This is a genomic window from Ignavibacteria bacterium, from assembly GCA_017303675.1.
In the GTDB taxonomy this organism is placed as follows: Bacteria; Bacteroidota; Ignavibacteria; order Tepidaquicellales; family OLB5; genus OLB5.
In genome coordinates this window covers 690,762-748,432 of sequence record JAFLBX010000002.1, presented here as the reverse complement: position 1 = coordinate 748,432, position 57,671 = coordinate 690,762, and the positions used below count along the sequence as shown (strand labels likewise).

Annotated in this window: 54 protein-coding genes and 1 tRNA gene (2 of these 55 cut by a window edge); 20 read left to right on the top strand and 35 right to left on the bottom strand. The window is 39.2% G+C overall.

Translation table 11 applies throughout. The features are described 5' to 3' along the window. Together J0M37_12835 and bshB1 are read right to left on the bottom strand one after the other, a co-directional pair. Window positions 1–412, bottom strand: the start of a protein-coding gene (locus J0M37_12835; GenBank protein MBN8585968.1) for a CHASE3 domain-containing protein. Its footprint begins 731 nt before the window's first position; the window shows 412 of its 1,143 coding nt (coding positions 1–412); it begins with the start codon at window positions 410–412; its stop codon lies off the left edge, out of view. Between the two features lie 6 nt (window positions 413–418). Continuing rightward, window positions 419–1,132, bottom strand: coding sequence for a bacillithiol biosynthesis deacetylase BshB1 (gene bshB1, locus J0M37_12830; protein MBN8585967.1), 714 nt, complete (start codon window positions 1,130–1,132; stop codon window positions 419–421). Between the two features lie 189 nt (window positions 1,133–1,321). Between bshB1 and J0M37_12825 the strand changes: the two genes are divergently transcribed. From J0M37_12825 to J0M37_12805, 5 genes are read left to right on the top strand one after another with little or no spacing between them, the layout of a single operon-like run. Beyond that, complete coding sequence (locus J0M37_12825; protein ID MBN8585966.1) at window positions 1,322–1,987, top strand: DUF1573 domain-containing protein; 666 nt, start codon at window positions 1,322–1,324, stop codon at window positions 1,985–1,987. A gap of 26 nt (window positions 1,988–2,013) precedes the next feature. Then, on the top strand, window positions 2,014–2,703 hold the full coding sequence (locus tag J0M37_12820) for a hypothetical protein (GenBank protein ID MBN8585965.1): 690 nt from the start codon (window positions 2,014–2,016) through the stop codon (window positions 2,701–2,703). A 10-nt stretch (window positions 2,704–2,713) separates the two neighbouring features. Beyond that, entirely contained in the window at window positions 2,714–3,187 is a 474-nt protein-coding gene (locus J0M37_12815) for a DoxX family membrane protein (GenBank protein ID MBN8585964.1), read from the top strand. 4 nt (window positions 3,188–3,191) lie between these two features. Beyond that, window positions 3,192–3,632 (top strand): DUF1573 domain-containing protein, encoded by a 441-nt coding sequence (locus J0M37_12810; GenBank protein MBN8585963.1) that lies wholly within the window; start codon window positions 3,192–3,194, stop codon window positions 3,630–3,632. A 3-nt stretch (window positions 3,633–3,635) separates the two neighbouring features. Beyond that, on the top strand, window positions 3,636–4,439 hold the full coding sequence (locus J0M37_12805; protein ID MBN8585962.1) for a hypothetical protein: 804 nt from the start codon (window positions 3,636–3,638) through the stop codon (window positions 4,437–4,439). A 15-nt stretch (window positions 4,440–4,454) separates the two neighbouring features. Here the strand turns inward: J0M37_12805 and J0M37_12800 are convergent, their stop codons facing one another. The 6 genes from J0M37_12800 to J0M37_12775 all read right to left on the bottom strand — a co-directional run bounded on the left by J0M37_12800 (window position 4,455) and on the right by J0M37_12775 (window position 11,783). Then, window positions 4,455–4,979 carry a DUF192 domain-containing protein gene (locus J0M37_12800; GenBank protein ID MBN8585961.1) on the bottom strand — a complete coding sequence of 175 codons (525 nt, stop codon included), beginning with the start codon at window positions 4,977–4,979 and terminating at the stop codon, window positions 4,455–4,457. A 21-nt stretch (window positions 4,980–5,000) separates the two neighbouring features. Then, the gene (gene uvrB, locus J0M37_12795) at window positions 5,001–7,031 is read right to left on the bottom strand and encodes an excinuclease ABC subunit UvrB (protein ID MBN8585960.1); all 2,031 of its coding nucleotides are present in this window, start codon (window positions 7,029–7,031) and stop codon (window positions 5,001–5,003) included. 43 nt (window positions 7,032–7,074) lie between these two features. Continuing rightward, window positions 7,075–8,331, bottom strand: a complete 1,257-nt coding sequence (dacB, locus tag J0M37_12790; protein MBN8585959.1) for a D-alanyl-D-alanine carboxypeptidase/D-alanyl-D-alanine-endopeptidase — start codon at window positions 8,329–8,331, stop codon at window positions 7,075–7,077. A 29-nt stretch (window positions 8,332–8,360) separates the two neighbouring features. Then, on the bottom strand, window positions 8,361–9,218 hold the full coding sequence (gene mazG, locus J0M37_12785) for a nucleoside triphosphate pyrophosphohydrolase (protein ID MBN8585958.1): 858 nt from the start codon (window positions 9,216–9,218) through the stop codon (window positions 8,361–8,363). 285 nt (window positions 9,219–9,503) lie between these two features. Then, window positions 9,504–10,229 carry a hypothetical protein gene (locus J0M37_12780; protein MBN8585957.1) on the bottom strand — a complete coding sequence of 242 codons (726 nt, stop codon included), beginning with the start codon at window positions 10,227–10,229 and terminating at the stop codon, window positions 9,504–9,506. Between the two features lie 78 nt (window positions 10,230–10,307). Then, complete coding sequence (locus J0M37_12775; GenBank protein ID MBN8585956.1) at window positions 10,308–11,783, bottom strand: hypothetical protein; 1,476 nt, start codon at window positions 11,781–11,783, stop codon at window positions 10,308–10,310. Window positions 11,784–11,961: 178 nt separating this feature from the next. Between J0M37_12775 and J0M37_12770 the strand changes: the two genes are divergently transcribed. The 9 genes from J0M37_12770 (at window position 11,962) to J0M37_12730 (ending at window position 22,431) form a co-directional block, all read left to right on the top strand. Further along, a complete protein-coding gene (locus tag J0M37_12770) occupies window positions 11,962–12,909 on the top strand; it encodes a CPBP family intramembrane metalloprotease (protein MBN8585955.1) in 948 nt (315 codons plus the stop codon). Next, window positions 12,906–13,751, top strand: coding sequence for a phosphatidate cytidylyltransferase (locus J0M37_12765; GenBank protein MBN8585954.1), 846 nt, complete (start codon window positions 12,906–12,908; stop codon window positions 13,749–13,751). The genes J0M37_12770 and J0M37_12765 overlap by 4 nt, the downstream gene beginning before the upstream one ends. Window positions 13,752–14,080: 329 nt before the next feature. Next, window positions 14,081–15,358 carry a dihydroorotase gene (locus J0M37_12760; GenBank protein MBN8585953.1) on the top strand — a complete coding sequence of 426 codons (1,278 nt, stop codon included), beginning with the start codon at window positions 14,081–14,083 and terminating at the stop codon, window positions 15,356–15,358. A 3-nt stretch (window positions 15,359–15,361) separates the two neighbouring features. Further along, window positions 15,362–16,048 carry a fumarylacetoacetate hydrolase family protein gene (locus tag J0M37_12755; GenBank protein ID MBN8585952.1) on the top strand — a complete coding sequence of 229 codons (687 nt, stop codon included), beginning with the start codon at window positions 15,362–15,364 and terminating at the stop codon, window positions 16,046–16,048. Continuing rightward, complete coding sequence (locus tag J0M37_12750; protein MBN8585951.1) at window positions 16,048–18,021, top strand: DUF2723 domain-containing protein; 1,974 nt, start codon at window positions 16,048–16,050, stop codon at window positions 18,019–18,021. Before J0M37_12755 ends, J0M37_12750 begins: the two co-directional genes overlap by 1 nt. After that, window positions 18,022–18,804: a ParA family protein gene (locus J0M37_12745; GenBank protein ID MBN8585950.1), complete on the top strand. Its 783-nt coding sequence runs from the start codon at window positions 18,022–18,024 to the stop codon at window positions 18,802–18,804. A gap of 15 nt (window positions 18,805–18,819) precedes the next feature. Next, window positions 18,820–21,447 carry a valine--tRNA ligase gene (locus J0M37_12740; protein ID MBN8585949.1) on the top strand — a complete coding sequence of 876 codons (2,628 nt, stop codon included), beginning with the start codon at window positions 18,820–18,822 and terminating at the stop codon, window positions 21,445–21,447. 7 nt (window positions 21,448–21,454) lie between these two features. Continuing rightward, window positions 21,455–21,928 (top strand): hypothetical protein, encoded by a 474-nt coding sequence (locus tag J0M37_12735; protein MBN8585948.1) that lies wholly within the window; start codon window positions 21,455–21,457, stop codon window positions 21,926–21,928. A 17-nt stretch (window positions 21,929–21,945) separates the two neighbouring features. Then, window positions 21,946–22,431 (top strand): hypothetical protein, encoded by a 486-nt coding sequence (locus tag J0M37_12730; protein ID MBN8585947.1) that lies wholly within the window; start codon window positions 21,946–21,948, stop codon window positions 22,429–22,431. Between the two features lie 106 nt (window positions 22,432–22,537). Here J0M37_12730 and J0M37_12725 read toward each other — a convergent pair whose 3' ends face one another. Both J0M37_12725 and J0M37_12720 read right to left on the bottom strand, forming a co-directional pair. Further along, window positions 22,538–22,786 (bottom strand): GIY-YIG nuclease family protein, encoded by a 249-nt coding sequence (locus tag J0M37_12725; protein ID MBN8585946.1) that lies wholly within the window; start codon window positions 22,784–22,786, stop codon window positions 22,538–22,540. Window positions 22,787–22,824: 38 nt separating this feature from the next. Continuing rightward, a tRNA-Met gene (locus J0M37_12720) sits at window positions 22,825–22,897 on the bottom strand. A gap of 273 nt (window positions 22,898–23,170) precedes the next feature. Here J0M37_12720 and alaS point away from each other — a divergent pair. Together alaS and J0M37_12710 are read left to right on the top strand one after the other, a co-directional pair. After that, a complete protein-coding gene (alaS, locus tag J0M37_12715) occupies window positions 23,171–25,879 on the top strand; it encodes an alanine--tRNA ligase (GenBank protein ID MBN8585945.1) in 2,709 nt (902 codons plus the stop codon). Window positions 25,880–26,053: 174 nt separating this feature from the next. Next, window positions 26,054–27,052, top strand: a complete 999-nt coding sequence (locus J0M37_12710; protein ID MBN8585944.1) for an NTP transferase domain-containing protein — start codon at window positions 26,054–26,056, stop codon at window positions 27,050–27,052. A gap of 158 nt (window positions 27,053–27,210) precedes the next feature. Here the strand turns inward: J0M37_12710 and J0M37_12705 are convergent, their stop codons facing one another. The 3 genes from J0M37_12705 to corA are packed head-to-tail and all read right to left on the bottom strand — an operon-like array spanning window position 27,211 to window position 30,159. Further along, window positions 27,211–27,975 carry an SDR family NAD(P)-dependent oxidoreductase gene (locus J0M37_12705; protein ID MBN8585943.1) on the bottom strand — a complete coding sequence of 255 codons (765 nt, stop codon included), beginning with the start codon at window positions 27,973–27,975 and terminating at the stop codon, window positions 27,211–27,213. Continuing rightward, window positions 27,968–29,053 (bottom strand): aromatic ring-hydroxylating dioxygenase subunit alpha, encoded by a 1,086-nt coding sequence (locus J0M37_12700; GenBank protein ID MBN8585942.1) that lies wholly within the window; start codon window positions 29,051–29,053, stop codon window positions 27,968–27,970. Before J0M37_12700 ends, J0M37_12705 begins: the two co-directional genes overlap by 8 nt. Beyond that, window positions 29,050–30,159 (bottom strand): magnesium/cobalt transporter CorA, encoded by a 1,110-nt coding sequence (corA, locus tag J0M37_12695; GenBank protein MBN8585941.1) that lies wholly within the window; start codon window positions 30,157–30,159, stop codon window positions 29,050–29,052. Before corA ends, J0M37_12700 begins: the two co-directional genes overlap by 4 nt. A gap of 212 nt (window positions 30,160–30,371) precedes the next feature. On the opposite strand from corA, the gene J0M37_12690 reads away from it, so the two are divergent. Genes J0M37_12690 through J0M37_12680 form a run of 3 tightly spaced genes read left to right on the top strand, consistent with a single transcriptional unit; the run spans window position 30,372 to window position 33,817 of the window. Further along, window positions 30,372–31,211: a hypothetical protein gene (locus J0M37_12690; GenBank protein ID MBN8585940.1), complete on the top strand. Its 840-nt coding sequence runs from the start codon at window positions 30,372–30,374 to the stop codon at window positions 31,209–31,211. Between the two features lie 14 nt (window positions 31,212–31,225). Beyond that, complete coding sequence (locus J0M37_12685; protein MBN8585939.1) at window positions 31,226–31,999, top strand: enoyl-CoA hydratase/isomerase family protein; 774 nt, start codon at window positions 31,226–31,228, stop codon at window positions 31,997–31,999. Between the two features lie 18 nt (window positions 32,000–32,017). Further along, window positions 32,018–33,817 (top strand): hypothetical protein, encoded by a 1,800-nt coding sequence (locus J0M37_12680; protein MBN8585938.1) that lies wholly within the window; start codon window positions 32,018–32,020, stop codon window positions 33,815–33,817. 10 nt (window positions 33,818–33,827) lie between these two features. Here J0M37_12680 and J0M37_12675 read toward each other — a convergent pair whose 3' ends face one another. From J0M37_12675 to rho, 22 genes are all read right to left on the bottom strand, one after another. After that, a complete protein-coding gene (locus tag J0M37_12675) occupies window positions 33,828–35,042 on the bottom strand; it encodes an AI-2E family transporter (protein MBN8585937.1) in 1,215 nt (404 codons plus the stop codon). Between the two features lie 19 nt (window positions 35,043–35,061). Next, on the bottom strand, window positions 35,062–35,517 hold the full coding sequence (gene dut, locus J0M37_12670; GenBank protein ID MBN8585936.1) for a dUTP diphosphatase: 456 nt from the start codon (window positions 35,515–35,517) through the stop codon (window positions 35,062–35,064). Window positions 35,518–35,571: 54 nt separating this feature from the next. Beyond that, on the bottom strand, window positions 35,572–35,949 hold the full coding sequence (locus tag J0M37_12665) for a DUF4190 domain-containing protein (GenBank protein ID MBN8585935.1): 378 nt from the start codon (window positions 35,947–35,949) through the stop codon (window positions 35,572–35,574). A 115-nt stretch (window positions 35,950–36,064) separates the two neighbouring features. Next, window positions 36,065–36,451: a response regulator transcription factor gene (locus J0M37_12660; GenBank protein ID MBN8585934.1), complete on the bottom strand. Its 387-nt coding sequence runs from the start codon at window positions 36,449–36,451 to the stop codon at window positions 36,065–36,067. A gap of 24 nt (window positions 36,452–36,475) precedes the next feature. Continuing rightward, window positions 36,476–36,883, bottom strand: a complete 408-nt coding sequence (locus tag J0M37_12655; protein MBN8585933.1) for a response regulator transcription factor — start codon at window positions 36,881–36,883, stop codon at window positions 36,476–36,478. Between the two features lie 36 nt (window positions 36,884–36,919). Continuing rightward, complete coding sequence (locus J0M37_12650) at window positions 36,920–37,582, bottom strand: response regulator transcription factor (protein ID MBN8585932.1); 663 nt, start codon at window positions 37,580–37,582, stop codon at window positions 36,920–36,922. Window positions 37,583–37,597: 15 nt separating this feature from the next. After that, entirely contained in the window at window positions 37,598–38,680 is a 1,083-nt protein-coding gene (locus J0M37_12645; GenBank protein ID MBN8585931.1) for a response regulator, read from the bottom strand. A gap of 1 nt (window position 38,681) precedes the next feature. Next, a complete protein-coding gene (locus J0M37_12640; GenBank protein ID MBN8585930.1) occupies window positions 38,682–39,398 on the bottom strand; it encodes a GHKL domain-containing protein in 717 nt (238 codons plus the stop codon). A gap of 128 nt (window positions 39,399–39,526) precedes the next feature. Continuing rightward, window positions 39,527–40,795, bottom strand: coding sequence for a hypothetical protein (locus J0M37_12635; protein MBN8585929.1), 1,269 nt, complete (start codon window positions 40,793–40,795; stop codon window positions 39,527–39,529). A 47-nt stretch (window positions 40,796–40,842) separates the two neighbouring features. Then, window positions 40,843–41,760, bottom strand: a complete 918-nt coding sequence (locus tag J0M37_12630; protein ID MBN8585928.1) for a hypothetical protein — start codon at window positions 41,758–41,760, stop codon at window positions 40,843–40,845. Window positions 41,761–41,789: 29 nt separating this feature from the next. After that, on the bottom strand, window positions 41,790–43,019 hold the full coding sequence (locus J0M37_12625; protein MBN8585927.1) for a hypothetical protein: 1,230 nt from the start codon (window positions 43,017–43,019) through the stop codon (window positions 41,790–41,792). 197 nt (window positions 43,020–43,216) lie between these two features. Beyond that, a complete protein-coding gene (gene nuoF, locus J0M37_12620; GenBank protein MBN8585926.1) occupies window positions 43,217–44,521 on the bottom strand; it encodes an NADH-quinone oxidoreductase subunit NuoF in 1,305 nt (434 codons plus the stop codon). Window positions 44,522–44,576: 55 nt separating this feature from the next. Beyond that, the gene (gene nuoE, locus J0M37_12615) at window positions 44,577–45,059 is read right to left on the bottom strand and encodes an NADH-quinone oxidoreductase subunit NuoE (protein MBN8585925.1); all 483 of its coding nucleotides are present in this window, start codon (window positions 45,057–45,059) and stop codon (window positions 44,577–44,579) included. A gap of 101 nt (window positions 45,060–45,160) precedes the next feature. Next, window positions 45,161–46,396: an NADH-quinone oxidoreductase subunit D gene (locus J0M37_12610; protein ID MBN8585924.1), complete on the bottom strand. Its 1,236-nt coding sequence runs from the start codon at window positions 46,394–46,396 to the stop codon at window positions 45,161–45,163. An 87-nt stretch (window positions 46,397–46,483) separates the two neighbouring features. Further along, window positions 46,484–46,969, bottom strand: a complete 486-nt coding sequence (locus J0M37_12605; GenBank protein ID MBN8585923.1) for an NADH-quinone oxidoreductase subunit C — start codon at window positions 46,967–46,969, stop codon at window positions 46,484–46,486. A gap of 633 nt (window positions 46,970–47,602) precedes the next feature. Beyond that, a complete protein-coding gene (locus J0M37_12600) occupies window positions 47,603–47,860 on the bottom strand; it encodes a hypothetical protein (protein MBN8585922.1) in 258 nt (85 codons plus the stop codon). After that, window positions 47,841–48,113, bottom strand: a complete 273-nt coding sequence (locus tag J0M37_12595) for a hypothetical protein (protein MBN8585921.1) — start codon at window positions 48,111–48,113, stop codon at window positions 47,841–47,843. The genes J0M37_12600 and J0M37_12595 overlap by 20 nt, the downstream gene beginning before the upstream one ends. A gap of 82 nt (window positions 48,114–48,195) precedes the next feature. Beyond that, window positions 48,196–48,684, bottom strand: a complete 489-nt coding sequence (locus tag J0M37_12590; GenBank protein ID MBN8585920.1) for a hypothetical protein — start codon at window positions 48,682–48,684, stop codon at window positions 48,196–48,198. Between the two features lie 637 nt (window positions 48,685–49,321). After that, window positions 49,322–51,805, bottom strand: coding sequence for a hypothetical protein (locus tag J0M37_12585; GenBank protein ID MBN8585919.1), 2,484 nt, complete (start codon window positions 51,803–51,805; stop codon window positions 49,322–49,324). 29 nt (window positions 51,806–51,834) lie between these two features. Continuing rightward, a complete protein-coding gene (gene nadB, locus J0M37_12580; protein ID MBN8585918.1) occupies window positions 51,835–53,454 on the bottom strand; it encodes an L-aspartate oxidase in 1,620 nt (539 codons plus the stop codon). Window positions 53,455–53,457: 3 nt separating this feature from the next. Further along, window positions 53,458–55,029, bottom strand: a complete 1,572-nt coding sequence (locus J0M37_12575; GenBank protein ID MBN8585917.1) for an Rne/Rng family ribonuclease — start codon at window positions 55,027–55,029, stop codon at window positions 53,458–53,460. Window positions 55,030–55,109: 80 nt separating this feature from the next. Then, a complete protein-coding gene (gene rho, locus J0M37_12570; GenBank protein ID MBN8585916.1) occupies window positions 55,110–56,357 on the bottom strand; it encodes a transcription termination factor Rho in 1,248 nt (415 codons plus the stop codon). Between the two features lie 337 nt (window positions 56,358–56,694). Here rho and J0M37_12565 point away from each other — a divergent pair, with 337 nt between their 5' ends. Next, a protein-coding gene (locus J0M37_12565) for a nodulation protein NfeD (GenBank protein MBN8585915.1) crosses the window boundary here: on the top strand, window positions 56,695–57,671 show its 5' portion. 325 nt of this gene lie beyond the right edge of the window; the window shows 977 of its 1,302 coding nt (coding positions 1–977); it begins with the start codon at window positions 56,695–56,697; the stop codon falls past the right edge of the window.

Below are 57,671 nucleotides of genomic sequence, written 5' to 3'. Positions count from 1 at the left end.
TATTTGTGCCTTTTATATCCTGCACCTCAATGCCATCCATAAACAGTGCGTATCTTTCAGTGATCATTGGCTTCAAAAGCTCTGCGTTTGCAAGCTGGTTTGAATTATCAAGAGAGTTTACTCTTAGCTGCTTCAGCAGGGAATCCATCCCGGTTTTGTTCCCTTGTATATCAGTAACATACTGCTTATCCCCGGTAAGGTAATATCCTCTTCTTGATGTTTCTGATTCATTTACCAGTGAATAAATATTATCCATTAATGCTGTCCGCTGAAATGTCAGCGATATAAAATCATGGTCTTCATTCTGATCTTTCATGTTCATATATGTAAGGATTGAAACCGATACAAGCACAGCAATCCCCAGTATAAATAGGAATGTGAGTGATTGTTTGTTTAAAATTGATTTGCTCATTTTATATTATATTTTTAAAAGGGTGTCTGAATTCAGTTTTATCTTTTCTTCTGTAAAAAAGGCTTCGCCGTATTTTACTCCTGCCTGGAAGCCGTAAAATTTACACCTTGCTTCAATAAATTCCAGAAAATTCTTTGAGCTGATAAATGTTTCCGGTCCCTTAGATTCTTTACCTGAATAAAACTGAGTTGAATAACATTGAACAGCTTCCATCTTCAATTTAAATGTATCTGATATATCAAATATAAAGGTTGGCTCAAAAGTATAGGTCTGCATATAATAAATATTGCGTTGTGGCCTGTATGCTTTTAACCCGGCGGTTTTAATATTCACCAGGCCTGAATAAAAGGCTGCTTCTTTTACCAGAATATGTGTATTATGATGGTCAGGATGCCTGTCGTGAAAGTGGGGAAAGAAGATAATGCGGGGTTTGTACTTTCTTATAGCCTTAATGACTTTCAGCCTGTTTGCAGGTGTATTCGTTATATTTCCGTCAGATATGCCTAAGTTTTCACGGGCAGATATGCCCAGAATTGCAGATGCTTTTTTTGCTTCAGCAAAACGCTGTTTAACCGAACCCCTGGTGCCAAGCTCACCTTTGGTCAGGTCAATAATACCTGTTTTTTTGCCTGATTTATTTAAAGCTGCTATTGTACCGCCGCAGCATAATTCTGCATCATCAGGATGCGCAGAAAAGAACAGAGCGTCTAGTTCTGTCATCTTTTTAATATAACCCCCGTTACGAATTTAATAATTATATTATTTACCTAAAAGGTTAATATATTGAAAATAATATTTTTAACTGAAACGTTTTATAGCCTTAAAGTGTTAAATTTGTAGTAAAATTGATAAATTGTTTTTATGTAAAAGTAATTGTAAATTACCTAAAATAAAGAAATTTCAGCCAAAATGAAAAAATTAATATTAGCTGTTTTATTTATTCCCGTTATTTTATTCTCACAAACTGGCCCGAAGCTTGAAGTTATTGGCGGTGAAAATATCAACACAGGAAGCCACAGGCGCGGACAGGAAGTTACTTACGAGATACAGTTTAAAAATTCAGGAGACCAGGATCTTAAAATAACTGGTGTACAGACCTCCTGCGGCTGCTCAAGCGCATTGGCAGGCAGCGATGCCGTTAAGCCCGGCGAAACCGGCTCAATAAAATTTACATTCAACGGGCAGGGAATGGGCTCAGTAACAAAAATTGTAATGATCTCAACAAATGAATCGGGTAACCCGACTCATAATGTGCAGATGACTATGAATATGGCTGACCCCGTAACATTAAACCCGGGTTCAATTATTACCGAAGGAAAAGTCGGCGATGAACTGACACAAACTGCTTCAATTCTTAACTCATTCGATAAAACAATAGATATAACAGAAATTACATCCAATACACCGGTAATAAAAATTACATCCGATAAAATGTCTATCGGTTCCGGCGAAGCTGCTTCGCTTAATATTTCAATTAAGATTTATGAAGAATCAGCAATAAACGCCGCTATTATCATTAAAACTTCCGAGGGTGATTTCCAGATCCCGGTTCTGGTAGATGTAAAAACAAATTAACAAATTAGAGCAGAAAAATTATCAAATTGAATAAGCAGGCCTTATTACAGGTTACGGGTATTCTTGTTATTACACTTCTTGCCGGAATATTTTTCAATATTTCCAATCCAAACAGGATACAGTTCATTGCAAATGAAAAAGTTGTTGATTTTTCTTCCAGTGATAGTTTGCTAAATGCTTTGAGGATTCAGGATTCTATACTTAAGGCAGCTGACTCATTGAAAAACTCTTCGAACCTGAGAAGTGATTCGCTTAAAGCTGCGCTTGAAAAACATAAACAGGATTCAATACTCGCTGCAAATAAAACCGATTCATTAAAGCGGGTACAGGATTCACTCAAAGCCGTACAGCAGAAAAAAGAAGATTCAATTAAAAATGCACAGCCAACAGAAATTGTAAAGCCTGTTGATATTAAAATTGATTTTGCAAAAGCATTATTTGATAAAAAATACCGTTTCATTGATGCGCGTGATATTTCAGACTATAATGCAGGCCACATTCAGGGCGCTATGAATATACCGTTCCATGAAATAGAAAAGTATAAGGATAAGTTTAACGACCTGCCCAAAGACCAGGTTTATGTAACATACTGCAGCGCCGCATGCGATGTAAGTATTGATATGGCATATTATATGGCGAAGCTTGGATTCAAAAAGGTATATATTTTCCACGGCGGTTGGGATGAATGGAAAAATGCGGGTTACCCAGCAAACTGATAGTTATTACATGAAAAAATTATTTCAGAATAAATATTTCATCATTGCTGCAAGAATTGTTCTTGGAGCAGTATTTATGTATGCCAGCTTCGATAAAATGGCTAACCCTGAAGCATTTGCCAATATTATAGATAATTACCACCTTTTGCCTTACCAGCTTGTGAACCCGCTGGCAATTTTTTTGCCATGGCTGGAACTTATTACAGGATTATTGCTTATTACTGGTAAGTGGGTCAAAGGTTCACTGCTGATCTATAACGCGCTTCTTGTGATATTTATTATAGCGCTGGTACAGGCATTGATCAGGGGACTTGATATTTCATGCGGTTGTTTCAGCGTAAATCCCTCTTCAACATCAGAAGTATGGCTGCGGGTAATTGAAGATATAGCTTTGTTTTTTGTTTCGTTTATGATGCTGAAATATTCATATCCTGCAAACAATGAAGAAAATGAAAAAAATAATTTAATAAATCAAACAAATTAATATTATGAACACAGGAAAAACAGGAAAGATCCTTTTTCTTATTTTAGGAATACTGATGGTTGGTGCGTTTTCAGCGTTCCTTGTAAACAAGAATTTAAGCGACCCAAAAACTCATCCGCCGGTTATGACCTTTAAGATGGAAAAAATTGATTTTGGCGAAGTTCCCCAGGGTCCTGTGGTTAATGGTGAGTTTGAATTTACCAATACCGGTCAAAGCGTTCTGGTAATTAAAAAAATAACACCTGCCTGCGGCTGCACCGGCGTTGTTGCTGATGAAAAGAAAGAATACCAGCCGGGAGAAACAGGTAAGATAAAGTTTACTTTCAACACAGAAGGCAGAAGCGGAGTGAACGAAAAAACTGTTACTATTGAAACTAATCACCCGACACAGCCTAATAAAATTGTTTCATTCAGTGCAAATATACAGGTTCCTCAGCCAAAATAACCTATGAAAATTGCCTTCCTCCAGTTTAAGCCGGAGTTACAAAACCCGGAAGCCAACATAAAAAAAACTGCGGAACTAACAGGCAGCATAAATGAAAATATTGATCTTCTTGTAATGCCCGAGCTTGCAAACTCGGGCTATTTATTTAATTCTATAGATGAGGCCTTTGCTGCCTCAGAAGAAATTCCTTCCGGGAAATTCTGCCAAACCCTTAAAAAAATATCATCTGAAAAAAATATGTTCATTGTATCGGGAATTTGTGAAAGGGCAGGGGATAAGCTGTTTAATTCTGCAGTATTTATTACCCCTTCAGGCAGGTTCTGCGTTTACCGCAAAACCCACTTATTCCTCGAAGAAAAGCTGTGGTTCTCGCCCGGTGATACCGGGCTTAATGTCTTTGAAATTGAAGGCAGTTTTGGTAAAGCTAAAGTTGGCATTATGATTTGTTTTGACTGGATTTTTCCTGAATCAGCCAGAACACTTGCGCTGAAAGGAGCGCAGATAATTGCGCATCCTTCAAACCTTGTGCTGAGTTACTGCCAGCAGGCAATGTTCACGCGCGCTGTTGAAAACAGGGTGTTCACAGTTACTGCTAACCGTACCGGAACAGAAAAGAATGGTGATAAAGAATTGTATTTTACAGGCAACAGTGTTATTGTTGACCCCAAAGGAAATTATTTAGCATCGGGGAGCAAAGAGTCAGAAGAAGTTAAAGTTGCGGAAATTAACCCGGAGTTTGCGCTTGATAAAGATGTTACTAAAATGAACAATATTTTCAGTGACAGAAGAACAGATCTTTACAGCTGAACTGACAATTATTGACTAATACTTTCTCCAGTCAATATGATCGCCTTCTTTAATATTATACTTATCGCTGAACCCTGCGTTTACTTCAACCACATACATCGAAGGCTTCATTGAGGGCAGGCTTTTTTCTGAAAACGGCTCTGTGCGCCTGTGAATCTTAACTATCTGCTTTTTGGAATTTACGAACATTATATCAAGAGGCATTATTGTGTTCTTCATGTAAAAGCTCTGGAATTCTTCAGCGGGGAAAAGGAACAGCATACCCTGGTCTTCAGGCATATTTTCACGGAACATCAGACCCAAATGGCGTGTCTCTTCGGTCTCAGCAATTTCAACATCAATTTTTTTCTTCAGGTTCTTAAGTGAATCCTGAAAATATACTTCACCCTGTTTTTTGAACTGTATCTTTGAAGCATCCTTGTTATTTACAGTATCAACCTTAATCTCGCCCGGGTCTTTTTGACATGCGGAGAAATAAAACGATGTAATAAAGTATATTAAGATAATTAAAGCCGTGTTTTTTCCTGTTGGTTTTATCATTTTTATTTTTGATAGATTAGATCAGCTGCCAAGCCTGTTTATTTCATCCCTTAATTCTGCGGCGCGCTCAAACTCAAGGTCCTTCGCCGCTTCAACCATCTGCTTACGCAGCTGGTTTATCAGCTCACGGCGCTCAGCGGGATTGTTCCTTTCAAGTGTCGGGTCAGTAAGTATAGAAAGACTTGTTTTCTTCTCTTCTGCTTTCCTTTTCCTGTTACGCTGGTCCTGCCTGCCCTTGGAATCAGCTATAACCGTTGAGCTCATTATTTCCTCAAGGGTTTTAAGCACTGTTTTTGGATTTATATTGTGCTCTTTATTATATTCTTCCTGTATCTTTCTTCTGCGCGCTGTTTCTTTTATAACTTTATCCATTGACGCAGTGATTTTATCTGCATACAGAATTACCAGTCCGTTAACATTTCTTGCAGTTCTGCCGGCAGTCTGCATCAGCGATTTTTCACTGCGCAAAAATCCTTCCTTATCAGCATCAATTATTGCCACCATCGATACTTCCGGAAGGTCCAAACCCTCACGCAGCAGGTTTACACCCACCAAAACATCAAAATTACCAAGCCTCAAGTCGCGAAGTATATCGACCCTGTCAAGTGCGTCAATTTCTGAATGCATGTACCGCACTTTTATGCCGATACCTATCAGGTAATCAGTCAGGTCTTCGCTCATTCTTTTGGTTAAAGTAGTAACCAATACTCTTTCATTTTTCTTTGAGCGAATTCTTATCTCATTTATCAGGTCATCTATCTGCGTTTTGGTGGGTCTAACTTCTATTGCCGGATCCAATAGCCCTGTCGGGCGGATGATCTGCTCAACATAAACACCCCCAGATTTTTCCAGCTCATACTCAGCAGGTGTTGCGCTTACATAAATTACCTGGTTCTGCATTGATTCCCACTCCTCAAACTTCATAGGACGGTTATCCAGTGCCGAAGGCAGGCGGAAGCCGTAATCAATCAGAGTAGTCTTGCGCATCCTGTCACCGTTATACATACCGTTCACCTGCGGCACTGTTACATGCGATTCATCCACAATCAGCAGGTAATCTTTTGGAAAGTAATCAAACAGGCATGAAGGCCTTGAGCCCGGTTCCCTTTGATCCATATACCTGGAATAATTTTCAATACCTGTACAGTATCCAACTTCCTGAATCATTTCAAGATCAAAGTTCGTTCTCTGCTCAAGCCTTTGCGCTTCTATAAGCTTGCCCATTTCCTGAAGCTCAATAACCCGTGCATTCAGCTCTTTCCTTATATCAAGTATCGCCTTTTCCTGCCTTTCAGGTGAAGTGACAAAATATTTTGCCGGGTATATTGCTACTTTTTCATCAAGACCTATTATTTCACCGGATTTCTTATCAAAATACATTATGCCTTCTATCTCATCATCAAACAGCTCTATCCTGATTGCAGTATCATCTTCATATGCCGGTATGATATCAATTACATCTCCACGCACGCGGAAAACCCCGCGTTTGAACTCAAAATCGTTTCTTACGTAATGAATATTTATCAGCTTGTTCAGCAGCTCTTTTCTGCCGATCTTCTCGCCGCGGTTTAAAACAAGTACCTGGTCAGCGTACTCCTGCGGCGCGCCTATTCCGTATATGCATGATACCGATGCAATTATTATAACATCATTTCTGCCTTCAAGCAGGGCAGTGGTGGCGCGCAGGCGAAGCCTGTCTATTTCATCGTTAATAGCTAGATCTTTCGCAATATATGTATCGGTATGCGGTATGTATGATTCAGGCTGGTAGTAATCATAATAGCTGATAAAGAACTCAACCTTGTTCTTTGGGAAGAACTTTTTGAACTCACCGTAAAGCTGCGCTGCGAGGGTTTTATTGTGTGACATTATCAGCGTTGGCTTGCCGATGTTCTTAATAACATTGGAAATTGTATAAGTTTTCCCTGAACCCGTCACTCCAAGCAGTGTCTGGTATTTATCGCCGCGCTGAATACCCTCGGTAAGCTCTTTAATAGCTTTGGGCTGGTCGCCTGATGGTTTATATTCGGATTCTAACTGGAATTTTGCCAATTATATTATAATATTTCTAAAAGGGGTGACCTTGTAAATTAAATTACTTTCTTGTAAATCCCGCAAGTGTAATGCAAACATCATCCTGCGCTGCGCGCATTTCCGTTGCATTGCCGCCAAAACCGTTCATAACAATATAAAATATCAATATTTCCTCATCTTTATCAATTACATAACCCGAAAGCGCGCTCACACTGTTTAAAGTGCCTGTTTTGGCATAAACGTTCCCTTCAGCTTCTGTGCCTATCATTCTTTTCCTTAAAGTGCCGTCTTTGCCGGCTATGGTAAGTGAGTTCATAAAGTAATCGAATAAAAACCTGTCATCATACATATATTTCAGCATCTTCATATACATATCGGCATTAACCTTATTATAGCGTGTAAGGCCGGAGCCTTCGAGTATCTCATAGGAATACCTGTCAACACCAAGCTCTGTTAAAAAAGAATTTATCACAGATTGCGCGTCTTCAAGTGTTGCTGGAGTATTTTTATATTTAGCACCAAGAAGCTTGAACATTGTAATTGCGGAATGGTTATCGCTTTCCTTAAGCATGTATGAAAGCACATCGTAAAGCGAGTGGCTAAGCTGTACTATTTCCTTAGCGCCTTCAGGTGTTGTGCCGGTGATCACCGTACCCTGAACTTCAACGCCGTAACCCGAAAGTGATGATGAGAGCAGGTTGCCCGCGCTCATAGCGCCGGTTGATTTATCAAGGCATAATGCCGATACATACGGCCAGTAACTCGGACCCGTATCACCTTTATACACACCTGAGAGCGTTTTATATACATTATCAAAGTATGATTCATCGGCAACAATGTTGCCTGTTATCTTTGTAATTCCGGCTTTCCTTACCTCATCGGCAAGTGTTTGTATATCCCCTGAATTCAGGTCAGGGTCGCCGTAGCCTTTTAAATACAGGTTTCCGTCAATTACGCCGTCTTTATAATTATTATCATCAGTATAAATTACCGTTGGTATGGAATAATTCGCACCAAGCTTTGCGTATGCTGTTACGCCAACAACAATTTTTGTTATTGAGGCTGGTATCATTGAAAGCTCAGGGTCAAGCTCATATAATACCTTGTTAAAATCAGCATGCATAACCTTGCATGATACTTTTATACCCTGGTTCTTCAGCGGCAGGCAAATTGAATCAAGCTTTCCTGAGAGCTCATCAATTTTTTCCTGCGGTATTTTTTGCGAATACGTAAATTGATAAATGAAAAGTACGGCAAAAATTAAAGCTGCTTTTAATTGCACAGGGGTTTTTAATATCCCGGTTTTATTATTGGTCATTATCAATTTATTTTAAAGATTTCTGATTGTTATTTTATTGTTTTTTTTGCTTCGTTCCAAATTGAATCCATCTCTTCAAGATCTGATTCCGTTACCTTTTTACCGCGTGTCCCCAGCTCTTCTTCAATATAATTAAAACGTTTTATGAACTTTTCAATCGTTAGCCTTAAGGCGTTCTCGGGATTTATCTCAAAAAACCTGGCATAATTTGTAATTGCAAATAAAATATCGCCAAGCTCTTTTTCGAGCTTTACCCTTGTTTCATCCGGCAGCTTGCCATCGGAGTTCTTATTGGATTCCGCTTCATGTTTGAACTCCTGCAATTCCTCATCAATCTTTTTGAAAGCGTCAAAGCTGTTGTTCCAGTCAAACCCAACCTTTGCGGCTTTTTCCTGTATCCTGTAAGCTCTTGTGAGCGATGGCAGGTTTTTAGGCACGCCTTCAAGCACTGATTTCCTTCCGGCTTCATTCAGCTTTATGTGCTCCCAGTTCTTAAGCACTTCCTTAGTCCCGCTCACTTCGGTATCACCGAAAACATGCGGGTGGCGTGTTATCATTTTGTGATTAATCGCGTTGATAACATCCTTCAGGTCAAAATGGCCGTCGCCTTCGGCAATGATAGCGTTAAATGCCACATGCAGAAGCAGGTCGCCAAGTTCTTTTTTCAGCTCATCGTAATTTTTTTCGTCAATTGCTTCAAGGGTTTCGTAGGTCTCCTCAAGAAGCAGGTGGCGTATGGAATCATGCGTCTGCTCCTTATCCCAGGGACACTCATTGCGGAGCCGCTTCATAATGCTTACAAATTCATCAAACTCTTTTACGGGATTTTCAGGCTTTAATTTATGCAATTTTAATTTTCCGATTGTTATAAATGCAAAAATAGCCATTTAAGAAGCTTAATAAAAGTCTATTTACCGGTTAAATAAGCAGGCTTAGCATAAAAAGACCCATTAGGTAGTTTCGATTTTTACTTTAACTTTTACCGATTTATTTAATTTACCTGTTTCGCACACCTCTCCTTTCAAGATACAACCGTAGGGTGTATCGCAGTCAAGCAGAATGCATGAGGAGAGGGGCAGGGGTCTACGACTCTTCGAGTCGTGGACTCGTAGAGGGTGAGGTCATAAAAAAAGCCCGGCGAACCGGGCTTAAAGAAAACTATTTTTTAAAAATTATGGTATAAAATATGTTTGCATCACTTGGTCAACACCTGCAGCTCCATAGAATGGTGTACCTGAAAGTGATAACTTTATTGGGTTTAGTTTTAATCTGACTAAACCTGATGGATTTGAAGCTGGGTCAGCATAACCGATATAATATTCTAAAACAATATTCCCGATAGGTAATGATAATGCTGTAAGATAAGCTGTTATTTCGACTTTATAAGCGTTAATACTAGTTGAAGGGTTTGAAGTAGTGTTAAACGATGTTTGACCGGCAACTTTACCTTTGATATTGGCTGTAACACCAATACCATTAATAGTTGTATTAATAGTTGTGACATTCCACTCTGTTCCCGTGGCTACATTAAAGTCGGCTACTAAATCCCAATTCGGGGATTGGGTTGAATCTATCAACTTGACCATTCCATATTGATAAAATTTACCACCATCATATCTTACGTAAAATGAATCTACATCTATTATGGTTGGTGTAGGGAATGTATCAATACTTGTTGTTCTGATCTTGAAAGCATTTGATTGACCAAAAAATGTATTTTGTTCAGCATATACCATGGTTGTTTTAATCTGTGTTCTTCGAACAGTACCATTAGTATCTAATGAATCATTTGTAAACGAATAAGCAGAACCAACCTTCATATTGATTGTTGGTACTGAACCCCCGGTATTATTTCCTCCGGTTGTTGAATCATCGCCGCAGCCCCAAACCCAAACCATTGCTGCAGTTAAAACTAAATATGAAAATAATTTTATTTTATTCATATATTTAATATTAAATTTTGTATTGATATCGGTTTAAAGAATTACCTTAGTTGATAGTGAAACAGAGAACCTCTTATCTTCAATCAATTGATTCAGTCCGTAAGTTCCAACATCAAACGTAAAATTTTTAAATTTTACTCCTGTGCCTATAGATATATAATAAGCCCCGGGTCCGCCTGCTGAAAAACCCGTCCTGACAGGCAGGTAGGGGAGCGGAAAGTATTCCGCGCCGAAGCAGTATATAACATCTGATGTATTGCCCGGAACGTCATTTGTTCCTTTAACCCAGTTGAACTCTATCATGAACTTGCTGCTTGGCCTGTACATTATACCCGCTCTGTACTTGGTCGGCATTTCGCTTGTGAATGTCGAAACTGTATCCTGGGTTTGGTAACCGCCCAGGTCATCAACCATTTGGTTATAGGTGGGGTCACCGGTCGCAACAAAAAAATCATAATACGCAAAGCTGTTTGTATCGTTGTTCGTTATTGTGTTGTAGTTCCAGGTGATTTTACCCAGATCGGTAACACTTGCAGCAATTTTCCATTCACTTCCTATTTCCAGGGCCATACCAAAGTCTAATGACCACCCGGTACCCGCAGGTTTTGGGAAAAGGTTAAAATGCGTTTCAGCACCGGAATTGTAATCAGTGAAAAAATCAGTTAAAGCTGATTGTGTGTGGAAATCCTGCTTGCCCTTGATGCTGTCAACGTGATTCTGTCCGTTGATGCTCTGAATTCCGTATGTGCTTATATTCAGCTTTGATTCATACGTTGAAACATTTCCAAACCCGTGAACCAATCCGCCTGATACGCCCACAGAAAAGCTTTTTATCCCGCTTTTTTTGAACTGCCACTGCTTGGCATAACCTACGTTATATTTCCTTATCCACCACGCAATAGCCTCGGATTGTTTCATGTTAACATCGGTGAGGTTATAGCTGCCGTTTTGGTTAAATGTAAACCCGAAAGTCAAAGGCAGGTACTCATCCCTGCTGTTAACTTCTGTGTTAAGCCCAACACGGTCAGCAATTGTTATATTCACCGCCCCGAATTTATTTTTATAATTTACTGAAAGCCATTTCAGCTCAAAATCATAGTTCACATCGGTTTTATCTGCGGGGAGAATTGTATTTCTGAAAGTAAACACTTCGTTGATATTGGTGAATAAATTCGCGAAGCGGTTGCGGTCAATAGAAAGATATTTAAGGTAGTTGTTATAGAACTCAATTGATGAATCACTGCCGTAACCGCCTCCGGCTGAAAAAACTGAAAATTCCCAGTGCGGGTCGAAGATCTTTCGTTTCTTCTTCATAACACCTTTGGTTTTTGTGATAGGAAGCGTATAATCAAAGTTTGCTGGATTTATGCCGAACGCATCATTACCCTGTGATGATACCAGAGTTGAAAATCCCATAGAGGTAGAACGCGCATTAGACCTGTCACCGGAATATAAAGTAATCACTGAAAACGTTAAAACTATAACAATAACGAAGGCTCTTACTGGCAAATTATATATTTTTGATTTACAATGTGTTAACATAACAAAATATGTCCATTAAATCAATTTTTTAATATAACCTATATTAGGTAGTTTAAATAAATACTTTAACTGTAAAAATTTATGAATAATAACTGAATTTTCTAATTTTTATATTAGCAAAACATTTTTTACTAAACCGCATATTTTGCAGGAATTTAATCCCGAAGAAAGTAACGGATCCGCTCCGCCGCCGGGCAGCATTTTTAAACAGCTAAACCCGGTAGCTTTTGTGATTGTTGTGCTGGCAGTGATATTTTTCCTGTACCAGTTCGTAGGCGGCTTGCTGGCTTTTGCAGCAGGCGATATCACAATGGATAATCCCGATGTTAAAATAACAAGGGTAATTCTCTCCTTCGGTCAGTTCATGTTCATTCTTGCGCCTGCTGTATTTTTCGCACGCTTCAGGACTCATGACTTAAAAAGCATGTTCAAGCTGAATACTCCAAAACCATCCCTGCTTTTGCTGGCTGTTCTTGGTATAGTAATGATACAGCCTTTCCTGCAGGGATATATGTATTTCCAGGAACAGCTAATAAATTCCATCCCGTTTTTAAATGATAGCCTGAAGCCTGTTAAGGATCTCTTCGATACATTTGAGAGCAGCACTATGAAAATAGTGAAGGCGCATAACTGGTTTGAATTTTCTGTGGTGGTGTTCGTAATATGTATTACTCCCGCAATTTGCGAAGAAGCGCTTTTCAGGGGACTCGCACTTTCCAACGTAAGCAAAGTTTACCGGCCCGCTAAAGCAATATTTTTTACCGGATTTTTGTTTGCCTTATATCACTTTCAGCCGTTCAATATAATTCCGCTTATTATTTTAGGATGTTTCCTTGGCTTTATAGTGTATTATTCCAATTCTTTGTATGTCGGCGTGCTTTGCCACTTCCTGAATAATTTCTTCGCTTCGTATTACATGTTTGTTTACGGAAAGCCTGAGTTCGAAACTCCGCGCCTTGCAGGTGATGAACTTACTGATACAATTGTTGCAGTAGTTCTTTCTTTGTTAATATTTACAAGTATCGTTATTCTGTATTACAGGCTTCGTGTTAAGCAGCCTGAAGATACTTTAAACGCAGGAGGTACTGCTTGAACAATACGGTTGTACGTGTTATAGTCGGCGCAATTGGTATTCCGCTTATAATTATTTCCGCTATCTTAGGCAATGAAGTTTTCCTCGTCTTCTGTACTATCCTTTCGTTTTTCTGTATGAATGAATTCTACAACCTGTTTGAAAGACCTGTAAAGCCGCCATCAAGCCTTACCAGATGGTTCGGGGGTATATCATTTCACAAAACCGTTTTTTTGATAATAAGTATACTTATCGTAATAAGCTTTTATTTTGAGCATTTCAATTATGTGCTCATATTATATTTCCTTATGTTCATGTTCCTGATAGTATCGGAAGTATTTAAGGAAGAAAAACATTTTGAAGCTGTCAGTACATGGCTGCTTTCAGTGGTTTATATATCAACGCCTTTCGGTTTGCTGAGCTTAATGGATTCAGCCAAAATGCTGGATTTCTACGGGGCAAATTATGCAATTATTTGCCTGGTGCTTGTTTGGGTAAGCGATACTTTCGCTTTCTTCGGCGGTAAATTGTTCGGAAGGCATAAGCTAGCCGAAAGAATAAGCCCCAAAAAAACATGGGAAGGCTCAATTATCGGATTTGCTTTCGTAATAATATCAGGCGTTGTGATATGGAAGTTCTTTTATCCGGGCTTTACGGTTTGGCACTGGCTTTCTGTTACGGTTATTGTCGGATTTTTCGCGCAGATTGGCGACCTGTTTGAATCACACTTAAAGCGCAGTGTAAAGGTTAAGGATTCATCCAATCTGATCCCCGGCCACGGCGGCGCTTTAGATAGATTCGACAGCATACTCTTCGCAGTCCCTGCATTATATATTTTCCTTTACATCAAAAGCATAATGTAGAAATGATCATTGCAGTACTTAGATCTTGCCGCGCAGAACGCTTGCCCGCTTTAGGCGTGGGAGTCGATGCGAAATTTTTTCTTAAACCATGAGCAATTGTCGCGCTGAGCGGAGTCGAAGCGCAATTATTAAACTTTGCGAGCGAAGCGAAGCAATCTCATTCATAGAATATAATATAAGACTGCTTCGTCGCTAACGCTCCTCGCAGAAGTTGAACTGTAAAATAATTTGTGAAAGTGAAGGTCATAAGAACCCGTAAAATCAGATTTCCTTTTCAATTTTAATAATCCTTAAAAATCACTAAATTTGTAATTAAATCACATAAAATATTGCATTTATTACTCAGAAATTGTCACGTTATTTCACCTGCTGAAAACATTAACGGCAGGTTTGATATATTAATAGTCAACGGTGTAATTAACCGTATGGGCGTTATCTGGCAGCATGTCCGCGAGGTGATCCAATTCGATCTTGCCGGAAAAATTATAGTACCCGGGTTTTTTGATATGCATGTTCACTTCCGTGAACCGGGGCAGGAATACAAGGAAGATATCTCAACAGGCTCACTTGCAGCCGCCCACGGCGGCTTTACAGGCGTTATGACAATGCCAAATACAAATCCCCCAATTGATAACGTTGAAGTATTATCAGCCAATATTGCAAAAACCAGGGATCATTTAGTTGATGTATACCATTCCGCCTGCGCCAGCGCCGGCAGAAAAGGTGAGGTTATTGCTGATATTGCCGCATTAATTAAAGCCGGGGCATTGGCAATTACCGATGACGGCAGTCCGATAGCCGGCGATGAGCTTATGAGGCAGGTTCTGGCGGAAACCGCAAAGTTCCAAAAGCCTGTTGTGCAGCATTGCGAAGTTATGAGTATTACTAACGGCGGCATTATGAATGAGGGTGCAGTTTCGAAACAGCTTGGTGTAAAAGGTATTTTGAATGCATCAGAGTATGAAATTATTGAACGTGATATCAGGCTCACAAAAGAGGTTAAAGGCTCGCATTACCACATACAGCACATCAGCACAAAAGAAGCGGTTGAGCTTGTCCGCAAAGCTAAAGCTGAAAAAGCCAATGTAACCGCAGAAGCATGCCCGCATCATTTCATTTTAAATGATGAAGCAATATTGAAGTACGGTACTAATGCCAAAATGAATCCGCCGCTCAGAACTCAAAGTGATGTTGATGCTGTTATTGAGGGTCTAAGAGACGGCTCGATCGAAGTTATCTGCACTGACCATGCGCCGCATTCAGCCGAAGAAAAATCTTTGCCGCTTGAAAAAGCGCCGTTCGGCATAGTTGGACTTGAAACAGCAATAGGCTTAACATATACATATCTGGTTGATAAAGGCATTATCACCCTCGAAGAAATGATAAATAAGATGTCAGTTAATCCGCGCAGGCTCCTTGGGCTGAAGGATATCAGTATTTCGGAAGGCTCACCTGCGAACCTGACAATCCTTGATGTAAATAAAACATGGAAGGTAAATGCTTCTGAGCTGCACTCAAAAAGCAAAAATACTCCATTTGATGGGTGGGAGCTTAAATGCAAACCTGTTGGTATCGTAAACAATCTGCAGCATTTGATAAATATCTGATAAATGGCAAAGCTAATAGTAAAAGATTCCGCTGATGTAATAGAGGTAAAGAATGTTTTCTGCATCGGCAAAAACTATGTTGATCATATCAGCGAAGTAAAAATTGAAGGGCTTGATAATTCAATACCAAAGGAACCGGTAGTATTTTTAAAGCCTTCAACTGCAATTGAAGCTGCCGGTAATATTGTAAAGGTGCCTTCGTTTAACACAAAGCCTATTTCTCAAAACCTGCAGAACGAAGTTGAGCTTGTAATAATTATCGGGAAAGATGGCGACAATATCCCAGAAGAAAACGCTTTGGAGTATGTTTACGGGTATGCAGTGGGTATTGATTTTACTCTGCGTGACCTGCAAACCGAAATGAAAAAACAGGGCAAGCCCTGGGCTGTAGCCAAAGGATTCAGGACTTCATCACCCGTTGGCGAGGTTGTGACTGCTTCTGTACTTAACGATGCGCAGGTACTTGATATAAAATTAAGCATAAATGGTGAAGTAAAACAATCAGGCAATACCTCTGAGATGATCTTCAGCATTAAATTCATAATTCATTACCTCTCTTCTATATTCGGTTTAAGAAAAGGGGATATAATATTTACAGGAACACCGGCTGGCATCACAAAGCTTGAAACAGGTGATAAGGTAAGCGCTGAAATTCAGCATATTGGGAAACTGGAAGTAACTATAGGTTAATGAAAAGTAATTTAAAACATATACTGGCGGCTTTATCAGGGATTGTTTGCCTGGTGATCTATATTCTTACAATGCACCCGACTGTTGGATTCATTGATAGCGGTGAGCTTGCCGCCGTAGTTTTTACTTTCGGCGTTCCGCATCCCACAGGTTACCCGCTGTTCCTGCTGCTTGGATTTATTGTTTCACATTTGCCTTTAGGCGGCAGCGTTATATACAGGCTTAATATGCTCAGCGCAATTGAAAGCATAGCTGCTGTAATAGTTACATATTATTCTGCAGTTATGCTGCTGAATTATATTTTTCACAAAATAAATACAGCAGGAGTTAAAAAGATACAAAGTAAAACCGGCAAAAAAACAGATGCCGCTGCTTCACAGCCGCAGGTTAAAAAGAATCCGAATGATCTTTCATTGTTGATATATCTGCTCGCTTTTTTTACAGCAGTATTGACGGGCTTTACAAAAACATTCTGGTATGATGCTACGCAAATTGAAGTATATGCCCTGCATTCATTGTTTATCAGCCTGATAGTTTTTTACTCACTTAAAATTTTAACTTCTATAAAGGAGCCTTCAAAAAAGAACTGGCTTTTGCTTGCTTTAATTATCGGCTTAAGCGCAGCAAATCACTCAACTACAATTTATTTTTTACCAGCTGTTCTTTATATGCTGTACCTCCAGTATAAAAGTGATGCTGTATTTACCAAAAAGCTTCTGCCTTATGCTTTGCTGTTATTACCGGGTGTGCTGCTTTATGGAATCCTCATAATAAGCTCTTCATCCGGTCCGTATCTTAACTGGTCTGATGTTTCTGATATATCAAACCTGCCTGATCATTTAAGGGGATCTGATTTTTCCCAGCTTATGTTCTCATCTACAGCTAAGTTCAGCGATAATGCCGCTGCATTTTTCAAAAATCTGCCGGGGGAATTCGCGATAATTTCATTACTTTTCATTGCCGCTGGTTTATTCCTGCTTTGGAAAACTTTTAAAAGTTTTTCTATCTACATTTATCTTTGTATCATATTCACACTGATATATTCATTCAATTACAACACAATTGAAATAAGCTCATTTTATCTTTTGGTATTTTACCTGTTTTCAATTACGGTACCATTAGGTATTATATATATTGTTAATGCAGGAAAACCGGGAAAAATACTTAGTGAAAGTAAAGAGCCAAAGGCTTCAATTTCAAAAGTAATTATTACTGGTTTAATACTGGTTATCTTTTCAGCGGGATATAATTATAAGGAAAATGATAACAGCGGTATGTATGCAAACCGCGAAGTTACCTTAAGTGCGCTGAATTCAGTGCCGCCAAATTCCGTAATTATAGTTTATGACTGGGCATACATGTATTCAGCTTCGCTTTACTACCAGCTTGTTGAAAAAGTAAGGCCTGATGTTAAGGTATTCAATATTAAATTCCTCTCAGCGCCGTGGTATCTCAAAACTATCAGCAAATATTACCCTGATATTTATGAATTGATAAAGCCCGAGGCGGAGGAATATATCAAAGTGTATGATGAGAATGAAAAGATCAGGGCACCAAAGCTTACCGCCCTTGTTGGCGCGTTTATAGATGAAGTTTATGCAAAATTCCCGGTACTTGTCACTATAGATCTAGTGCTTGGCCGAGAAACCAAGCAGTTCCTTGATAAATATTACCTGAAGCCGGACGGTATGCTGTATAAAATGGAGCCTAAAACTCTGCAGTATGACGTGAATGCCGGAACCCGGCTTTTAAATGAAAAGTTCAGCAGGTTTGAGCCCAATACTTCCCATGAAAGGAACCTGTTCAAGGTCATACCCGGTATGATGTTTGAAACCGGATATTATCATTATAATAATAAAAATTATGATTTATCTTTGAAGTTTTTGGATAAGGCGCTGGAATTTGACCCTGCATTCAGGGATGCGCTTAATCTGAAGGCGAAGATAACACAGGAAAGAAATTTAAATAAATAATTGAGCGCTAAAATAATATCAATCTGCCTCCCGAAGGGAGGCGTGGGTAAAACCACCACTGCGGTAAATCTCGCTGCATCGCTTGCCGTTGCTGAAAGGAAAACCCTGCTTATCGATGGCGACCCGTTCGGGGCTTCTGCAATGTCGCTTGGCTTTACTCCTGAACGTATCAAATCTGGTATAGCCGAAGTTTTCAGCTTTACTCATTCGCTCGATCATGCTATACACAAAACTGAGCTTGAATATCTCGATTTTGTGCCAAGCAATGTAAACACAATTCAGCGTGATGAAAGATTCAATAAAATAGCTGAAAACCGTGTAGTACTTAAAAACGCGCTTAAAGGTGCCGCTGAACATTATGAATATATTATTATTGACTGTCCACCTATAATGCGCGGTATTGTTGCCAATGCGCTTACAGCATCAACATCGGTTATAATGCCGGTTAGGAGCGGGCACTTTTCACTTGAGGCAATTTCAAAGCTGTTCAAGTATGTTGAATACATTAAAGAAATTGCCAATCCAACACTGTATATTGAAGGCATTGTAATGACAATGTATGAATCAAACACAAAGGTAACTGAAATATCTGAGCGCGAATTAAAGCTGAGATATAACAAGTACCTTTTTAAAACATACATTCCGCGCAACCACATGATAACGGAATCAACATTTTACGGCAAACCTGCAATATTGTATAATGTAAATGCAAATGTTTCCATGGCATACCTGGAGCTTGCTTACGAGCTTATCAATAAATACGCGCCGCAGGTAAAATCTTAAGAAAGGATAATTTTTTTGAAGGAGCTTTCCAAAACATACGAACCCGGCAAAATTGAACATGAAATAATTGATTTCTGGAGCAGGAATAATTTTTATGCTCCGCAAAAAGACTCAACAAAACCGAAATTTTCAATTGTAATTCCGCCTCCAAATGTCACGGGTAATTTAACAATGGGGCATATGCTCAATAACACCATCCAGGATATTTATGCCCGCTGGAAGCGTATGTCTGGTTTTAACACATTATGGCTGCCGGGGGCAGATCATGCAGGTATTGCCACTCAAACCGTTGTTGAAGGCAAGCTTCGCGCTGAGGGAATTTCACGGTATGACCTTGGCCGCGAAAAGTTCGTTGAAAAAGTATGGGAGTGGAAGGAAGTTTATCACAAAAATATCGTACAGCAGCTGACCCGAATGGGCGCATCGGTTGACTGGCAGCGTGAACGATTCACAATGGATGAAGGCTTATCCGTTGCGGTTCGCAAGGTTTTTGTTGATTTGTATAAAAAGGGTCTGATCTACAAAGGTAAAAGAATTATTAACTGGGATCCGGAGCAGCAAACCGCTTTGAGTGATGAAGAAGTTATTTATAAAGAAAAAAACGATAAGCTTTACTACGTAAAGTACCCGCTGCTTGAAGATAAGAGCAGTTATGTTATCATTGCTACTACACGACCCGAAACGATGCTGGGTGATACAGCAATTGCTGTAAATCCAAAAGACGAAAGATATACGAACATTGCAGGCAAAAAAGTTGTACTGCCTATTGTTGATAAAGCGATACCTGTTATTGCTGATGAATATGTAGAAATGGAGTTCGGTACCGGCGCACTTAAAATTACTCCGGCGCATGATCCCAATGATTTCATGATAGGTGAGAAGTATAACCTGGAATCAGTTCAGGTTATTGATCACACCGGCAAAATGAATGAACATGCCGGAAGGTATTCCGGGTTGGATAGGTTTGAAGCACGCAAGGCGATAGTTGAAAAGCTAAAAGAGCTTGAGCTTATCGAAAAGATAGAAGATTATACGCATAACGTTGGATTCAGTGAGCGCGGAGGTGCGCAGGTTGAGCCCTATTTAAGCGACCAGTGGTTTGTAAATATGAAACCCCTGGCTGAGCCGGCATTGAATGCCGTAAGGTCAGGTGAAATTAAATTCCACCCCGAGCGCTGGACGAAAACCTATGAAAACTGGATGACAAATATCCGTGACTGGTGTATATCACGCCAATTGTGGTGGGGGCACCAGATACCTGTTTGGTATAACAAAAATAACGGTGAAATTTACTGTGAAGTAAACCCGCCGGCTGATATTGAGAACTGGGAACAGGATCCCGATGTTCTTGATACGTGGTTTTCAAGCTGGCTGTGGCCTTTTTCAACCATGGGCTGGCCGGAAGAAACCGAAGACCTGAAGAAATACTTCCCGACTGATTTCCTTTCCACAGCCGCTGATATAATTTTCTTCTGGGTAGCCAGGATGATAATGGCTTCACTTGAATTCACAGGTAAAATTCCGTTCACCGATGTGTATTATCACAATATAGTTCGCGATGATAAGGGAAGGAAGATGTCCAAATCACTTGGCAACTCACCCGATGTTATCGAAGTAATGAACGAATACGGCACTGATGCACTCAGGTTTACGCTGGTTTATCTTGCGCCGCAGGGTACAGATATTTATTTCGCAAAAGAAAAGTGCGAAATTGGCAGGAACTTTGCCAATAAACTGTGGAATGCTGCAAGATTCCTTTTAATGAAAAAGGAACAATCAGCCGGCAATAACGCGGCTTATGAAAAAGATGTTTTTGATCACTGGATAGAAAGCAGATTCCAATCAGCTTTAAAACAGTATCTAAAGGCGTTGAATGAATACAAGATCAACGAAGCCTCAGCGGCGCTGTATGATTTTATCTGGGGTGATTTCTGTGACTGGTATATTGAAATATTAAAGATCAAAGCCGGAGATAACCCGGCCTCGGGTGAAGCTATTTTCAGCAATGCAATTGATATATTCAATAACTGCCTGAAGCTTCTGCACCCGGTTATGCCTTTTATTACCGAAGAATTATGGCAGGGGATAAAAGAAAGAAACGAAAATGATAGCATATCCGTTATGGATATGCCTACGCCGGATGATTCACTGATAAATACAGAAGCTGAAAGTAAGATCGAAACCATTCAGCAGATTATGGCTGCTGCGCGCAACCTGCGCGCTGAAATGGGGCTTTCACCCTCGGTAAAATGTGATATCACAATTAACTGTGCCTCACCGGATGATACGGCATTTATTAATTCAGTATCTAACTATATAAAATCACTCGCAAAAATTGGAGCACTTGAGATCAGAACCGGCGCAGATGCGCCTGCTTATAAATCGGTAACTGCAGTAGTTGGTTCATACCAGGTTTATTTAAAGATCGAAGGGTTAATAGATATTGAGCAGGAAAAAGCTAAGCTGCAGAAGGAAATTGAACGTACTGAAGGATTTATCAGCTCAGTTACAAAAAAATTAAGCAATGAAAAATTCACCGCAAACGCTTCGCCTGAAGTTGTAGAAAATGAGCGTAAAAAGCTTGATGATAATACCAAAAAACTTGAGAAGCTGAAAGAACATTATAAATTAATATCACAATAAGAGTAAAATGAGAAAATTATTGATTTTAACCGCTTTTTTATTGACTGCATCTGTATTTTCACAGTCACTAGTACTTGAAATTTCGTACTATAAGGCTGAAAATGACGGAAACCGCAGTTCGCGTCTGGAAAAATTCAGCATAACCGGAAGTACATCGGCTTATTCAGTTGAATATACCGGGGAAACAATGCCCAATGAAGGCAATGAGCTTAAGAACTGCGAGCTAAGCCCGCTTAAAATTGATGAGATCATGACTTCAATAAAGGAAAATAAGGCTGCTGTGAATGAAACATTTTACGGAAAAGAAAATATAATAGGAAACGGTATAATTTACCTGGTAATTTCAGTTAAAATGATGTATGAAGGCACACCGTATGATATTCTGCTTGATGGCGAAGCAAATCTTGTAATGGGAAATAAAGTTTATTTAAGGGTAATTGAGCTTATCAAGGACCTGAGAAGAATTATTAAAGATTGTTAATTTAAAATACACAAACTATGAAACTGAATTTGATCCTTCTTTTCATTGTATTATTCTTAACGGCTTCCATTTCAAATTCACAGGACCTGAACATAGCGATAAGCTTCCTGCAGGGTGAAAAAAGTAAAGATAGCCATTCCACGGAAGAAAGCTACGCTATTAGCAATTCCGCAGCGGCTTATTCTGTAAAATACTCAGGCAGGAAAAGCAAAAACCAGCAGGATACAGAAAAAACCTGTACATTTTCTGAACAGGACCTAAAGAATATTAAACAAACTATTGAAACTAAAGGATTAAATGTTACAGATTCATTGTACCAGGAATCTTCCAAAACAAACAGCTTTGAAGTTTATACGAGAATTAATATGGTGATCAATATGGACGGGCAGGAATATAAAATTAATATTAACGGTGATACTAAAGAGCTGGAAGATGCCAAGCTGTATAAAAATTCCATTTTCTTTATAACCATGCTTCGCAAAATGATTGAAGGCTGTAAGTAGATTTGCTGTCATTCCTGCGAAGGCAGGAATCTTAAACACAGAAGCCGCTAAATAGCGGCTTTTTTTAGTAGCGGGGGAAGTCCGCCGCGGCGGATCGAACCTCCAATTATTTTATCTGTTCGTTTATGAATTCCCTGCCAACTCCAGTTTTGAACCATTTTTCTCTTTTTAGAGCTTCTGCTTTAGTAAAAAATTCTTCTTTATAAATTAACTTCCAGTTATTACCCCTTTTAGTCCACAGAGATAGTGTTTTATCATTATGCTGTTTTAGTCTAAGGCCTAAGTCTTCTGTCATTCCAGTGTACTTATATCCTTCTTTACTTAAGATAATGTAAACAAAATAGATTTTACCCATAGTAATAAAAAACCCGCCATTTTATTGGCGGGTAGTTGTAGCGGGGGAAGGATTCGAACCTCCGACCTTCGGGTTATGAGCCCGACGAGCTACCAGCTGCTCCACCCCGCGATATTATCAACAAATATACCAATATATTAAACCCCCTTCAAGTTACGAAATTATACCTAATTTTAACTATAACTAACTCGTGCCACGAATATAATTTTAAGTAATTCATGTGAATATGTGAAGAATATTAAATGAATAAATCTCTGATAATTCCTATTCGTGGCAAGAGTATCTTTATCTGAATGTTTGAAATTTACCTCTATTTTCAGGTTTAATTAAATCATTTAATATTAACAAATCCTTTGCTAAATTTGTAGCTTAAATACATATAAATTGAAGAAATCTACTGAAATAAGGCAGGACTTCCTGGATTTTTTTAAGTCCAAACAGCACAAAATAGTGCCTTCGGCACCGGTTTTCCCGTATGATGACCCAACTTTGCTTTTCACCAATGCCGGTATGAACCAGTTCAAGGACGTTTTCCTGGGAACAGGCTCACGTGATTATAAACGCTGCGCCGATACACAAAAGTGCATCCGGGTGAGCGGCAAGCATAACGACCTCGAAGAGGTAGGTCATGATGGCTACCACCACACATTCTTCGAAATGCTTGGCAACTGGTCTTTTGGCGACTATTACAAAAAGGAAGCTATCGAATGGGCATGGGAGCTGCTTACTAAGGTTTGGGGCCTCGATAAAAATCGCCTGTGGGTAACATACTTCCGCGAAGACCTCGAAACCAAAGAGCTTTGGGAAACGCATACTGATATTGATCACAGCCATATATTAAAGTTTGATGAAAAGGATAATTTCTGGGAAATGGGCGATACCGGTCCCTGCGGTCCCTGCAGCGAAATACATTATGACTTCACTCCAAACGGCTGCAATGGCAGTGATGTGAATGCAGATAACCCCGATGTTATGGAGATCTGGAACCTTGTGTTCATACAATACAACCGCGATAGCTCCGGCAAGCTGCATGAGCTGCCCCAAAAGCATGTCGATACCGGTATGGGATTTGAACGTATGGTCAGGGTATTGCAGAATAAATCATCAAACTACCTTACTGATGTTTTCCTTCCGCTGATAAATGAGCTTATAAATATCACAGGTAAGGAATATTCAGGCAAATTTGAAGCCCCGATGAATGTTATCGCAGACCACGTCCGCACACTCACATTCGCAATCGGCGATGGTGCTATACCAAGCAATGAAGGCAGGGGATATGTTTTACGCAGGGTACTCAGGCGCGCAGCGCGGTATGGGCGGAATCTTGATATGCGGACTCCTTTTATATACAAATTAGTTGATACAGTTGTTGATACAATGGGCCACGTTTTTCCTGAAATAGTTGAAAAGCGTGAGTTCATAAAGGAAGTTATAAAAGGCGAGGAAGAGAGCTTTAATGTTACGCTAGATAAGGGTCTTGCTTTATTTAAAGAAGAGGTTGAAAGAATGAAAGCTGCCGGTGAAACTACTTTCAGCGGAGATGTGGCTTTTAAGCTGCATGATACTTACGGCTTTCCCGTTGACCTGACCCAGCTTATGGCAAGGGAGAGCGGTTATGGAGTGGATATGGATCTGTTTAACAGAGATATGGAAATTGCCAGGGAGCTTTCAAGGGTTGATAAAGTGCTGGATACAATTGAACAGAATGAATACAGTGACCTGCTTAAGATTTCCGACGGGCTTGAGTACGATCCATACCACGAAAATGAATCTGTTGAAACTGAAATATTAGCATACCAGAATAAATTTGATTATTGCACAGGTATACTGCTGAAAAATAATCCGTTTTATAAAGCTTCAGGCGGCCAGGTAAATGATGAAGGAAAAATCGTAATAGATAATAAGGAAGTGGAAATTTTCAACATCGTTAACAAGAATATTGTTGAAATACTGAAAACCGATATCACATCCCTTCCTGTAAAAGCAGAAGCCAGGGTAAACATACCACGCAGGCTATCCATTGAGCGGAATCACTCCGCTACGCATATAATGCATGAGGCTTTGCGCAGAGTTCTGGGCTCACATGTTAAGCAAATGGGCTCATACCTAGATGATAAATTATTGAGGTTCGATTTCCCGCATTTCCATAAGCTTAAACCGCAGGAAATTACCGATATTGAGCAGATAGTAAATGATAAGATAAAAGAGAATATCGCAGTTTATTCAGAAGAAATGCCGATCGAAAAAGCCAATACTATCCCACATGTTAAGAAATTCTTCGGTGAAAAGTATGGCGAACCAGTTAGAGTGGTTTTCATTGATGATAAGTTCAGCGTGGAATTCTGCGGCGGAACACATGTAAAGGGAACTTCGGATATTGGACTCTTTAAAATTACCCGTGAAGAAAGTATTTCTGCCGGTACCAGACGCATATTTGCCAGAACCGGAGTGGGTATTATTGAATATATTAACGAGCGAACTGCAGAAATTGAAAAATTAGCCTCAGAATTGCCAGAAAAATACTCCAATAATTTCAACCTGGCAATATCTGAATTCAAAAAAGATTTTGAAGGTACTAATTTCAGAAATACAGAAATGCTTGCATCACTTATTAAGTATCATGATTCAACTTTAAGCTCACTGCTTGAGCTAAGGGAAAAATACCAGGAAGAAAAGCGCCAGCTCGAAAAACAGCTTGCTAAACAGAAGGTGCAAAATGCCGCAGGTTCAATTGAAGGGCTAATTAGCTCAGCAGGTGAAGTGAGCGGTATTAAGCTTATTACAGGTGAATTTTCAGTTGATAATACCGATGAGCTCAAAGAGCTTGGCGATAAGCTTCGCGAAAAAATGGGTAGTGCGATTGGATTGCTGTATTCAGTAATTGAAGGCAAGGTTAGCCTTTGCGCCGTTGTAAGCGATGACCTGGTGAAAACAAAGAAGCTTTCTGCTGGCAAAATTGCAGGTGATGTTGCAAAAATTCTGGGCGGCGGCGGGGGCGGTAAACCGCACCTTGCAACAGCAGGCGGCAAAGATGTATCGAAGATCTCAGAAGCGTTGGAGACGTTACCGGGTATAATACAGAAATATCTGTAAGATATTCAAATTGCGGCTAAAGCCGCTAAGATTATATATTCAGAATCCACGGTCTGAAGACCGTGACTATTCAAGGTTGTAAGATGTATTTGTTTATTTAATAATTGAGTTGCCACGACCTTTAGGTCGTGGTACATAAACCAGAAATTTGTGGCTTTAGCCACATTTAAAAATATGAAAGCTATCATTCCCGTTGCGGGTATCGGAACGCGGCTGCAGCCGCTGACAAACATTGTGCCAAAGGTTCTGGTTAATGTTGCCGGCAGGCCCATGCTGTTCCACCTCATAGATGAACTTATCAAAAATAATAAAATTGATACAATTATTTTAATTATAGGTTATCTTGGTGATAAGGTAATTGAATTTATTGAGGGTGAATACAAAGAAAACCGTGTAAAGTTTGAGTTTGTTGAACAGAAAAAAATGCTGGGGCTTGGACATGCTGTTTATCATGCTGCTGAATTTGTAAATAATGAGCCTGTCCTGATAATTCTTGGGGATACTATTTTTGAATTCGACCTGAATGCACTTCTAAACAGCGAACACTCAGCCATTGGATATAAAGATGTTGAAGATACCACTAGGTTCGGAATAATTGAATCAACAGGCGGGTTTATAACCCGTATGATAGAAAAACCCGCCCCCGGTGTTACTGAAAGCAAAAGCGCAATTGCCGGGCTTTATTTCATAAAGAACGGCACAACCCTCTTCAGTGCAATTGAACACCTGATGGATAATAATATAAGGACCAAGGATGAATACCAGCTTACTGATGCATTAATGAAAATGGTAAGCGATGGAGAAAAAATGGTCCCGTTTGAAATTGAGAACTGGTTCGATTGCGGTAAGCCTGAAACTCTCATTAACACCAATACTTATATTTTAACCCGTGACTGGAATTTTGACCAGGACTATCCCTTTGAAGACAGCACATTTATTGAGCCGGTTTATATAGGGGAAGGATGCAGCATTGAAAATTCTACTATCGGACCCAATGCTACGATAGCTGATGGTGCTTCGGTTAAAAATTCAATCGTGCGCAACGCACTGGTATCTGAAAAAGCTGTAATTACCGATGCTGAGCTGGATGGTACGGCAGTTGGAATAGGCGAAAAGGTTACCGGGATTCACGGCAATGAAGTAATTGCCGATGGAAAAAAACTTGCTTATTGATTCAAATTTGTCATTCCCGCGTATACCCGCGGCTTTAAGACCTCGGCACTTAAGATCAGGGCATTTACAACTTTTACTCTACGAATATTATAATACTCAAATGCCTTTCAAACTACTCATTAATCATTGTTCATTATTAATTGCACATTGTACATTGTTCACTTCTTCGGCCTTGCTAGATTCATTCCCCAGTCATAAAGCCAATTCGGCAATATTTTTATCAGTCTTGTAGCCATAACAATAGGGAAGGGGAACTGCACAACACTCCTTCCGGATTCTATTCCTTTGCGGATTATCCGCGCAGCCTTATCAGGCTGCATCAATAGCGGCATTTTAAACTCATTTTTATCGGTCATAGCGGTTTTTACAAAGCCGGGTCTAACAGTAATGACCCTGATATTATCTTTTTTCAGCTCAACCCTTGCTGCTTCCAGCAGTATCGAGCCTGCTGCCTTGCTTGCTGAATAACTGGATGAGCCCCCATAGCCGCGCACATCTGCAAGTGATGTAACGCCGGCTATCGTACCGTAACCCTGTTTTTTCATAACCGGCATAATAAACTCAAGCACATGTGCTATGCCAAACGTATTTACTGCGAAGGTTTCTTTGAACTGGCTGCTTGAAAATGAGCTCATCCAGTTGGGTCCACCAACACCTGAATTAATAATTACAAGCTCAATTGTACCCAGCTTTTCCAGTGCGAATTGAATACCCTCTTTAACGCTATCAGGATCAGTTATATCGCATTTTTTGCTGAAGGCATTGCTTCCTTCTTTGCAAATTCCTTCGCACAGCTGTGCTGCAGAGCTATCATTGCGTGAAAGCAGGACCAGCACGGTGCCTGTGCGCGCAAATTCCTGCGCCAGGGCTTTGCCGATTCCCTGGGATGCGCCGAATATAACCGCGTTCTTAAATTTACTCATTGTTTAAAAATTGTGTAAGCAGCCTGTGAAAGTGGTGGACTCCTTTTTCACGCTTGGGTGAATACCTGCCGCGTGAATAAAAGCTTGACTGCATCCCGCGTTGTACCATCTCAACAATAGCCTCATCTTCGCGCTCAACTCTGTCTAAACCTGCACCAGCGCCTTTATCAAGCCTGGAATGATCGCTTACATAGGTTATAAATGATACCTTGGTGAGATCGATCCCAAGCGGTCTTATAATGTTTATTGAAAGTCCCCATGGGTAAAAATTGAACATCATATTCGGGAAAACCCACCAGTAATATGCAGCAACTTCTGTTCCGTAATCGGGTGAGATCTCCGAAAGAGTAAAGCATTCCTCACCCGGCTTGGCTACGCCAAGCTGAAGGGTGGAATATTCGTATAATTCATCGGTATATGCGCCGTAATCAATTACATCGTTAAGGCTGCTGTGCACATAGGGAATGTGAAAGCCCTCAAGGTAATTTTCCACATAAAGCGCCCAGTTGCATTTTACAAGGTAATCCCTGCTTCGTGTGGGTTCGTGAGTCATTTCGCCGAGCTTTACACCATCCAAACGGTCGGTAATGGGCTTAAAAAAGTCACTGTGCGGCTTAACCGGATCAATTGATGCAAATATAAAATTATACCATAATTCAAACGGTACGTTTGAAAGATTATCTGCTTTCCTCGGAAAATTTAAAGCATCTTCACATTCCGGCATTGACCTGAAGCATCCATCAAGCTCAAATCTGCGGCCATGGTAACGACAGCGCATATTCTGTACAACATCTGCGCTTTCAACAAGTATATTGCCGCGGTGAGTACAAACATTACTTAGGCAGTGTATCTTGTCATCACGGTCACGGGTTAAGAGCAGCGGCTCATTAAGATAGCCTTCAAGCAAAGTAAACGGATAAATTGAACCGGGTACTTTAACTAAGTCGCTATCTCCCGCAAAATGCCAGCATTTTGCGAAAACTTTCTTTTTAAGCTGCCCATACACATCGCTGCTTCTGTAAAATTCAGCAGGCATTGTTTCAGCTGTTCGTATATCGGGATCTATGTTAAATTTCATACCCACTTTTTCAGTTTAAAATATATTAAAAAACTCAAGCCCACAACTCCCATAATACCCAGTGCAAAAGGATAACCACCAATCCATTTTAACTCAGGCATAAACTCAAAGTTCATCCCGTAGATGCTGGCAATAAATGTCATTGGAATAAAAATTGTTGAGATAAGAGCGAGATATTTCATTGTTTCATTCAGCCTGTTGCTGATGCTTGAGAGGTATATATCTATCATACCTGAGAGCATATCACGGTATGTTTCTATGGTATCTAGAACATTTATCGTATGGTCATAAACATCCCTAAGATAAAGATGTGTGTTCCTGGAAACCAGATCAGATTCGCCGCGTTCAAGCCGGCTGATGGCTTCTCTTAATGGCCAGATCGATTTCCTGATATAAAGCATTTCACGTTTTATCCTGTAAATTTCAGTAAGTGTTCTTTTTTGGGGATTATTTACCAGCTCTTCTTCAAGGTGTTCAATCCTGTCTCCAAATACTTCGAGTATTGTAAAGTATGAATCTATTATAGAATCCATCAGGGAGTAAACAAGGTAATCTGAGGTCATATTATTGATTATTCCCTTATTGTTTCTTATCCTGCTTCTTATTTCCTGGAATGTATCGCCTTCGATTCCTTCCTGGAATGTTACCACATAATTTTTTGCAAGAATTATGCTTACCTGTTCAGGGATTATCTCACCGTTTTTTTTGCCTAAATGGAACATTTTTAACACAAGGTAAATATACCCGTTAAATTCTTCCATTTTTGCCCGCTGATCAACATTCAGAATATCTTCTACTACAAGCGGGTGGATCGAAAGTGAGTCAGCCAGCTTCTGAACGATAGCAACATTATTTATACCTTCAACATTTATCCAGCTGATAGTATCTTTTTGTGAATAAACAGTGCATTCAGCAGGATCGGTAATTTCCTTTTCAAAAACTTCGCCGCCTTTGTAATCAATTATCTCTATCGATACCTTTTCATCTTTTGGTACATCACCGGTATATACAGCCGTGCCCGGCGGCAGTCCTGCCGGTTTTTTCTTCGGCCTGAAGAGTCTTCTTAGCTTTATGTACGGTTTTTTTATAGCTTTTGGAGTTTCCATATAGCCAAAGTTAGTATATTTTGATGAATTAATAAATGTTTAGATTATTCATATTTTTTTTGGATTTTTGTTATTAGATTGCAGTTTCCAATTAAAATTTGATGATAAATAAACGGGTAATATTCCGGATTTTTTATATAATTATTGTTTGTAGCTTATTTGGATTTCAATTATACGCCCAGGCTGAGTACCCCAGGGCTGTTAAAACGTATTTGAAGGTCAATGATAACGCTAAAATTATCAAACAGGCTAAGATAAGTACAGCAATTGAAATACTTGTTTCAGGCGAAAGGGCCGATACTATAAAGATCTCTTATTATGACCAGGATGGTTATTTGCTTAAAGAATCATCAAAAATAGATACATCCCTTGATAAAAAAGGAGAATATATCACACGTAAGTTTTCTTATGTTTACAATAATTTTAAATTACTCACCGAAAAATTTGATTCTACTTTTTCATCACCCAAAAAATATTACCTTAAATACGATGAATTCTACAATATTACTGATGAACAGGTATTTGTGAACAATAAGCTTTCCCAAAAGTATGAATACGAGTATGATGACCTTTCAAGGTTAATAGAATCAACTCAGAAAGATATGGTGAATGACTGCAAGATCACAGAAAATTATGTGTATGACAGCTACAATAACCTGGTAAAAATAACAACAGTTAATAAATGTATTCCCGTCGAAGATAAACCCATTGAAACCAAATATAATTATACCTACGATAAAGAGTACAGGATACTGGAGAAGAAAACAAATTCAACAGCAGGGGAGTTCAAGACCGAAACCTTCACTTACACTGCTGATGGAAAGCCGGAATCATCTTATGAAATTACCGGAAAAGATACTTATATAAGCAGAAAATATACTTACGATAATAATTCTGTCCGGATAAAAAAGGTTGAAACAACGGGGGAGCTTAGCTCATCCAGCGATATACTTATCAAATATGATAAATTCGGTAACAGGCTGCTTGAAGAATATTACGACCCTGCAGGAAAGCTGTTATATTCATACAAATTCGTTTATAATTATTATTAAATTTATATAAAATAATGAGCTCAATACTAAAGGAAACAATAAGCGGCATCATGAAGATAACCCTTAACCGTCCGGATTCACTTAATGCGTTCAATTCAGAAATGCTGTTTGAGCTTCAGGATGCGTTTAAGGAAGCCTTAAGCGATGATGTTCGCTGTGTGGTTTTAACAGGTGCCGGAAAAGGCTTTTGCTCAGGGCAGGACCTGAAGGATTTTGAAGCTGAAAAGAAGACATTTAAAGAAGCTATCGAAACAAAATATAACCCACTCATCACACAGATAATGACACTCCCAAAACCGGTTATTTGCGGAATAAACGGTGTTGCGGCAGGCGCGGGACTCTCACTGGCTCTTGCATGTGATTTCAGGATAGCTGTCGAATCAGCCCAGCTAATTGAAGTATTCATAAATGTAGGCCTTGTGCCAGATTCAGCTTCATCATTCACCCTGCCGCGTATTGTCGGCCTTTCAAAAGCATTCCAGATGTGTTCAACAGCGGAGCGTATCACCGGCTCAGAAGCTAAAAGGCTTGGAATTGTAAATGTATGCGTACAGACTCCAGATGTACTTGCAGCAGCACTGGATAAGTACTCCAAAAAATTCTCTAAAATGCCTACAAAAGCTTTGGGAATGATAAAAGAGCTTGTGAATAATTCTTATTCTCGCACACTTGCTGAAGTACTGGCAGCAGAAGCTGCCGCACAGGATATTGCGGGTAATTCCAATGATTACAGAGAAGGCGTGAACTCATTTCTCGAAAAAAGAAAACCGGTATTTAAAGGAAATTAATAATCTTAAAATAATTCAGTGGCAAAACCAAAGAGCAAAGAAAGCAAACAGTCAAAGCTTAAGGCTGAAATTGTTATACCAGAAGAAAATAAATATGTAACATTCGGACTGCTTGGAATATTCCTTGTACTGGTATTCATGGCGGCATCATATAAGATTTCAGGTGATGATGACGTATTCTGGCACCTGGCAACCGGCAGGTATATAGTCGAAAATAAGGTGGTGCCCGATAAAGATGTTTTCGGGCATATAACTTCAGGGCAGGAATGGATCCCCTTTGAATGGGGCTGGGATGTTATGACCTACGGACTGTATAATATAGGCGGTTTAAATGCCATTTTAGCTTTCAGATCGCTGGCTTTTTGTTTTATCTTCTTCGTGCTTTATATGCTGCTGAGGAAGTTCAAAATAAATTCATTCCTATCGATTGCTGTATTGTTTGTTCTTCTTATTTCAATTATGGATAGGCTCTCACCCCGCCCGCATATATTAACCTATATTTTCTTTGTTCTGCTGCTTTATATACTGCTTTCATATAAATATATTAACCGAAGCGGGTATTCCAAAAAGCTTTATTTTATACCTCTTATATTTTTATTGTGGGCTAACTCTCACATGGGTGTATTGGCAGGCGGTTTGATTCTTTTCATATTCACTATTACTGAAACCATTATCTATCTAAACCCAGGCAAATTTACAGCCGCTGATGCAAAACCTCTTGATAAAACCGAACTACGGAATTTATGGATAATATCAGCAGTAAGCGCGCTTATGCTGCTTGTAAATCCGCACGGATTCAGTACCTATGCTTACGCTTACAGCCATACCCAGATGAAAATGCTTGAAAGTGTAAACGAATGGCAAAAGCCGTTTTCATCTAAGCTTGATCTTGGCTTTATTGTTACTTTATACAAGATATTCATTTTTGCCGGTATATTTATTCTTTACTATGCTTACAAAAAGAAGGACCTTCTTTTTGCGCTGATGTATATTTCATTTGTAATTTATTCTGTAAGAGCCATCAGGTTCACCGTAGATTATGAAATGATCACGGCTGTGTTTATTGTAATAAGTATATCATACATAATTTCAAAAATTCGCTCAGTTGACTTTAAAAAGATATACAACGGTACTGTACCAAAGGCTGTGCTCGCAGTATTTTTTATTTACATAATTTCCCTTATACCCAATAATGCTGTATATGAGAAGATACAATATTACAGAATATACGGGTGGGGAATAAACAGTGATTTTATGCCTGTTCAGCTATTCGACTTTATGAGGGAAAATAAAATATCTGGTACACCGTATAACCATTTTGGTACAGGCGGTTACCTGGTCTGGAACTTCCCTGAACAGAAGAATTATATTGATAGCCGCAACCTGAATGATGAGATACATAATGAGTATAATTCAATAATGGTTATGCAGCCCGGTTTTGAAAAGAAGCTGGAAGAAAGGGGAGTGGATTATGTTATTTATCTGGACCCTGATCTTATCAGGAGGCCGAATGACCTTAAAAGGCTTGTTACCAATTACTTCAGTACTAATAATAAATGGAAGCTCGTCTTCTGGGATGATAAATCAATGCTGTTTGTGAAAGATATCCCGAAATTTCAGGAAGTAATAAAGAATTATGAATATAAAATAATCGATCCTTATACAGCTTTGTTTAATAAAGCAGAATTTGAAAATAACATAAGGCTTAACCCGGATGAAACCCGCAAAGAGCTTAAACGGAAATCTGAAACAGAACCGAACGGTTATTTATTTCAGAATCTGAACCAGGCTGCTATCAAAATAATGCAGGGTTTATAAGTATATAAGCTTATGCTTCTGATTCTTTAACATCCTTGTTAGCAAGCCATTCCTTAAAGAACATTATTATTATTGACATTGTCGGCAGGGCAATAAGCATTCCTATAAATCCGAAAAAGTACGAAAACACAAAAAGTGAAAGTATAAGCAGGGCAGGGTGAAGTCCAATTCTATCACCTACAATTTTAGGTATAATAAACGATGTTTCAAGCAGGTTCTGTGCCAGGTATATAATCACAACCAGCGGTACCTGCAGCCCCGGGTCTCCGCTAAATAAGGAAACAATTACAGCAAGTGTTATCTCTACAAGAAGTCCGAAATAAGGAATAATATTTAAAACTATTCCTAAAGCTCCAAGGAATATTGCGAATTTTACTCCCAATATAGAAAGGAATATATATACTATTATTCCGTGTATCACTGATACTATCAATTGACCCCTTATAAAGCTTCCCAGCAGATCATCAATTTTCTGGTAATATTCGGTTACCTTTTTACGGTTCTTTTTAGGAACGATATCTTTAATTAATGTTTTAAGGTTATCAAAATCCTTCATTATGTAGAATGTTAAAAAGGGAATAAGAATAAGGTTAACAACCTGTGTTAAAACTACAGATATCCCTGCAAACAGGCCTGATAGGCCGCTTAAAAGCGTATTCAGCAAGTTCTCAAGCTTAGCAGGCAGCTCATGAGAAAGCTTAGTCTGTATATCTGAAGTAGGTATGCCAAGCGAGTTCAGCTTGGGTATAAGCCCGGTATTTATCCATAACTGCAGGTCGTTTAAAGCGCCCGGCAGAGATTTTATAAGCTCTGAAAATTGTGCTGCTATTGGAGGGGCAAGTAATATAATTGCCAGTGCTGCCACTAGAAGGAAAACAACCAGGATTATTGCGCTTGCAATTGTTCTGGTAATTTTGCCGCGGGTCATTTTTTCAACTAGAGGATTTAAAGCATAGGAAATTATCAATGCTGCTATGAACGGTGCCAGCAGCGCCGATATAGAATGCAGAAACCATAATGCAAAAATTATGGATGAGAGCGAAATGATTATTTTAATGAGCTTGCTTTTTCTGAAAGGGAACAGAACGAATAATATCACTCCAAATACTATGAAAGGATTGTGAAACAGCTCTGTTACAGTAAATAGTACACCGAATATCACAAATGCTGATACTGATATTACTATTTCCTGTGTTTTAAATGTATTTTGGCTGCTATCGTTCAATATAATGATAAATTTTAAGTTATTTCCCTGTAGAACCAAATCCGCCGGTGCTTCGCAAAGTTTCACTTAACTCTGCAGAAAGCTTAATTTCTGCCTGCTCAACCCTGCAAATAACCATTTGCGCAATGCGCTCGCCGAATTTAACCGTAAAAGTTTCTTTTCCGAAATTTGTCAGCAGGATTTTCAGCTCACCGCGGTAATCCGCATCAATAGTGCCCGGTGAATTAATAATCCCGATATTATGTTTCAGCGCCAGTCCGCTTCGTGGCCTTATCTGGGCTTCGTAACCGACCGGAATTTCCAGGATAAGGTTTGTTGGTATTGCCGCTGTTGTCTGCGGTTGAATATTGATATCATCAACTGAGGCTGAAGTAACATCCATTCCTGATGCATGCTCTGTTGCATATGCCGGGAGTGGATTTTTCAGCTCTTCATTTATTTTCTGGATTTTTAAGATCACTTTGCTGGACTGGATTAAAAAATAAGGCAGCTTTTTAAAATAAGCTGCCTTAAATAGGTTGAATGATTTTTAGTTGCTTGTTGCTATTGCAAGTACAATTATCAGCACATATACCAAACCGAATAATATGGAAAGTATTACATTCACTATACCCAGCCACATACCTATTTTGGCAAATGTTCTTCCTGCTTCAGAGGATTCGCCCCTGTCAATTTTTCCTAACTCTCCTTTACCCATTATCCAGGCAACAATACCCAGAATGAAAGGACAGAAAATATATGATAATATACCTGCTACCAGTGCAATAATTGCATTAGTACCCGCACTGCCGCCCATATTTACATTGCCTGCTGATGGAGGCGGGGGAGGCGGCGGTGAAGACATACTCGGCGGCGGTGGCGGAGGCGGTGCTCCGAAATCTGACGGGAAGCGCAAAAATTTACTCATTTGTTTTCTCCTGTGTTTTTATGAAACATTAATATCCTGTTTTACTGTAAAATAAAAAACCGATTTCTATTTTTCTACAGAAATCGGTTATCATATAAAAATAATTTTTAATGCTTCAGTGGGCAGTGTTTTTAACTTTTGCTTCGATAACCGAAGGAAGCTGTGCTTTTATTGAGCTTTTTGCTATAAAACCGTCAGCATTAAATTCATCTGCAAGCTCTTTATAAACGCTGTCTTCATATAAAGTTAATATGATAACTGATTTTTCAGGCCATTTTTCTTTAATGGTTTTCGTTGCATCAAGACCGGATTGGTTCGGCATGCTTAAATCCATAAGGACAAGATCCGGGTTCAGTGATTCCGTTTTTTCAATTACATCAACTCCATCAACTGCTTCACCAACTACTTCTACTCCGGGCATTGCTTTTATATACTGTGTAAGAAGCTGCCTGAAATTATCATTATCATCGCAAAGAAGTATCTTTACTGGTTTATTATCCATTTACGTAGTAATTTCCCTGTTTATTTAACTGTTTTTTGATGCCAGTTTCTGCTGAGTTAACTGAATAATTTCCAGCAGTTCCTTGTGAATATCATCTGAGTTTTTGCCTATATACTTATCAACCCTGTAAACTTCCGCCAATTTTCTGTAAGACTGGCCTTCGTTTATTGATATCATCACAACCGTTACATCCGGAAATTTATCCTTGATAGCGCTCAGCGCTTCAATACCTGATTTTTTCGGCATTATGATATCCAGAATGATAAGATCAGGATACGTAGCCTCAGCCTTTTTAATAGCGTCTTCCCCGTCAACTGCTTCGCCAACAAGCTCTACCCCGGGTATGGAGCGAACGTATTGCGCTAAAGCGCTTAAAAAATCGGGATTGTTATCTGCTATTAAAACTCTTACTATGGGAACTTGAGCATTCATTTTATTTGCCCTTTCTATAAATATTTGCTCTGTATTTTAATTTAATGATATTAAACCTTTTTCAATTGCGTAACGAACAAGGCCTGCAGTATTCTTGATTGATAATTTATGCATTATGTTCTTTCTGTGGGTATCAACTGTATTATAGCTGATATACAGAATATTCGCAATTTCCTGGTTTGAATAACCTGAAGCTATAAGTTTCAGGATTTCTATTTCACGTTTTGTCAGCGGTACTTCCTTGTAACCATCATTTTTTTCTGTTTCTTTTGCTGTCCTGATGTAGTTATCAATAATAAGCTTGGAAATATCCTTGCTGAAGAAATTATCGCCTGAAGCAACTGTTTTAACAGCGTCAAGCAATTCTTCCTTATCAGTATTTTTCAGGATAAAACCCTTTGCGCCTGAACGTATTATCTGGTTCAGATATTCCTGGTTATCGTGCATAGTCAATATAAGGATACGGGCATCCGGGTCCTTTTCTTTAATAACCCTGGTTGCTTCAATGCCGTTCATACCGGGCATCGAAATATCCATAATTACAAGGTCCGGTTTTAATGAAGAGTACATCTTAACCGCGTCCTCGCCATTGCCGGCTTCGCCTGCAATTGAGATATTATCGAGACTGGTTAAAATGTTCCTCAATCCGTCCCTAACAACTTCGTGGTCATCAACTATTAAAATTTTAGTGGTTTTCATTTCAATCTTTTTTACTTAGTGATGGTTATTATTACTGAAAAATTCTAAATTTATTTCAAGAAGAAGTTCTGTGCCATGGCCGGGGCTGGAAATTATTTCTACTTTTCCGCCAACAAGCTCTGCTCTTTCCTTCATATTAAGCAGCCCGAACCCGCCGCCTGCTTTTTTAGACTTTGTAATGTTGTCTGTATCAAAGCCTTTACCGTTATCTTTTACGCGGACAAAAACCTGTGTATCGCTTCTGTATAGATCAAGTGATACATCTGTTGCCTCTGCGTATTTACTAATATTGTTAAACGATTCCTGTATTATCCTGTAAATTGCAATTTCAATCTTTGGGTCGATACGTTCAAGGGTGGGGGAGACCTGGAATTTTACTTTTATGCCTGTTATCTTGGAAAATTCCTGGCAAAGTATCCTTAATGCCGGGATAAGCCCGAAATCATCAAGTGTAGTAGGTCTGAGGTCATGTGCGATCCTTCTGGCTTCTACTATTGCTTTGCTTATGATTGAATCTACCTGTTTTACGATCTCAGTGGTTTTTTCCTTATTAGCGGCATTCATAAAATCTATCATACCGAAATTCAGTTTCGCAGCGCTGAGCAGCTGGCCTAATCCGTCATGCAGCTCTCTTGATATCCTTCTTCTTTCGTTTTCCTGTGCCTCAATTATTGAAAGAGCTCTTATACGCTGCTCAAGCAGCTTCTGGTGATCTTCTTCAGCGCGTTTTCTTTCAATTGAATACCTTATCGATCTCAGCAGCAGTTCACTTTCAACCCTATCTTTTACAAGATAGTCCTGTGCACCCATTTTTACTGCATTAATTGCTGTAGTTTCATCGTTCAATCCCGTTAAAATTATAATGGGAATATTCGGGATAATATTGAATATCTGCTCTACGCCGGATAAACCATCACTGTCAGGAAGCTTCAGGTCCAGGAGAACAACATCAATAAATTCGTTTTCAAGAATATCCAGGCCCTTTTGCAGCCTGTCAGCAATTTGAAGAGTATGTTCAATATTCTTCAGATCCGAGAGGTATTCTTTTATGAGCCGGGCATCTCCCGGGTTATCCTCTATTAATAAGATCTTTATCAAATTATGCTATTTCTTTCTTTCTAAATGTGATATGAAACGTTGAACCTTTTTCCGGCTCTGAATCAAGCCTTATACTCCCGTGATGTTTATTCACTATCTTTTCGCAGATCGCAAGTCCCATGCCTGAGCCGGGATATTCTGAATGATTATGAAGCTTCTGAAATATGCCGAAAATCTTACCGTGATAATCTTTTTTTATTCCCGGACCGTTATCTGAAACTGAAATGTACCAGTTTGTTTCATCTTCATCTGCCGTAATTTTTACATTTGGCTGCTTGTTACTGCAGAATTTCAGTGAGTTATCTGCCAGGTGATACAGCAGCATTACAAGTAATTCTTTATCTGCGTTGATCATTATCTGCCTTTCGGCAGCAAACTCTATTTTTCCCGCAGAATCCGGATACCTTGAAGCAAGAAGCTTTTTTACTTTTTCTACTGCCGCAGAAGGATCAGTATCTTCCCTGTGAAAGTGCGGTCTGCCAACCCGTGAATATGTTAAAAGATCATCCATCATTTTCTTAAGCCTGTTCGAACCGTCAACTGCGAACCTTATATAATCTTTTGCGTTGTCATCTAGCTGCTCACCGTATCTTTTGTTTAGAAGCTGTACGTAACTTGTTATCATTCTAAGCGGTTCCTGCAGGTCATGTGAAATTATGTAAGTAAGTTCGTCAAGCTCCTGCTGCTTATCCGCTATTTGCTCTTCATCTTTGATCAATTCCCTTTAGTTTTCTCCATATCCTGTATATTGCTCTGTATTTTTAAGAATATCCTGCTGTTATATTTCAAACAGCAGAATATTCAATTTATTATATTAAGTATATATCAATTTTTAACAGAGCTGTTTTATTTCTTTTCTCTTTCGTCGAAGAAGTCACCAAGCTTGAAGCGGAAGTTTACGAATGCTGAAAGCAATCCGAACTTGCCTGTATCAAGTTTTGATAGCCTGATAGAAGGTCCTACAGCGAATGAGTTTAATGCGAATCCTTCTGCGATGTTTGAAACCATGATCTCAACAAGCAGCTGGAAGTTTCTGATCTTTTTTAATGTAGCGTTTACCCTGAAATCGAATACTGATCCTACAAGCCTTGATTCACGTGTATAAAGACCGATGTTCATTTCATTCATATAGTAAGCTGCATAGAACTGTGTTCTTGTTGATCCGAACATTCTGAACGGATAACGGAATTCTGCGATCAGGTTTGAACCTGTAACTATATTGTTAGGCATTATTGTACTATCCTTCTGATTCCTGAAGGTATAAAGCGGTGGACCGCCGCCCGGCTCAACACCGGTTTCTTTTATCTCACTATATACACCTACTTCAAGGAAGTTACCTAAAGGAATAGTATAGGTTAATTTAATACCTCTGGGAGGCATAAAAATTGCATTATACTGTTTCCATGGTTTGTTTTCAACACTGTCTGAACCAAGATCGTGAGTGTTAAGCTCTCTTATCCTTGTAACATATGAAATGTTAACGCCAAGCATGTTGAAGCCTGCTGAAACCTCATCACTTTCAAACGGTCCTGAATATTTGCTTCCCATACCGAATGTGAATCCGATGGATCTCTTTACAGGAATACCAAGAGGCTCCCATCCGAATACTGTGAAGTACGGATTGATATAAGCTGTGGTGTTCCTGATAACACGCTCTCTTTTTGGCGGAGCAACAAATTCTTTGATCTTGATCTGCCTGATAACATCTAAAAATACTGATGCGTAATCAAGCTTTTTCTGGTTCAGGTTCTCTTTGTTTGTATTTGACCAGTTAATAAGTCCATCCTGAACTCTTTTTGAAAGCTGAGACCATGCATACCTTGATGCAGAGGGGTCTGCTTCATCACCCAATACAACAAACTGGTTCTGTGTGTTGGGATCTGTGATGTTTACAACTATGGTGTATGATTCAAGTTTCGGATCAATACCCATATCGTCCTGGGCGATGATAAAAATACTGTCATCTTCCGCCCTAGCAAGGATCTTGAAATACTTCCAGGTCCTTGGATTGTTGGGGTCTTCCTGCTGAGAGAAAGTCTGCCCGGTTTGTATCACCAGCGTAAATAACGCTATCGCTAGTAATACCAAGATACTGAAATTAGCTCTGTTTTTCATTTTTATGGTGATTTGATTAATATTGTTTATTTCTATCCTTTTCATGTTTACCATTCACCGAATATAAAGCTGTTCTGACCGGTGATCTTGTGGCCTGCGATGTTATCAGAAACTGATACTGTAAAGCCGACAGAGTAAGGTGCATCCTTGCCGTCTGTAAAGTTATCAAACGCTGATTTTGAACCGAAGGCGTTCATGGTTACATCATATACACCTGCGCCTACAGTTTTTACAGAAGCGGGCCCGTTGAACTTAACATCAAGCTGTCCGGGGAAGTCATCACTGATGGTTACCCTGTAGCATACGCTGCTCTGCAGCTGTGTTACACGGGTTTCTTCACCCATTGATGCAACTCTCTGCATGCTGATCTTAGGTTTCTCGTTCGGTTTTAATTCTACAGTTTTTGTAGAATTACCCACTTTAATTGTAACCGTACTTTGGCCGCCCGTCTGGAAGGTTTTGGAGCTCTTTGGAGGTATTGTTGTGATACCTTCTACCTCTAAAGGTGTATCGTACGGATTGTTAAGCGTGTTGTTGGTGTACTGTGTAAGCTGAATATTACCAATCCTGATCTCCTGCATTTCGCCCGGATCTTTCTTTTCTTCAGGTTTCTGTTCGATCTTGGGCTGCTCGATCTGCGGATTATTGGTTGTGAATGTATTTATTGGTGTAGAAGAGATCTGTACGTTCATCGGATTTACGACAAGCTGCTTTATCTTGTCATCCATTTTTTCCAGGTCTTCCTTCTTTATGATTACATATAGATTTGTATCAACAATTATGGATTTTTTGATGATCTCATATAACTTCTGCAATGAGTCAGGTGAAAGGAATACTTTAGGCTTCCCGTCATCTTCTACCACCTGCGTGAGGTCAAGGTTGGCACCCTTGATGGCAATCACACACACTACAAATATGTATAACGCCTGGTAGATTATAAATTTTACGTCTTTTTGCTTTTTCATTTAAGTTATTCTCCTTAGTCAGTCCTTATTTACTGTGCTCTTTTCCCTGCTAAGTAAGCAAGATTATCAAGGCCTTTTACTGCCTGTGCATCCTTAAATGAATTTACTGTTTCTGTTAACATGTGTGAAGTTATCTGTAATTCTTTCAAAAGCTTGTCATCCGGATATTTTATATTATCCATTTCCTTCATTAAATTACGCATTGCTTCAAGATTTTTCTTCATAGCTTCGCTGTATTCAGCTGTCTGTGAAGCTGCTGCAAGCGCTGTTGTTAATGATTGGCTTGTATTCTGAAGCTCTTTAAGTAGCTCGGAATCATGAACATTTGTTTTGCTCATCTCAGCAATAGCATTCTTCATGATAACAACGTTCTTCGAGATGTTCTCGCCGAATTCTGCTGCTTTTTTGAGTGAATTTGAAATTTCCGCTGCTTCTTCTTTTGAGAATTTTTCGTAGCCCGGTCCGCCTGATGTCATGCTTGCACCCTTGAAACCGTCATGAAGCTGCTGTAATATTGCTCTCTGGTGAATATCTTCTCTTTCTGAGAAATATTCTTTTTCAAGATCATTCAGCTCTTCGCGTAATTCTGCGAATTTTAATCCCTGTGCATCAAACACGGTCTCAAATAATTTCGCAACTGCAAGAATTACGATTGATTTAATTTCAAATGGTACTGAAAATCCTAAAAATACTATAGGACCTTCTTTGATTGAAATAAGAAGGATAGCTGCACCAAGAAGCGGGAGAGCTGTACCGATACCGTCAACAATTGTAGCATAACGGTTTGTGATCCTTTCGATGATCTCCTGTGAACATCCTTTTGAAGAAACTTCTTTCATCAGTTTCCTGTATGAAAGCTCTGCAAGTAAAATAAAAAGAGCATAAACTATAAAAGGCATCCACCATAATGATATCGGTTCAACGCCTTTGTTAAGTGTAACACTGCCGGGGAAAATTGTATTTGCAAGTGTTTCTGCAATTTTTCCGAGGAAAGGTACATTAGCTACATCAATAAAAACAGAAAGCAGAAGTGCAATTACAGAAGGAATTGCAGGTGCAAACCTTCCGGCTACGCCTTCAGCCTGAATTTTATTTACGCCTCTGTTTATTACATATTGCTTTAACTCATGATATTCGGTAGATTGTTTAAGAAGCTCCTGAACTCTTTTATCCAGGTTGTCTTTTTTAAAGTTACTGCCGAAAAGCTGGGATGACCCAGTGTTTTGTGCCGTTTTTACATTAGCAGAAGTTTGATCCATTGTTGTTGACTCCGTTTGTTTAGTTTTATTTACGAACCTAAAGTTAATATATTATAAAAATCATTAATACTAATCAGTTAACTACGATAAATATGAAGATTAATCGCAATATTTACGAATTAGTTTGAAAAAACAATACCCGAATTACGTTAGAAAATTCGCAAGGGCGAATTTTGTTAAAAAAACACTAAAAAAATCTACTCTTGAACGGTTAGCCTTAAAGAGTGAACCTTATTCGCTATAGGAAGTTCTACACTTTCCTTGACCTTCTTTTCAAAATCAGGCATAAATTTCTTTATAGCCCATTTTACCGGCCAGGCTGCTGCATCACCAAAAGCGCAAATAGTATTGCCTTCAATATTATTTGCAACGTCCCGTAATAACTCTATATCTTCGTTACGGCCCATTCCCTTATCAATCCTGTCAAGTATCTTCAGCATCCAGCCGCAGCCTTCACGGCAGGGCGTACACTGTCCGCAGGATTCATGATAATAGAATTTGGTAATTCTCTTTATTACTTTTACAATATCGGTATCTTCATTCATAACCACAATACCGCCTGTCCCTATATATGAATTTACCGTTTTAAGATGTTCATTATCCATTCTTAAGCCTTCAATTTCATCTGCCGTTAGCGGCGGCATTGAAGAACCTCCCGGGATTATCATTTTGATCTTTTTATTATCTTTTACACCTCCGCCGTATTTATAGATTAGGTCAGTAAGAAGTGTGCCTGAAGGAAGCTCGTAAATTCCCGGTTTATTAATATGCCCGCTTAATCCATATAAAAGTGATCCAGCATGTTTTGGCTCACCGATCTTGCTGAACCATTCACCGCCTTTTTCAATAATGGGCGGAATATTTGCAAGTGTTTCTATATTATTAATTGTTGTAGGACAACCCCATAACCCGAAATTAGCAGGGAAGGGAGGCTTAAAGCGCGGCATTCCGCGTTTTCCTTCTATGGAATTAAGAAGCGCGGTTTCTTCACCGCAAATATATGCGCCGGCTCCGCGGTGTATAAAAATATCAGTTGAAAAATCTGAACCCATTATATTTTTGCCGATAAAACCTTTGCCATAAGCATCATCAATAGCTTTCTGAAGCATTACTATCCATGGGTAGTATTCACCGCGTATATAAACATAAGCGGTTTTAATACCCATAGCCTTGCAGGCTATCAGTGTTCCTTCAATAAACTGGTGGGGATTCTTTTCGAATATTTCTCTATCCTTAAAGCTCGCCGGCTCTGATTCATCGCCGTTGCAGCATAAATACTTGGGCTTGTCTGATTTCTGGGGCATAAATGACCATTTCATACCTGTCGGAAAACAAGCGCCGCCTCTGCCGCGTAAACCTGATTTTTTCACTTCTTCAATAATAGCCTCCGGCGTCATGTTCAGGGTCTTTTTGAATGTGCTGTAACCGCCGTTCTTTACATATACTTCGATATTGTGAAGATCAGGAATATTTTTCAGTATGATTGGTTCGAAATCTGACATATTAATTTTAACTCTTTATTTTAACTCAGTTATAATTTCTGCTGGAAATATTAAATTATTCGCTTTTAGAAAGCTTATCTAAAATAGCGTCTATCTTATCTTTGGTTAGGTTTTCTTCGTAATAATCATTGATCTGCATCATTGGCGCAGTTCCGCAGCTGCCAAGGCACTCTGCTTCTATTAAAGTGAATTTGCCGTCAGGCGTTGTTTCACCAATACCAATATCAAGCTTATTGGAAATATAATCAACAACATCATACCCGCCGCACAACATACATGATACATTTGTGCACACCTGGAGGTGATGTTTACCTACCGGCTTTTTGTTGTACATTGTGTAAAATTCAGCTACGCCCAGCACATGCTCATAGGGAATATTAAGCAGGCTGCCTACATATTTCATTACATCAGTCGAAAGCCAGCCAAACTGGTATTGGGCAATCCAAAGCGCATCCATTAATGCTGCATCATTTGTAGGGTAATGGCTCTTTGCTTTTTCAAGCTTCTTTAAATTCTCGTCTGTAAATTTAATTTCCATATTTTTAAAATTACCCATTAAAGAAGGTAAACTATCACTATTTTGTCATTCCTGCGAAGGCAGGAATCTTGTATTAAATCACTAAATCAAGTTAAACCAGGTTATTTATCAGCTTCACCCATCACAGGGTCAATACTGCCGATGATCGCTACTATATCGCTGATCATTGCGCCTTTCATCATGGTAGGCAGCGCGCCTATTGCAACAGTTGAAGGGGAGCGTATCTTCAGCCTGAACGGGTATCCTTTGCCGTCGCTGATAGCATAAAAACCAAGCTCGCCTTTGGAAGATTCAATTGCCTGGTAAGCTTCGACACCTTTTTCAGGGGTGTTACCAAAGTTTACTATCATAAAATCATGAATAAGCTCTTCCATTTTTGAATAAACTTCGCCTTTATCCGGCAAAACCTGTTTTGCATCGGGAGTATTTATTGGTCCCTGCGGAAGCTTCTGCATGCACTGTCTTAATATCTTTACGCTTTCATACATCTCTTTAACTCTCACGTAATATCTTGCAAGCACATCACTTTCTGTGAGTGTAGGCACATCAAAATCAACTTCCCTGTATTTCAAATACGGGTCGTCAATTCTCAAATCGTTGGTAATGCCCGCTGCGCGCAGGTTCGGACCCGTTAACCCAAGTGAAATAGCGTCTTCTTTTGAAATATATCCAACACCTTCGCACCTGTTTATAAATATTTTGTTGCGTTCAATCAGTGCTCTTGCATCTTCAAGCTTCGGTATGAACTGGTCCAGGAATGCTTTGAGCCTTGCAACAACTTCATCGCTCATATCCAGAGCGAGTCCGCCTATCCTTGTATAACTCGTGGTAAATCTAACACCGGTTAAAATATCAAGAATATCGAGTATTTTTTCCCTTTCTGTAAATGTCCATAAAAACACCGTCAATGCGCCTACATCCATTGCCATAGTGCCCATCCACACACAATGAGATGCCAGCCTTGCCATTTCACAGCACATGGTTCTTATCCACTGAGCGCGCTCTGTTGCTTCAATTTTAAGCAGTTTTTCTATTGCAAGTACATATCCAACATTATTAGCCAAAGGTGAAAGGTAATCAAGCCTGTCAGTATGGGGTATGAACTCATGAAATGTCATGTTTTCAGCAAGCTTTTCATAACCTCTGTGAAGGTAGCCAAGTACCGGGATTGTTCCTACTACTGATTCACCATCCAGGCTCACAACAAGCTGCAATACACCATGAGTTGCAGGGTGCTGGGGACCCATATTAAGAACTAGCTGGTTATCCAGTGTGCCTTCAAAATGCCCGCGCACATCATCTGATTCCAGTGCGCGCAGGATCCTTTCCTGGCTCATTGTAATATGGCTCGATTCCTTGGTTTCTTCTATATACTCTTCTTTTGTTAGATCTAACGACATATTATATTTCTATCGTAAAGCTTTTTATTTTTTTGGTAATGTTACTGCGCCCGGCAAGCCCATAAGCGGGTAATCTTTCCTTAACGGGTGGTACTCGTATTCTTCCATCATATACAGCCTGCGCAGGTCAGGGTGATTTAAAAATTTGATACCCATCATATCCCATGCTTCACGCTCAGCCCAGTCAGCGGATTTCCATAATGGGCAAAGGCTTTCTACTTCAGGATTTTTGCTATCGAGCTTAACCTTTAAAAAAACTCTGTACCTGTGTGTAAGTGAATACAGGTTATAAATGCATTCAAACCTTTCATTTTTAGTGAAACGGTCAACGCTAACAACATCCCGTAACTGATCTACCTGAAATTCATCCTTTAGAATTCTGCATACTTCAAGCAGCTTTTCTTTTGGAAGCTCTATCATAGGGTAATTCAGATTTTCTGTAAAAACAAATCCCCCGAAACCATTCGATTCAGAGAATTTTTCTTTGATTTTTTCCGTTAATTCTGCCATAATTTATAGGCAAATTTAGCAAAATATGATAAGATATTCAATGCTGTAAGGGTTGTTGTAATTTGTTTATAATTAGATTTTTGAAATCTATCTATTTTAGAAATGCCATAGGAAGTTCACAAGCAGTGATGTTCAAACAAATCAAAGCCAAAATCTTAACCACGAATTTCACTAATTTCACGAATAATTAATTTTCACTACCTCTGCCTTTAGCCCTGAAAGGGCTCTACTACAGAAATTGGATGTCGCCCTGAGCGCTGTGCCCGCCTAAGGCGTGGGAGTCGAAGGGCAGTTGTCATAATTTATACGCCAACGTTAGTGCTTGACTGATTATGCAGTTTTCTCACCAACGGTTCAATCAAAATCAGATTTTAATTCTAACACAATATTATATTTCTCTCAACAATTAATACATTATTGCGACGGGTTGTATTTTGTAGTTGGTGAGAACACCAATGACGGCGGGAAAAACAAAGCCAAAATCTTAACCACGAATTACACTAATTTCACGAATTATTAATTTTCACTACCTCTGCCTTTAGTACTTAAGGGGCAAAATACTCTAGCGATGGACGCAGTCCATCGCGGAGGTAAAGCTGGTACATAGCCCTGTAAGGGCGTAATCGTTATATTTTAAATCTTGCCATACTTAATAAGTTTCTTTGTTTCGCTGTCTAATCCTTCAACTAATTTTGTATCATATAAAAAGAATTTTATATGTTTTCTTCCACTTCCATTGCCTTTTGAATTATTATCAAAATTGATAACATGATTACCATTGCCATTTATTAAAAGCTCCAGTTCATCAATCATAAATGCTGCCTCAGACTTAGATAGAATCAAACCTAGTATATTGATAAGTGTTTTTTCTTCAGGATTTATTATTCTCATATTCTTCATTAATTAGTTCTATCAATAAATTGGGAAATTGGTTTTTATTCTCGGGAGTATATATACCAAATTCAAGATAACCTGATTCTACATCAAAGCCATCATCTGTACCGAATACGTTTCCGGCTTCCAGGTAATCATCGGGCATTTCATTATTAGAAATCAATCTTCCTAAAAACTCTTCTGCTTCTTCAAGCGTTAAGTATACTTCTACGCTATCTATTGGCTTATTATTATCATCTAGTATTATCATCTAAAGATTATTATTAATCTTATTTGTTATTATCATATTTCTTTGTTGTTATACCAGCCAGCAACACTAAATTCAACAAGATTCACCATTTCCCCCTTTGTCCCTCTAGTGACATACTATCTTCTGCGAAAACAGAAATACTTCCGATTTTCGGGTTAATTACATCAGTAGCTAAATAGTCAGGTACATCTAAATCAAGAGATACACCGTGATGCTTGCTGCTTAGAATTGTATCTTCTCTTTCGTCGTAATAAAATCCTTCGCCTGTGTTAATAACATCCTGTAGAGTATAGCCAATCTTGATTTTATCAAACAAACATGCAATGTAACCTGCATTGGCTGTAACTCTGAATATTTTAGAGTTCTTGTTATCTACGGAGACTATTATTATCTCCTCAAGAATTGAAAATAAAGATACACGTTTATTATCTTCATTTTCATATGAAACTTCGTATGAAATTTTGTTTTGCTTGAGTTGTCCTATAAGTGAATTTTTATTTTCTCTTAATTTAATTCCGCCCAAACTCTCATTAGGAATGATAGGAGCATTAATGTTGATTATTTTATTCACTTAAAGATGTGTTTTATTTAATTTTTTGGAAATAACTGAACTTAATGTTTCCTATTAACAAACATAGGTTTTTTGCTAACTATCGATTCTGTCTGCTTGAAAACATATTTGATCCCGTTATAAATTAAAATTGGAATTGATAATGCTGAAACAAGTAATACCAAACTTAGGAAATAGTATCCATAATAAACAATTACTGTACTTACCAGAAGTGCAAAAACTAAAATCAGGATTGCTTTTGCAGTACTGGTATCATTCTTCTTAATAAAATAAATAATAGCAAAAGATAAACTCCAGGATAAAGATATGCAAATGAGTATCGGCCAATTACCAATGTAAAATACTACAAATTGGCTGAAAGTTTGTATCAGAATTATATCTATAAAAATTAATGCAAACCAGAACAGTTTTAGTATCATAAAGTGTTATGCTCCAAACTTATCAACTGAATAAAAATCGACCTTACAAATATAATTGTTGTTCTTTAACTTCGTAAGTAATTTCTTGTTAAGCCGGCAAAGCCCCACAACAGGTATACCCTCTGTGTACTCTGTGTTCTCTGTGGTTAAGGCTTTTCTGACCATCCAAATTGGTTAAAGTATCAAAAAGAACTGCCAGGTTTGGAATAAAATAAAACTTACGCGGTAGCCTTTGGTTTCAGTTTTCCTGAAACAAGCATAGCGGCTAGATAAAGCAATGCCGAAATTATAAATACAACTATAAACCCATAGCTCATTGAAAGCATTACAACCAGCACACTTCCCAAAACACTAAAGAAACCGTTAACACCCCAGCCGTAGGCTACAAGATACTTTTGATTGTTATCAATTGTGCTCATTCCGTAGGGGAAAGGTATTCCCATAAAGAACGCCAATGGTGCTATCAACAATATTGAAATAATCACACGCCACATTATATCCATTCTGGCAAGTGCTTCAAAAATTGCGGAGTTTGCAAGTCCCAATATCACCGTCAGTCCGGCAATTATGATATAAACTATGTTAACATTCTTTACAAGCTTAATTACTTTATCAGATAACATGCTGCCAATACCTGAAAATATCAGCATTGTTGAAATTACCGTTAACATTGTGTAAACAGGCTGCCCCAAAAACAGGGTGAATTTCTGTATCAGGCATATTTCAATAATTATATATCCCAATCCAAGTAAAGCGAAGTATAAAATATACTTGCCCTTTTTAACTTTTTTTATTTCAGGGTCTTTGCGGAACTTTAAATAAATCGGCAGGAAAATAAGTAGCGCTGAGATCAATATTGTCTGCAGCAGCAGAATAACCAGTGTTGATTCTGCAACCGGCTTTTGAACAAGTGAAAGCATTGCGCGGTCACCCTGTGAAAATGATTCTTTTATCTTGCTGAAATTTATCGATGTAAAATCTGTGTTATGCTCAAAATACGGCTTATCATCCGTTGCAGGATATAATTTTATATCAGGGTATTTTCCTGCAATTTCATTTATGCTGTTCGATTGAACGATATCCTTGAATATTCCGTCCTGGTTTGAAACAGGGTCGTAAATAGTTTCTAGATTCAATAACGCTGCCATTGTTTTGAGCCTCTGAATATCAAATTCATCAAATCCGCTCTTTTTAAACAGTACGCCTGTTAAATAACTTACATCAATTTCAAAATCAGTCGGGGGACGTTTAAAAATGTAAAATTGATTTTTAATATCGCTTCCGCCGTTTAATTTCTGCGCTTCTTTTATTGATGCTACAAGCCTCGGCATCTGCGGCTCAGGTCTTGTGATATACAAAATTCCGTTGATATCAAGATGCTGAAGGTATTCACGCAAAGCTTCCTGTGTTAATATGTAATTTTCAACTAGGCTCATAGCTCCGCTGTTTGTTGCGCTGGCAGAAATTGTATGCGCGCTGATTATTACATCATACTTTATGCGCTTGGAACGAAGCCAGCCTCTTGCGTCATCGGTAATTATCTTAACGCGTTTATCCTTCGCGATCCCGCCTGTCCAGTAATTGGAAAGATCCTTTTCAACAAGGTCGTTGAGTATCGGGTTAATCTCAACAGCAGTAACCGATTTAGCGTTATTGGTAAGCGCCGTTAATATTTCTCCGCCGCCGCCGGAACCCAGGATAAACACCTTTGCAGTATCTTCACGTTTAAGCAGCATTGCAAGCATTGATGCATCAAACGGCGGCCTTGCACCTGTATCAAGCACATTCGGCACCTTTGGTATATTGGTTGTGGAATTACCGGCATCGATAATTGCAGTGTAAACTGGGTAATCGTCAACATTTTCGCCGTCATCCTTCATTACATCAACCTTGCTGAATGAATTCCATTTAGTCAGCAGGCGCAGGTCAGGATTTTCGCTGATATAATTCCCGTAAACTTTATTTGATGAAATATATATAGGAAGATAAGATTCAGGGTTTGTTAAAAATACTCCGTTAATTATCAGCATAATAATTGCGCCGTAAAGCCCGATTGTCTGCATCCTGCTTTTATGGATGGCAAAAAGTACAGCACCGGCGCATGCCAAAATTGAAGCGAAAACTATTCCGCCTGAACCGCCGAATTGCGGCAATACAAGTATAAAAACAAAACAGCTTAAGCCTGCGCCAACAAGGTCATAAAAATAAAGCTTGTTGATATTATTTTTAAACCTTGTAAATAATTGCCCTATAATTAAACCTGCCAGAAAGAAAGGAAGTGTTATCAGTATATAATACAGCGGCAGGTATAAAAATTGAGTGGTATCTATAAACAGGCTGAAAGGGTCAAAAGGAATTTTATTGAGTATCACAAAAGATAAAATTACAGATACTGCGTAAAGCAGGGAAGTAATAGTTAAAAATGAATTTATCTCAACGTTTGAAATCCGTTTGCTGATTATTATTGTTACACCGCTGATACCAAGCCCAAGCAGAGCTATACTTATTATCATGAACGCGAAATGGTACCACAGGGATATTGAGAGCACCCTGATAAGAGTAAACTCAAGCATAAGGACACTTAATGAAACAAGCAGTAATCCAAGCTTATGCTTTAAAGTCAGCGTTTCTTTTTTGGCGAAGCCGCTTTCAGCTTTATGGTGAGTAGTGCCTTTTTTTGATTCGGAAGATTTTGTGCTCATTAACTAAATCTTAAAAATTATCAATTGGTTTACTTCACTGTTTCATTTGTAATTATTGTATCCTTTAAATAAGAGCGTTTTAATTCAGGGTAATCTGTGCTGTAATGCAGCCCCCTTGATTCTTTTCTCATTAAAGCGGAGCGAATTATCATATAAGTGATCTGAGCCATATTTCTCAATTCAAGAAGCTCTCTGTTCACCTTTGTTTTTTTGTAGAATGTCTCTATCTCTTCTTTGATAAGCTTTATCCTTCTCAAAGCCCTGTGAAGCCTTAAGTTTGAACGCACAATGCCTACATAATTAGACATTATCTGTTTAATTTCGTTTTTATTTTGCGAAATTAAAATCCATTCTTCAGTATTATCTGTCCCGCTGTCATCCCATTCAGGTATCCTGTTTTCAGGGATATTGTTAATATCATTCAGCTCTGCACGGCAGATCCTTGCCGCTTTATCTGCATAAACCAATGCTTCAAGCAGTGAATTGCTTGCAAGCCTGTTTGCGCCGTGAACACCTGTCATTGATGCCTCGCCTAAAACAAATAATGAGCCCAGCGAAGTTTTCCCGTTAAGATCACTAACAATACCGCCGCAGCTGTAATGTGCTGCCGGTACAACCGGGATCATATCTTTTGCCATATCAATTCCGATTGATAAGCATTTTTTATAGATATATGGAAATTTATTCTTTATTGAAATTTTGCCGAGGGAAGTTATATCGAGATAAACAAAATCATCGCCGCTCTTTTTCATCTCGCTGTCAATAGCCCTGGCAACAATATCCCTCGGCGCAAGCGAGCCGCGGCTGTCATATTTATGCATGAACTCTTTGCCGTCTTTAGTTTTTAATATTGCGCCTGCTCCGCGAAGAGCTTCGCTGATTAAAAATGACTGTGCCTCGCTTGATGTTGCCTTGTTTTCATATAAGCTGGTAGGGTGGAACTGGACAAATTCCATATTGCCTATTGCGCACCCTGCGCGGTAACCAATTGCGATCCCGTCACCGGTTGCAATTGCGGGATTTGTTGTATGCAGGTAAACCTGCCCTATACCGCCTGTGCATATAACGGTGATCTTTGAAATTATAGTTTTAATATCATTATTTATCTCATCATATGCATATGCGCCGAAACATGTTTTATTTTTTTTCTTTGCCGGTTTGCTTAAGTTATGCTCTGTGATAAGATCAACCGCTGTATGATGTTCAAGTACAGTGATATTTTTATTTATACTGATATTATGAAGCAATGCCCGCTCAATTTCTCTGCCGGTCAGGTCTTTTGCGTGAACTATACGTTTGCGCGAGTGCCCGCCTTCTCTGCCCAGGTCAAGCTTTCCCTGTTCACGGCTGAAGTTTACGCCAAGCTCAATAAGCTCGCTTATAAGGTGCGGACCGTTCTTAACTATCTGTTCAACTGCTTCAGTATGGCATAAGCCAGCGCCGCATTCCAGTGTATCTTTTATGTGTAGATCGTATGAATCATCAGGGGATGTAACTGTGGCAATACCGCCCTGTGCATAATTGGTGTTTGATTCTGCCCTGTCTTTTTTTGTAACTATTAAAACACGGGCATATTTTGCTGCCTTTAATGCAAATGAGAGCCCGGCTATACCGCTGCCAATAACAAGTATGTCTGTTTTCAGCTTCACGGGTTATGAATAATTTGCGGTTATATCTTCATTTGTTTTTGCGCGGATGAATCTGAAATCCTGGAATGAAAGCGATGTATCTTCTTCCAGTGTTATTCTAAGCAGGTACCTGAAAGCGATTTTTGTCATATTGCTTATAGTTCCTTCGCGAAGCGTGGTGTAAACCATGGGGTGAACTTTTAAAATCAGCTTGCCCGAAGGCTTGTTCTTATCAAGCTTATAACGTTTTATCCAGCGCTCTATACGAGTTAATATATTGGTTGAGCTTTCCAGTATTCCGCTGCCACCGCATAACGGGCACTGCTCGGTAATTGAACGCACAACATTTTCCCTCACGCGCTGGCGCGTTATCTGCACCAAACCGAACTCTGACATCGGCAGTATTGTTACTTTTGCCCTGTCTTTTTTGAACTCTTTTTTAAGCTCATCGTAAACTTTTTTCTTGTTCTTATCGTCGTAAACATCGATAAAATCTATTACAATAATTCCTCCAAGGTCACGAAGCCTTATCTGCCTCACAATTTCCCTCGAGGCATCAAGATTTGTTTTAAGTGAATTGGTTTCCTGGTCCTTGCTTTTGGCGTATTTTCCGCTGTTTACATCTATTACGTACATCGCCTCTGTTTTTTCTATTATCAAGTGGCCGCCAATTTTCAGGGGAACGCGTTTGCTCAGGGTTTGATGTATCTCCGCTTCGATACCGTAGATATCGAACAGCGCTTTATTGCCTTTATAAAGCTCAACTTTGTTCAGCAGCTCTGGTGAATTAATTTTCACGTACTGCTGAATTTCCTTAAGCAGCTTTTTGGAATCAACAATAACCTTTTCAACGTCATCACGGAAAAGATCACGTATCACGCTCGTAGTTACTGTAAGATCTTTATACAGCAGGGCAGGGGGAGTGCCGGTCTTTATTTGTTTTTCTATATCCTTCCAGATATTGTAAAGATTTTCCAGGTCCTCAAGTATAGCTTTATCATCCTGTTCTTCCGCAACTGTTCTTATAATTGCGCCGAATTCCAATCCTTTGGAATTCCTGTAATTCCTGACGATATTCTTAAGCCTGCGCTTTTCGCGCATGTTCTGTATCTGTTTCGAGGCATTTACTTTATTTTCGAAGGGAAGAAATACAAGGTACCTTCCGGGAAGTGAAACTTTAGATGTGACCCTTACGCCTTTATTGCCTACGGGTTCTTTTGTTATCTGGACAATTATTCTCTGCCCGCGCTCTAAGCGCGGCATCTGCCTTCTTTTTGATTGCTGCTTCTGTGGCGGCGGTGTATCTTCTTCGTCATCATCATCATCCACATCTGAATCATCGCCAAGCAAAGCCTTCATATCTTCTGCCTGGTCGCCAACATCACTGAAATGCAGGAATGCATCCTGTTTGAATCCAAGGTCAATAAATGCGGCTTTGATACCGGGGATGACCTTTGCAACTTTACCCAGGTATATATCGCCAATAACGCGCTCATACTCTTCATTTTCAATGAAGAGCTCGCTCAGTTTTCCGTCTTCCGTTATGGCAATACGGTTTTCATCAGCATTAGAGTTGATGACAATTTCTTTTTTCATTCGAGATCCATGTTAACTCACTTAGTAATCAGACTATAGCACACGCATAAGCTTTAATTTAAAAAGCGCCCATATTTATATTATGAGTTCATGCTTTTTAAAAATTCTTTGTTGTGCTTGGTCCCTTTCATTTTTCCTAAAAGGAATTCCATTGCTTCAACCTGTGAGAAGTCACTGAGGATCTTTCTGAGCAGCCATACCTTTGAAAGCTCTTCTTCGTCTAAAAGAAGCTCTTCTTTCCTGGTGCCTGATTTGTTGAGATCTATTGCGGGGAAAATTCTCTTATCGGCAAGCTTTCTGTCAAGAACAATTTCCATGTTACCGGTTCCTTTGAACTCTTCAAAGATAACTTCATCCATTCGGCTTCCGGTTTCAACCAGCGCAGTTGCTATAATTGTCAAACTGCCGCCTTCTTCAATGTTTCTTGCAGCTCCGAAAAATCTTTTTGGTCTGTGCAATGCATTTGCGTCCACACCGCCTGAAAGTATCTTTCCGCTGTGCGGTACTACTGTATTGTGCGCCCTTGCAAGACGGGTAATACTATCCAGAAGTATTACAACATCCTTCTTGGCTTCAGTAAGCCTTTTGGCCTTTTCAAGAACTATATCACTTACCTGTACGTGCCTCTCAGGCGGCTCATCAAAGGTTGAGCTTATCACTTCTGCCCTTACAGAGCGCTCCATATCCGTTACTTCTTCCGGACGCTCATCTATTAATAGGACAATAAGCTCAACATCAGGCTGGTTCTTGGCAATAGCGTTGGCTATCTGCTGAAGCAAAATTGTTTTTCCTGCCTTGGGCGGTGAAACTATCATGCCCCTGTTTCCTTTACCTATTGGTGTGAACAGGTTCATGATCCTTGTTGCGTACTCACCCGGGGCTGATTCAAGGTTAAGCCTTTCGTTTGCATAAAGCGGCGTGAGGTTATCGAACAATGTTCTCTCACGCATCTTTTCAGGCTCAACTCCGTTTACTTTATCAACCCTTAAAAGAGCAAAGAACCTTTCACCGTCTTTGGGAGGCCTTACCTGCCCGCTTACGGTATCACCGGTCCTTAAGGCGAATTTTTTTATCTGTGAAGGAGAAACGTAAACATCATCAGGTGATGAGAGGTAGTTATAATCTGATGATCTTAAAAAACCGTACCCGTCAGGCAGAACGTCAAGCACTCCTTTGCTGAATGCCACTCCGTCATTCTGCGTTCCTGTTTCAAGGATCTTGTAGATCAGGTCCTGTTTTCTGAGATCACTGTATCCGTTAATGTTTAAGTTCTTTGCGATTTCGTAAAGCTCGCCAATTTTCTTTTTCTTCAGTTCGGCTAAATCCATAGAAGGCTTTAAATCATCTTTTTTATCTGATGCCATAATACACTTTAATTTTATTTGTTAGTTTTAGATTTGTAATAACCGGAAAGCTATATTTGGATAATTATTTGTTTGGAAAATTAAATTTGGATAACTCAGAAAGTAAACGATTTTTTCAGATTATTTAAATCCGGGTTGTTTTTGATGTGTTAATTACATACAAATATACAAAACAATGCTGTATTAAACAATAGTGTTATCAAAAAAATGTTGGCTATTTCTGCAAATTTTTCACTATTTTTGTTCATAATCAATATATATATTCATCTTTAAGCTAGCGCAATTATAAACCGGGTCTATTATGAATATAAGTATAAAAATATTTTTAGCTTTGCTGTTTTTGCTTTTATGCGAAGCGGGTTTAAATAGCCAGCAGAATCCGGTTGTGTATGTTATTAAAATTGATGGCTCAATAAATCCTTCAACATCAGATTTTATCCGCAGAAGCATTGATGAAGCTAAAAGCAAAAATGCTGAGTGTCTTGTTATCCAGCTGAACACTCCAGGGGGTTTGCTGAAATCCACCCGCTATATCGTAAGCGATATCCTTACCGCTCCTATTCCCGTAATTGTGTATGTATCACCCGGGGGCTCACAGTCAGCCAGCGCGGGAGTCTTCATAACGCTTGCTTCGCACATTGCCGTTATGGCTCCGGGTACAAATATTGGCGCGTCTCACCCCGTCAGCGGCGATGGAAGCAAAATGGATTCCACTATGAGCGAAAAAGTAACCAATGATGCCGCGGCATTTATCCGCTCAATAAGCGAAAAACGCAAACGTAATGTTAAGTGGAGCGAAGACGCTGTAAGGAACAGTGTTTCCATTACGGAAACCGAAGCGCTGAGAGACAGCGTTATTGACCTGGTTGCAAATGATATGAATGACCTGCTTTCAAAAATTAACGGCAGGGAAGTTGAAACTTCAGCAGGCAAAAAAGTACTCAACACGTCAAATTATACTATTGTAAATTTTGAAGAGAACTGGTTTCATAAGTTCCTTGGTATTATAAGCGACCCCAATATCGCTTACATTTTAATGATGATAGGTATGTGGGGCATAATTCTCGAATTCTATCACCCGGGCGGAATACTGCCGGGAGTAACGGGGGCTATTTGTATTCTTTTGGGATTATACGGACTCCACACATTGCCGATAAATTTTGCGGGGGCAGGTTTGATTCTGCTTGCCATAATTTTGTTCATTGCTGAAATTAAAGTTACAAGCTATGGTATGCTTACCGTAGCGGGTGTTATTGCTATGTTCATCGGCTCTATGAT

Excerpts from the sequence above, each read along its gene's own strand:
- bshB1 (MBN8585967.1), bottom strand. The coding sequence starts at position 1,132 with ATGACAGAACTAGACGCTCTGTTCTTTTCTGCGCATCCTGATGATGCA.
- J0M37_12825 (MBN8585966.1), top strand. The coding sequence starts at position 1,322 with ATGAAAAAATTAATATTAGCTGTTTTATTTATTCCCGTTATTTTATTC.
- J0M37_12815 (MBN8585964.1), top strand. The coding sequence starts at position 2,714 with ATGAAAAAATTATTTCAGAATAAATATTTCATCATTGCTGCAAGAATT.
- J0M37_12810 (MBN8585963.1), top strand. The coding sequence starts at position 3,192 with ATGAACACAGGAAAAACAGGAAAGATCCTTTTTCTTATTTTAGGAATA.
- J0M37_12805 (MBN8585962.1), top strand. The coding sequence starts at position 3,636 with ATGAAAATTGCCTTCCTCCAGTTTAAGCCGGAGTTACAAAACCCGGAA.
- J0M37_12800 (MBN8585961.1), bottom strand. The coding sequence starts at position 4,979 with ATGATAAAACCAACAGGAAAAAACACGGCTTTAATTATCTTAATATAC.
- dacB (MBN8585959.1), bottom strand. The coding sequence starts at position 8,331 with ATGACCAATAATAAAACCGGGATATTAAAAACCCCTGTGCAATTAAAA.
- mazG (MBN8585958.1), bottom strand. The coding sequence starts at position 9,218 with ATGGCTATTTTTGCATTTATAACAATCGGAAAATTAAAATTGCATAAA.
- J0M37_12780 (MBN8585957.1), bottom strand. The coding sequence starts at position 10,229 with ATGGTTTGGGTTTGGGGCTGCGGCGATGATTCAACAACCGGAGGAAAT.
- J0M37_12755 (MBN8585952.1), top strand. The coding sequence starts at position 15,362 with ATGGCAAAGCTAATAGTAAAAGATTCCGCTGATGTAATAGAGGTAAAG.
- J0M37_12750 (MBN8585951.1), top strand. The coding sequence starts at position 16,048 with ATGAAAAGTAATTTAAAACATATACTGGCGGCTTTATCAGGGATTGTT.
- J0M37_12735 (MBN8585948.1), top strand. The coding sequence starts at position 21,455 with ATGAGAAAATTATTGATTTTAACCGCTTTTTTATTGACTGCATCTGTA.
- J0M37_12730 (MBN8585947.1), top strand. The coding sequence starts at position 21,946 with ATGAAACTGAATTTGATCCTTCTTTTCATTGTATTATTCTTAACGGCT.
- J0M37_12725 (MBN8585946.1), bottom strand. The coding sequence starts at position 22,786 with ATGGGTAAAATCTATTTTGTTTACATTATCTTAAGTAAAGAAGGATAT.
- J0M37_12710 (MBN8585944.1), top strand. The coding sequence starts at position 26,054 with ATGAAAGCTATCATTCCCGTTGCGGGTATCGGAACGCGGCTGCAGCCG.
- J0M37_12705 (MBN8585943.1), bottom strand. The coding sequence starts at position 27,975 with ATGAGTAAATTTAAGAACGCGGTTATATTCGGCGCATCCCAGGGAATC.
- J0M37_12700 (MBN8585942.1), bottom strand. The coding sequence starts at position 29,053 with ATGAAATTTAACATAGATCCCGATATACGAACAGCTGAAACAATGCCT.
- corA (MBN8585941.1), bottom strand. The coding sequence starts at position 30,159 with ATGGAAACTCCAAAAGCTATAAAAAAACCGTACATAAAGCTAAGAAGA.
- J0M37_12685 (MBN8585939.1), top strand. The coding sequence starts at position 31,226 with ATGAGCTCAATACTAAAGGAAACAATAAGCGGCATCATGAAGATAACC.
- J0M37_12665 (MBN8585935.1), bottom strand. The coding sequence starts at position 35,949 with ATGAGTAAATTTTTGCGCTTCCCGTCAGATTTCGGAGCACCGCCTCCG.
- J0M37_12660 (MBN8585934.1), bottom strand. The coding sequence starts at position 36,451 with ATGGATAATAAACCAGTAAAGATACTTCTTTGCGATGATAATGATAAT.
- J0M37_12655 (MBN8585933.1), bottom strand. The coding sequence starts at position 36,883 with ATGAATGCTCAAGTTCCCATAGTAAGAGTTTTAATAGCAGATAACAAT.
- J0M37_12650 (MBN8585932.1), bottom strand. The coding sequence starts at position 37,582 with ATGAAAACCACTAAAATTTTAATAGTTGATGACCACGAAGTTGTTAGG.
- J0M37_12635 (MBN8585929.1), bottom strand. The coding sequence starts at position 40,795 with ATGAAAAACAGAGCTAATTTCAGTATCTTGGTATTACTAGCGATAGCG.
- J0M37_12630 (MBN8585928.1), bottom strand. The coding sequence starts at position 41,760 with ATGAAAAAGCAAAAAGACGTAAAATTTATAATCTACCAGGCGTTATAC.
- J0M37_12625 (MBN8585927.1), bottom strand. The coding sequence starts at position 43,019 with ATGGATCAAACTTCTGCTAATGTAAAAACGGCACAAAACACTGGGTCA.
- nuoF (MBN8585926.1), bottom strand. The coding sequence starts at position 44,521 with ATGTCAGATTTCGAACCAATCATACTGAAAAATATTCCTGATCTTCAC.
- nuoE (MBN8585925.1), bottom strand. The coding sequence starts at position 45,059 with ATGGAAATTAAATTTACAGACGAGAATTTAAAGAAGCTTGAAAAAGCA.
- J0M37_12610 (MBN8585924.1), bottom strand. The coding sequence starts at position 46,396 with ATGAGCCAGGAAAGGATCCTGCGCGCACTGGAATCAGATGATGTGCGC.
- J0M37_12605 (MBN8585923.1), bottom strand. The coding sequence starts at position 46,969 with ATGGCAGAATTAACGGAAAAAATCAAAGAAAAATTCTCTGAATCGAAT.
- J0M37_12600 (MBN8585922.1), bottom strand. The coding sequence starts at position 47,860 with ATGAGAATAATAAATCCTGAAGAAAAAACACTTATCAATATACTAGGT.
- J0M37_12595 (MBN8585921.1), bottom strand. The coding sequence starts at position 48,113 with ATGATAATACTAGATGATAATAATAAGCCAATAGATAGCGTAGAAGTA.
- J0M37_12585 (MBN8585919.1), bottom strand. The coding sequence starts at position 51,805 with ATGAGCACAAAATCTTCCGAATCAAAAAAAGGCACTACTCACCATAAA.
- J0M37_12575 (MBN8585917.1), bottom strand. The coding sequence starts at position 55,029 with ATGAAAAAAGAAATTGTCATCAACTCTAATGCTGATGAAAACCGTATT.
- rho (MBN8585916.1), bottom strand. The coding sequence starts at position 56,357 with ATGGATTTAGCCGAACTGAAGAAAAAGAAAATTGGCGAGCTTTACGAA.